Source organism: Chryseotalea sp., from assembly GCF_057350905.1.
On sequence record NZ_JBMRCF010000002.1, the window covers coordinates 1 to 57,671 of the forward strand.

The window sequence follows — 57,671 nt, forward strand, 5'->3', positions numbered from 1 at the left end:
GGGCGATATTGATATTGACGGAACACTCAACAATCCGATTGTTGATATGAACTACATTCGCAGCACAACGTTTAATGTGCCACTGGCTGAAGATCAGCTAGACGTTTATCAATTGGAAGCAAGTGAGTTTACATTGAGCACCACTTATTTTGATGGATTGGGTCGCCCGGTGCAATCAGTAAGTTTAGGTGCGGCAGGTAACGGTGCTGACCTGATACAACCTGTTGAGTACGATGCCTACGGCCGCGAGGTAAAAAAATATTTGCCTTACGCCCACACCTCGGCAGATGGCCGCTACCAGCCTACGGCTTTTGCAGATCAGTTGAATTTTTACAGCAACGCCAGCACAGTAGCCCATGATGCGGCACCCTTTTCGGTGACGGTGTTGGAGAACTCACCCCTGAGCCGGATGATTAAACAAGGCGCACCGGGCCTTGACTGGCAGCCCGACAGCAATAATACTTTCGATTCGCCCGATCATACCATTAAGTACGACAATGATTTTAACGCAAGCGGAGAAGTGTGGCTTTGGTCTGTAGTACAACCCGTACAGGATACAAGTTTTGCCAGCATCAGCGCGGGTACAGGTAATACTTATTATGCAGCCAATCAACTCTATAAAAATAAAATGAGAGACGAGCAGCAGCGCATTGTTATTCAATATACCGACAAGAACGGACGCATGCTGCTGAAACGCGTACAGGCAACAAATAATGAAACACAGATTAATAATACGGACTACGCCAGTACCTACTACATCTACGATGACAGAGGTAACCTGACTTGTGTATTGCCGCCAGAAGCAACAAAACGCCTGAACGCTGAATTTTTTAATGCACAGGCTGATGCGAAAGAAGCCTTCTTGAAACGCTGGGCCTTCCGCTACCACTATGATGGACGCAAGCGCCTAGTGATGAAAAAAGTGCCCGGTGCCGAACCGGTGTACATGGTGTACGATAACAGAGACAGATTAGTGCTTACGCAAGACGGCAACCAGCGCACACAAAACCAATGGAGCTTTACCAAGTACGATGCACTGAACAGGCCCGTAGTAACAGGCCTCTACGCCCACACTTCACCACAAACGCAACAGCAGATGAGTGCCAACATCAGCACCGCGGCTTTTACCGAGACCTTTAGTGCAGCGCAACCACACGGCTACACCACCACCAATGTATTCCCGTCCGCTAACCTTACTGTGCACTCGGTTACTTTCTACGACAACTACGACTTCAGTATCCTGGCAGGTGCCGCTTACAATTTTGATGACGACCACCTGACAGGCCAGCGCGCTGCATACTTTGATCGTTTACGCGGACAGGTAACTGCCACCAAAGTAAATATATTGAACAGTGCAGATTATTTATGGACAGTTACCTACTATGACGATAAGTACCGTCCTATACAGGTAGTGATGCAAAACCATGTGGGCGGAACAGTACGCACCACTAACAAATATGATTTTGTAAAACTGGTGCAGACAAAAACCACCACGAGCACCAGTACCACTGCCGTAAGCACGCAGCGAAGCCTGGTCTACGATGCAGCAGGTCGCCTGACAGAAACCTGGCATAAGGTGAATGCGCAGGATTCGGTTCTGCTCGCAAAGAATGAATATAATGCATTAGGCCAGCTTATAGATAAGAAGCTGCACAGTGAAGACAACGGCAGCAGTTTTGCACAAAGCGTAGACTACACCTACAACATCCGGGGCTGGCTTACTGCAATTAACGATGCAGCACTTACACTACAAGCCAATGAAGCAAAAGATTACTTTGGTTTTGAATTGAATTACAATTCAGTGGATGCTTCGCTGGGCAACAGTGCCTTGTTCAACGGTAATATTTCAGCCACACGATGGAGTGAAAACATGGGCTATAGCACCATTAAACAACGTGCTTATGTCTATGAATATGATACCTTGTATCGTTTAAAGAATGCCCACGCGAAAGAGAAGGCAGGTAGCTGGATTACTCCTATGCACAATGCCTTTAAAGAAGGTGGCCTGCAGTATGACTTGAATGGCAATATCGAACAACTTCAGCGACATGATGCCACGGCTACCCTGATGGATAACCTTACCTACAGCTATGTGGGTAATCAATTGAAAAAAGTAGATGACAGTGGTAATGACAATGCCGGTTTTAAGGATGGAAGCATGACCACCACAGAGTATACCTATGATGCCAACGGTAACATGAAAAGCGATGCCAATAAGAAAATAGTATCCATCAGCTACAACACACTGAACCTGCCGCGCGAAGTGTTACACCAAAACGGAGACAGGATTGTGTATCATTATACTGCAACAGGGCAAAAACTGAAACAGGAAGTAGATACTGTAGGCACAGCCAGTCCGGAAAAAACAAAAAACTATGTAGGGGAGTTGATCATTGAAAACGATACCATTAAAATTATTCAACACGAAGAAGGCCGCCTATCCCTCTCCTCAGGAGAGGCCACCTACCAGTACCACCTCAAAGATCATTTAGGTAACGTGCGCATAACCTTTAATGCACAGGCGCAGACAGTTACCGCTACGATGGAGACAGCGAATGAGACGGAGGAGGTAGCTCAATTCCTGAAATATGATGATGTGCGAAAAGTGAATGCTGTACTGTTCGACCATACACCCGGAGGCAGTACGCACTATGCTGTACGTTTAACAGGCAGCAGCAGCGAAACTTATGGCCTGGCCAAATCCTTGCAGGTGGCGCCTGGCGACAAAGTGAGCGCTGAGGTGTATGCTAAGTATATAGACCCGAATGCCAGCAACTGGACAAGCACACTCAACGACTTACTGGCAGCCATCGCCAATGGTACTGCCGCACCGGGTACTGTTATTGACGGGGGTGCGTATGGAAGCACAGGTGGTTCTACGATTCCCTACAGCGGCTTGTTGAGCAAATCGAATGACAATGGCACGGGTCCGAAAGCCTATTTAAACTGGATTGTGTTTGATGCAAACTTTAATCCTATTGCTGCCAAGAGTGGTTTTAGAAGAATGACAGACGTGGCTAAGGAAAGTGGCAACATGGTACCTCATGAGCGTTTGGAAATGCCTGAGATAGAAATAGAACAACACGGATTTGTGTATATTTATTTTTCGATGGAAGAAACCGGAAAGGAAGTATACTTTGATGATTTTGCTGTGGAGCACCTGGAAGCGATTGTGCAGACAGCAGATTATTATCCTTTTGGTTTAACGTTTAATAATTATTCACGAGAGAACTCGACAAAGAATAATTACTTGTATAATGGAAAGGAACTACAAGATGAATTAAACATTGGTTTGTTAGATTATGGATCCAGAATGTATGATCCAACTATTGCACGTTGGAATCATGTGGATCCACTTGCAGAATTGGGTAGAAGATGGTCTCCTTATACGTATGCTTTTAATAACCCTATTCGTTTTATAGACCCAGATGGTATGTGGGCAAAATCTGCGAAGGGTGGGGTGATAACTACTGATACTGATGAAATTGCTGCCGTTCTAAATGGTATGAAATCGAGTATTAGCAAAAAAACAGACCCTGAGAAGAAAAAGCAGAATGATGAGAAGGGTTCCTCAGAAGCCTCTACTAGCTCGACAACGACTACAGCTTCTGATTCGGAAACTGATCCGGAGAAGAAGAAAAGTGGTGAGGGTGCGGAGCAACAAACGCAAGGAGACCCTTTCGGATTCAAGGATGAGTTTTTAGCAAATTCATACTATTCCGTTAGAGGAAACAATGTTGACTGGTCTACTCTGACTTCCGAATTTTTGTCCGGTAATGGTCCTGAAAGAAGTTTATTTCTAGATGGTCATCCGATGACTGAAGCAATGAAGAGGTCGACAATTGTTTCACAAGCAATTATCAGGTTTATTAACGGAGGGCAAAAGCCATTAATACGCGAGCATATTGAGTTCTCACCTGCCCATGTTCCGCTTGCTGGACTAAACATGATGGAGCAGTTTGTAGGCAGCGCTCGAATTAGTATCATCCCCTCATCAGCAGGTACCGTCTTTATTCTAAATAACACCACAGGAAAATACTCCGGTGGTTATGATTCCACCGATGATATTCCTAGAGTTCCTGGTCAGATTACTCCTATGGGAAATATCTATCAAAGATTCATATGGATAGTCCCTAATAAATGATGAGTATGGATAACAGATTGACGATTTCAATTGTCTGCTTGCTTTTGTTTGCTACTCTTGGATGTGCACAGAAGAAAGATGTGGACGAAAAGATGTTACCGGGAAGATATTGTTTCACCAACAGGAGTAATCGTGATTCATTGTTCTTATTTGAGAATGGAAAGTATCACCATAAATACACCTCAAGTAATGAAAGGATATTTGAATCTAAAGGATCATGGAAGTATGACTCACTTACAAATCAAATCACCTTTGAGGATTTTATTTTCTTCAATGACGAAGGGCCAGATAATCCGCCTGGTATCTGGCACTCAACTGTAGATATTACAAAGGAGGATGAAGTTAGGCTAATGTATGCCCCTGAGCATAAAATGTTTTATTATAAGAAATAAGTCCCTACCCGACTGGCGCAAGTCTTCCCCAACTGGCGCAAGTCTTCAGCATGTGCTTAGGCATGTGTGAGACTTGTGCCTTATTCAATAAGTTGGTATCTTCTGCTTCATGAGTACCGAATATAAATTTGATAAACCAGGTGGTATTATTTTGTAATTTGTTCCGTTGTTTATTGGTTTATGTATAACAAGGCACAAGTCTCGCGCATGCTTTCGCGCAAGGCCAAAGACTTGCGCCAGTTTGGGGTGTTTTTCCCATCTGGCGATGATATTTATAATACCCGACAACAGGGCATTCCCGGAGTTGTGCTCTCCGATCGTGCTTACAGTTTAATCAATGTGAATTTGGCACCTGAAAGACACTCAATCAGTGGAATGACTAGTGATATTATTAAAGGATATCTCTCTGACAGTCTTTTTAGATTTATTAAGTAGACGGACTAAAATTTAAAATTCAGTATGAAGTTAAGCTCTCAATTTTTATCACTGTCTTTATTTGTTGGAGCCCTCATTTTTATATGCTCCCGTTGTACTCGTGAGGATGAGCAATCCGCAAAGACAGTGTATTTGGATAAACGGTATGGAATTGTGTTAGAGGATAAATCATTAGATTCGCTGATCTCGAAATATATAGCAGTGAATAAAGTTGACGTTCATGAACGATTACTTGTTATACGGTTTTACAATGACGGTATTCGCCAGTTCTATTATATCACCCAAGCTCGCCAAAAAGTGTTTACCACAGATCAGCCTGATTACTATTTCATTAATGAAGACAATGCGGTTGTTTTATTGTTTCTTGGAGGACACAAGTTTTTTTCATCATATGGAATCAAAACAGAACTTGATGAAGTTATAAAGGAATATGATTTATCATTAGCAAATGATGGCCAAGATTTTAATCCACCTCTATGGGAAGTATTGAGGAACTGTGATAGCAACCTTGAAGTTAGAACAAGGGTCGGTTCATTTATTCTTGATTATTTACCATGTGGTTATAGTATTAAACAAGATAGTCTTATTCAGAATGAGTATGAACTGATTAGGAAATGAACCCTCTGGTCGTAGCGTCTCGCTACGGCTCTTGAAATAAACTACAAAGCCCAGCGATTGCGCTAGGTATTTACATTAAAACATTTGGATTAATATCATCAAGTTCTTGAGCATACCTCCTTAACCACCCCATCTGGCGCAAGTCTTTAGCCTAGTGCGTAGGCATGTGTGAGACTTGTGCCCTATTCAATAAGTTGGTGTCTTCTACTTTGTGAGTAGAGAATATAAATTTCATAAACCAGTTGGTATTATTTTGTAATTTGTTCTGTTGTTGATTGGTTTATGTATAACAAGGCACAAGTCTCGCGCAAGCTTTTGCGCAATGCCAAAGACTTTCGCTAGTTTGGGGATTAAATTTATTTTTAGATGGTATTTAGAATATTTCATTTTTTTGTAGTTACCGCAACTCTTTTGGCCTTTAGTTGTAAAGAGAAAAAAGAAAGCTATAATTCGACTCTTGATAAGAGTAATGGCGGAATTGACGGAGTTATGGATAGTGCTAACTTACTGACATTTAGTGAGGAGAAAGAACTCTTAAAAATCATTCAAAGAATCGAAGATAGTACTAGTTACCAAATTGCAATAGTTTTAATTAACTCTTTGGGAGGAAGGGATATAATTGATTATTCAATCAATATCGCTAAGAAAATTCGTTTAGGAGGAGTTGAACAGAGTGAGGGGATTTTAATCTCTGTTGCTTACCAAGATCACTTAGCCAGAATAGAAATTGGTGAAGGTTTAGAGAGGATTGTTACTAATGATAGGGCTATTATTATTATGGACAACATTATGATACCTGAGTTTAAACAAGATTCCACTTATCAAGGACTTTATAAATCATTAATACATCTTGAAAGTATTCTGAAATAAAATCATCCTTAATTCCGCCCATCTTGCGCAAGTCTTCAGCATATGTGTAGGCAAGTGCGAGACTTGTGTCATATTCAATAAGTTGGTATCTTCCACTTCATGATTACCGAATATATATTTCATATACCAGGTGGTATTATTTTGTAATTTATTCCGTTGTTTATTGGTTTATGTATAACAAGGCACAAGTCTCGCGCGTGCTTTTGCGCAATGCCAAAGACTTGCGCCAGTTTGGGAAAGAACTCTTAAAAATCATTCAAAGAATCGAAGATAGTACTAGTTACCAAATTGCAATAGTTTTAATTAACTCTTTGGGAGGAAGGGATATAATTGATTATTCAATCAATATCGCTAAGAAAATTCGTTTGGGAGGAGTTGAACAGAGTGAGGGGATTTTAATCTCTGTTGCTTACCAAGATCGCTTAGCCAGAATAGAAATTGGTGAAGGTTTAGAGAGGATTGTTACTAATGATAGGGCTATTATTATTATGGACAATATTATGATACCTGAGTTTAAACAAGATTTCACTTATCAAGGACTTTATAAATCATTAATACATCTTGAAAGTATTCTGAAATAAAATCATCCTTAATTCCGCCCATCTTCCATCTGGCGCAAGTCTTTAGCCTAGTGCGTAGGCATGTGTGAGACTTGTGCCCTATTCAATAAGTTGGTGTCTTCTACTTTGTGAGTAGAGAATATAAATTTCATAAACCAGTTGGTATTATTTTGTAATTTGTTCCGTTGTTTATTGATTTATGTATAACAAGGCATAAGTCTCGCGCAAGCTTTTGCGCAAGGCCAAATACTTGTGCCAGTTTGGTAGGCAATCAGCATTAAATATGGAAAAGCAATTAGTTGATGCCTATATCAGTCAATATGGTAATAGGCCTCCACTACAATTTAGACCTTAATGTATTATGAGCTTTATTTTCGTTGAATTTGGAATAAACCCTGAGAATTATGGTGAAACTTCAGAACCGTCTATTGAGACCAGAGAATTGGTTGAACGTTATAGCACGGAAATGGTATTTGTAGCGAGATTATTTACGAGATTTTTGTCTGACTGGCATCCAAAAAATCTACGAAAGATTACAATCTTTATAGTAGATTCTAATAAAAAGGAAGGGATTAGTTCTGCCAATTGGCTTACTAAAGTTTGCCTAATCTACAAATACTTTGAATGGACATCTTTTAATAAAGAGGAGAACCAAATTAATAGGTATAAAATCCTTCTGGATTTTATGTCGAAGACATTAATAGAAGCATCAAAGCAATTTGGTTGGCCGGTTGAAATTTTTACTGAAGCTTACTCAAAGGTGATAGTTTCTAACTTTATAAACGAATATCTTCTTGTGGCCCCGAAGTCATCACCTGATAAAAAGCACAGTGCTTCACTAAGTGTAAGGGTAGATAAAGATTACAGCAGAATTTTTCTTGAGGTAAAAGATACAGGCGGGAAAATTCAAAAAGGAGTGCTTACAAAAGTCGCACAACAGCAAGACGAATTTTTAAGTATTGTAAAAAATATCAAATGGGTTGATAATAACCTGCTCGTCATATCAAACAAAGACAATGAAATTAATTTTAAGTGTTCGCTTGAAAATCAAACTGTAGAAATTTTTCTTACTCTCAATATTCACGATGAAAGATATTTGCAAGATGAACTTAAGCTTATTGATCCAAACACTTCGAAAGAAGAAGATCTTGAAATAAGGAGTAAGAGAATTGAGCATATGAAAAATATGTTTAATAAATAATAATTCCCCCATCTAGCGCAAGTCTTCAGCATGTGCGCAGGCATGTGTGAGACTTATGCCATATTCAATAAGTTGGTATCTTCTGCTTCATGAGTACCGAATATAAATTTCATAATTTAGGTGGGTATTATTTTGTAATTTGTTCTGTTGTTGATTGGTTTATGTATAACAAGGCACAAGTCTCGCGCGTGCTTTTGCGCAATGCCAAAGACTTGCGCCAGTTTGGGGAAGATTACTGTATCAATAACAATGGCAAGTAAAATATGCGACTAATGGAGGTTGATTGGAGTAAATCAAGTTTGTTTAAAGGAGATTTTACTATTGAGATGGAAAAATCATATTTAGTGAATCGATTTTAGGAGTTGGTAGTCAATTTTCTTTATGGCGAGATGATTCTAATTTCACGGCTTGTAGAATGGAAAAAGTGTACAACTCTACAGGAAAAGTTTATCCCGGTGAAACAGCAACGGTGGAATTTTCTGCGATGAATTCACAAGTCGCTTTAACTTTAAAAGAAGGTGATTTAGTGTTTTTTGGTGTACCTCACACAAGAGTTGGAACATTGAAGATAGAGGAAGTTTTGTCCACAGATTTTAAGCCAGGTTAGTACGCGAGAAATAATAAAACCCCATCTGGCGCAAGTCTTCAGCATGTGTGAGACTTGTGCCATATTCCAAAGATCAGCATGGAAGCAATTGTCAGGATTGCGGGTAGTCTTTAGTATAAACTAAGATCAGTCTTCGGTTAAGTTAATTTTTGATGAATATTTCAACTGTGTTAAAATTGAAAACTGACTAATCAGCGTGTTTTAAAGCTTTTAAAAGATGGAGTACTGTTTTGTCTTTCTCCCCAAGGGTTAATGACAAATCCTAACGGTCTCCCTAAAGGAATCTTTCGTAAATTGTAGAAACACATTTATACTATGGGAAAATTTGAGATCACAACACGTGCTAATGGTGAGTTTCAGTTCAATTTAAAGGCAGCTAACCACCAAATTATTTTAACAAGTCAGGGATATTCGTCTCGCGCTAATTGCGAGAATGGCATAGCTTCTGTGCGCGAGAATTCGCAGGTGGATGCTAACTTTGAGCGAAACAAATCGACTAATGGGAAACATTACTTTAACCTTAAGGCTGCAAATGGTCTGGTGATTGGTACGAGCGAAATGTATGAAAGCGCTACTTCCATGGAAAATGGCATTGCCTCTGTCATGAGTAATGCGCCTTCTGCTACTATGGAAGGGTAAGTCTATTTATTGCTTTAAATGTATTATGCCTGGTTTAGCGAATAAAGCCAAGCTGTTCGACATGTTATCGAAGCGCATGTCGAACTATTGATGATGCGGGATTTTAATCCCGCTATACGATCAATTTTAAATATCGCATTCTTTTTATGGTGTCTCGCGTATATTTTTTACACGCATTCGCAGCAGGGATAGCAGCGTAAATCCTTTTTGCTGCAGGGTATCAGCATGGGGCAAAAAGATTGCAGCCACGCGAAGCGCGTGACCCGGCTCGAGGCACGAGAGGCTGCTCATACGATTCAAAATTTGAGATTTGAAATTTTGAATTTGAAATTTAATTCTGTTTGCTGTACTTATTCCGGTACTCTAAAGGCGTTAGCCCTGTTATCTTTTTAAAGATGGTGCGAAAGGCTTTTGTGTCAGTATAGCCAACATCGTACATTACTTCATTGATATTTTTCCGGCTACTCTCAAAACAGCGCTTGGCTGATTCTATTTTAATGCGTTGGATGTATTCAAGCACTGAGTTGTTGGTAGCTGTTTTAAACCTGCGCTCAAAGGTTCGTCTGCCTACACCATATTGATCGGCCAGGCTCTCTACACTAATGCGCTCATGAATATTCTGTTCGATAAACTCCTGCGCTTTTTTAATTACATCATCTTTATGTTCTTTTTGTCCCTTAAACATGGCAAAGGCTGCCTGACTATTTCTGTCGATATCAATCGCAAAATATTTGGAGGCCAGTATGGCAGTTTCGCGATCGGTGTATTTCTCCACCAGGTGTAAAAGTAAATTCCAATAGGAGTTAGCACCACCACTGGAGTAAATGCGGTTCTCTTCTGTTACAATGCTGCCGTCTACTAATTCCACCTCAGGAAATAACTGCCTGAATTCGGAACTGAAGCCCCAATGGGTAGAACATTTTTTACCATTCAGTAAGCCTGTGGAGGCGAGTAAAAAAGCACCAACACAAAGCGAAGCAACTTCTGCACCTTTGTTGTATTGTTCGTTGATCCAGGGAAGCAGTGCCTTATTTTGCGCGATGGCTTGTTGCATATTACCAAAGAGGGCAGGAATAAAAACGAGGTCTGTTTGTTCTACTTCACTAATTTGCTTATCGACATGCACTGAAAATAAACCTGCGTTTAGTTTTACTTCTTTTGCATGCCCCACTAGTTGTACATTGAAGAGTGCTGGTTTGCCCGAAGCCATTAGAAAATGGTTTACAGTGCTGAAGAGGTATTGCGGATCGGCAATGGCCTGTGGCACCGATGACTCAGGAACAAGGATGCTGATTGTTTTCATGAAGCGAATTTACAATAATTAGTGTCGCAAAACACCCCTCTATTGTCGTTTCTCTACAGCGGATAAACCGCGTATTCCCCTGATATTTGTATAAGCAAACTAAATAACCATGGAAACAAACAAATTTGTAAGCATCACGATTAAGGCTTTGGTAAATGCAAGCACAGAAAAAGTATGGGAATGCTGGACAGAGCCGAAGCACATCATTAAATGGAATGCTGCATCGGATGATTGGCATACACCACGCGCGACCAACGACTTGCGTGCGGGAGGTAAGTTTACATCGCGCATGGAGGCTAAAGATGGCAGCATGGGTTTTGACTTTGAGGGCGTGTACGAAACGGTTGTACCAGGCAAGAGACTGGTTTATGCCATGTCGGATGGCAGAAGGGTAGATGTTACGTTTACACCCAAAGGTAATGCAGTTGAAGTGATTGAAACCTTTGATGCCGAACAAACCAATTCTATTGACATGCAAAGAGATGGCTGGCAAGCCATATTGGATAATTTTAAAAAATATACTGAATCCTAATTATGGAAAAGCTACACTTTGATATTGTAATTAAAGCAAGTCCGGAAAAAGTTTTCAAGGACATGCTGGCAGATAAAACGTATCGTGAATGGACCAGTGAGTTTAACCCAACCTCATTTTATGAGGGCACCTGGGAAAAGGGTTCGAAAATTTTGTTTGTAGGCACCAGCGAAGATGGGAAACGTGGAGGAATGGTAGCACGAATTGCAGAAAATATTCCAAACGAATTCATCAGTATTGAACACTACGGAGTATTGAACGGAGAAGAAGAAATAACTACTGGCAAAGAAATAGAAGCGTGGGCAGGAGCACATGAGGATTATATTTTTAAAGCCGTACCAGAAGGGACAAAGCTTACAATAGAGGTAGACAGCAACGAAGAATATAAAGGCTTCTTTTCAGAAGTCTGGCCCAGGGCCCTGGCGAAGTTAAAGTCGATTGCTGAACGTTAATTGTCTTATCAGTTTAAAAATGAAAGGTATATGAATAATCCGATACACCCCTGCTTATGGTTTAATGGCAATGCGCTTGAAGCCGCTAATTTTTATTGTTCTGTATTTACCAATTCAAAAATAACAAGCAACACACCCATGGTGGTAAACTTTGAATTGAACGGACAGCAGTTTATGGGCTTGAATGGCGGACCTCATTTTACCTTTAATGAAGCTGTTTCTTTCGTAGTTGAATGCGACACCCAGGAAGAGATTGATTACTTCTGGAATAAACTGACAGCAGGCGGCAGTGAAAGCATGTGTGGATGGCTGAAGGATAAATATGGATTATCGTGGCAAATAGTACCTCGTATTTTAAGCCAGCTGATGACGGATCCGAATCGTTCGCAACGTGTTGTGCAAGCTTTTATGCAGATGAAGAAATTTGATATCGCCACCTTGTTGAAAGCCTGATCTGTTGTTGTGCTACTAACACCTTATTTATTATTTAATGGTAATTGCAGAGAAGCCATGATTTTTTATCAGGCTTGTCTGGGAGGTGAGCTTACATTTCAAACGGTGGAAGATGTGCCTGTTCAGTATCAGTGGCCTGATGCCCTTAGTCGAATGGTTATGCAGGCCACGCTGATTAAAGATTCGTTTACATTGAAGGCAAGTGATTTAAGTTATGATGACACTTTAGTAAAGGGAAATACGGTAACTTTTATGTTGAACTGTGCTACACATGAAGAAGTAAAAAATGTGATGACTAAATTACTGGATGGCGGTGTTCTTATTCAAGACTTGAACAGGACTTCAGATAATGCATGGCTAACTTCACTTACGGATAAGTATGGACACTATTGGACAATTTTTTGTCATGCGGATGGAGACTAATAAGGTAGTTGAGGTATTTAAGACAAGTATTGATAGTCAACAGGAATCGAGTTTGGTCAGTAATGTTTTGCATGTTATGTATCCGGCAGCGAAAATCAATATTGATCTGGAGGACTGCGACAGAATTTTACGCATAGAACATAGTCAGATACCGGTTGAAGAAGTGACGAAAATGATAAAGGCCTTGGGACATCAGTGTGAAGTGCTGGTTTAAAAATATAAACTTATGATGAAGCAAGTAGAATCGATCGATGCGTATCTGAAGGAGTTCCCCGTTTCAACACAAAAGTTATTACAGGCCATGCGTAAAACCATTCAGGCGGCAGCACCTGAAGCTACTGAGCGTATAAGTTATGGCATGCCCTGTTTTTATGCCAAGGGTAACCTTGTTTACTTTGCCGGATACAAAGGTCATATTGGTTTTTATCCTTCCTCTTCCGGCATTGCAGCCTTTACACAAGAACTAAAGGCGTATGCATATTCAAAGGGTGCCATACGCCTGCCCTTGGATAAGCCCTTGCCATTAACACTAATTAGGAGGATAGTTAAGTACAGACTGCAGGAGAACTATGATAAGGCAGCCGAAAAAGAACGAAAGGCACAATTAAGAATTTGTAAGCAAGGACATCAGTTTTATAAAAGCAGCGATTGCCCAACGTGCCCTATATGCGAACAGAAAAATAAAGCAGCAGAGGGTTTTATTGAAAAATTGTCGGCACCGGCAACACGCGCTTTACTGAATGCGGGCATTAAAAGCCTGACACAGCTAGCAAAGTATAAAGAAGCAGATATCTTAAAATTGCATGGTGTAGGCCCCAGTGCCCTGCCAATAATGCGAAAGGCGCTGAAAGAAAAGGGCCTGGCTTTTAAAAAGTAAAGCTTCTATGTTTGAGACCAGAGCTTCGATGTTCGAAGCTTCGATGCTCGAGGCTTGATGCTCGAAGCTTTATCATAAGGCCTGCGCCTTAAAGCCACTACTGGAAATTAACGAATCGCTCTCCAATCAACCAATAACGATCAACTAGTTCTCCCGCAACGGTGCAATATTAAAATTACCCAATACGCGTCCTCCTTCTTTTGTTGTTACAGTTCCATCTTTACCAATCAGCCAATAGTGAAGAGTATTGTCGTACAATAAATAAGCATATCGATTATCTTTTGAGGGCATTGCTCTTGCAATAACAAGGTGTTTTCCATCTTTCTCAAGTAATAACTGTCCTTTCATATCCAGAAATAGTTTTCCATTTGTTGATGATGCATCAAAAGGTATTATGGTAGCTGGAGCAGGCACACTGCGGCTCCACTGGCGTTCCCATGTTTTATCCAGGTCTTCATTGCTCTCAATACTTCGTAAAGGACTCGCAGGATTTTGCTTTGCCATGGTGTAACCAAGTTTTAAGGCTGCCATTCTTTCTTTCAATACAGGAAAATCATTTTGAGGCACTTGTCCGGCAAGCATGGCCTCTAATGTTTTAGTCAAATCACTTTCACTGGCATTGAATTTGGCGAGCAACCATCCTGCCATATAATCCGAGCGCAGAATTTTTAACGAAGCATTATTATCCAGCCAGGGCATTAAATGATTAAAGCCGTGGTGCCCTGCCATGTGAGCCGCTAGTGCAAGTATTCCAAATTTTGTTCTTGCTTTTAAATTCAACAGCGATGCAGAATCAAGGTTATAGAGCAAAAAAGTATGGTATTCAATTTCATCATAACTATGTTTGCCAATCTGCATGGCTTCGCTGCTATTAGAGCGAAACTGGCTGTAGGGTTGCGCAGGAAAGGGGAGTGCTTTGAAAACAGTTTCAACCAGATTTTCCAGCTCCGCAGCATGATTATCATGCATGGGCCCCGATACAACATTGCGTATAGCAATGCTGTAGGTAATGAGGGTGTCCTTGCTGGTGAGTTGATATTTTTTTTGAGCCAGTGCAGTCTGACTGATTAACAAAACGAGAATTATTAAGATACGCATGAGGGCTTGTCTAGTATTGACAAGATATTCAAAAGCTTTTTAATTAACGGCAAGACTCAATGAAATTATTTGAGTACTCGCTGTTTAAATCCAGGAAAGGGTTTGGATATAGTAATTCAATGTCGTTTAGTTAAGAGTCCATATTCATCCTCTCCTCTGGAGAGGAATGGAGGTGAGGCTATAAAAAAGGTTTAACTAAACGACATTGATACAGTAATTTACCATGTCCAAACCCGCTTGCTATTATTCGCTTCTCAGCGATTTGGTTGGATTACTAAAGGCAGCTTTAAGTGCCTGAATACTAACGATGCTCACGGCCAGTAACAAAGCGAGTCCGCCTGCCAAAGGCAACACCCACCAAGGAATCTCTGTATGGTAAGGGTAGCGCTCTAAAAACCAGCTTGTAAAGTACCAGGACAAGGGTGCAGCAAAAAGAAATGAAAGTATAACCAGTCGACTGAAATCTTTGTTGATGAGCAACACCAGGCTATTGACAGAGGCGCCCATTACTTTGCGTATACCAATTTCTTTGGTGCGTTGTTCCGCTGTGAAAGCAGCCAGTCCAAAAAGTCCAAGACAGGTAATAAGAATAGCCAATGCAGAAAAACTTGAGCCGAGTTTGCTAATGAGATTGATATTCGAAAACTTCCCGTCAAATTCTGTATCAGCAAAACGATAAGAGAAAGGATAGGCCGGATTGTATTTTTTAAATACAGATTCTACTCTGGCAATAGCACCGGGTAAATCGTTGGTGGCCTCGAGTCGAACCGTAATGGTGCTCGACCAATCAGGTGAGTACACCATAATTAGCGGATCAATTGGTTGATAGGGAGAACCCATAATTACGTTTTCCATCACACCGATAATGGTGAAGCTACTGCCCCAGAAGTTAAGTGTTTCTCCTACTAAATTTTCTTTACCAATTCTGTTGGCTGCTTCTTTGTTAATCAGTACAGCAGCAGTATCACTTTTAAACTCAGGCGAAAAATCGCGACCTTCCAGCAATTTAATGCCCATGGTTTTAGTATAATCATATTCAGTGGCAATGGTGGTAAATGAAACTGGTGGGCCTTCTGGTCTTCCTGGCCAATCTACACTGTTGCTTGAGAATATTCGGGTAATAGGACTGTTTGATTTGCAAACAGACTGCACAGCACCTGTTCGTACCAACTCTTCACGTATGGTTTGAAAACTGGTTTCAATTTCGCGGGTGGTCCACACCAGCATCAGGTTCTCTTTGTTGTAACCGATGTCACGTGCTTTCACAAATTGTATTTGCTTATAGATGACTATGGTAGAAATAATAAGAAGAATGGAGAAGCTGAATTGCAGTACCACCAATACTTTCCTGGGTGTACTGCCGCCTTTACCGATCTGTACTTTTCCTTTTAATACTTTTACCGGATTAAAACCTGAGAGGTAAAATGCCGGATAGCTTCCGGCCACAATACCAGTAACCAGTATCAGCCCTATTGCCAAAAGCCACAGCATACCATTAGTGTAGTCTATAAATAATTTTTTGCCGACAATAGCATTATAAAATGGAAGCAACAGTTCAGTCAGCACCAACGCCAGCAGAAAGGCAACAAAAGTTATAAAAATTGACTCTCCGATGAATTGATAAATCAATTCCTTTCTGCCCGAACCCACACTTTTGCGAATGCCGACTTCGCGTGCTCTTTTTTCTGAGCGTGCGGTGGCAAGGTTCATGAAATTGATGCAGGCAATAAATAATATAAAAATGGCGATGGCCGAAAACATCTGTACGTATTCAATCATGCCTCCGGACACTTTTCCGTTTTCAAAGTTTGAATACAAATGCCAGTCGCCAATCGGGTGAAGAAACAAGGCGGCAGAAGTAGCGCTCTCGTTATTTTCCTTCACTGTATGTTGGATGTCCTGATTGGTGGCGGCAAGCGCCTCTGCATCATTTAATTCAACATAAATGCGAAATGAATTGTTCTCCCAACTGTCTTTAGATTCCCTGACCCATGATTGGGTTTCTTCGTAAAAAGTGAAGGGGAGCAGGTAATCGAATTGGAAAGTTGATTGAGGCGGAACATCTTTGATGATCGCTACAACTTTTTGTTCACGATTATTATCAATCTTTACTAATTGGTTAATTGGATCTTGCTCATTGAATAATGCTTTAGCCGTAGATTCTGTGAGTACTATGCCTGAAGGATCTTTCAGGGGATTTTGAACATCACCTTTTACAATAGTAAAACTGAACATGCGAAGAAAATCTTCTCCGGCACTCAAACCGATTTTTTCAAGTCTGTTCTCACCTACGGTAAGCAGATTGCCTTCTCCCCAGTTGGTTATTGCTACCCGCTTGATGTTGCTCGATTTTTCTTTCAGAATATCTTTTAACGGATAAGGTAAGGCTTGTTGAGAACCGATGCCATCGGAGAACTCCTGGTTCATAAACACCTGATGCAGTCGGTCGCGGTTTTCATGAAACTGATCATAGCTTACTTCATCACGTACCCACAAGAAAATGAGCAGACTGCAGGTAATGCCAACTGCTAAGCCTGTAATGTTAATGAAGCTGTAAACTGAATTTTTGGTCAGATTACGAATGGCAAGGATGATATAATTTCTCAGCATGGTTGATCGGCTTCTCTTTTTAGATAAATTTTTAACGAATACCCATCGTCCTCAAGGGTATACCTTGACGACTTTAATCAACATCAATGCCATAGCACAAAGCTTATTTTTGATTCAAAAATGAATTTTTTAGCTCTGAGTAACATGTAAAAACGAACGGAGATGTCCGCTATCGGGCGTTTCAATTCTGTAATGTGCTGATTCGATGATATGCTGATAATTGTAAATTCACAATTATCAACCTACAGTTTTTAACATCTAACCTCTCATAGGCTTGTCAGTTTTTTTGATTGGCCATTGTAAATTCAAGCTGTACGAGTAAGGCAATAACGAGCAGCTCAACAAAGAAATAAGCAATGCCCAGTGCAGTCAACTGATTGTATAGATAAAAAACAAGTGCCAGTGTAACCAAGCCGTACAGCGTATTACCTATTGCAATAATATTCAAGAATACTTGCCAATTTTTTACCTGAAAGAAGAAGCAAGACAAAGAGTAGCCAACAAAAACCAGGGCAATCAAAATCAAATATTGTAATACGGTAAAAGGCACACCGAATACTTCTTCAAAGTAGTGTACCACCAGCAGGGAGAGGGCTGATATTGTGGCCCCAATCCCATCCACTAAAAAGATTCCTCTTGGGTTGGATATCTTATTGTTAATGATTGACTGAAGGCCACGTATCATATCAGCATAAAATTAATTCACTTTCTGAAAATTCAGATCACCACCGGCATCATCGTATGAATTAACCAGGGTAAGACATTGCCCTGAAGTACTTAAATGAAGGATACTACGTTCTCTTATTTCACCTGTTGCTGTTATAAAATTCACCATGAGTAACTGTTCGGTAAGGGAAACGTTCAGTTCAGAAACAACAATTTCGTAAGACTCTTCCGTCACGATATTGTTTTCGGTGATAATAACTTTATCTGCTTTGAATTCATACGAAATCTGCTTACCTGATGTGTAGCTTGTTTCCACATAATCACCACTGGCGCGGTTCACATAAAAGGTCTTGATCCATTCCCATTTACCGAGCAGTAAAGTACTGGCACTTTGCTTATACCGTACAATTTCTGCTGTGGGGCAACCAATCACCAGCTCATTTTGTATAGCATCATCGCTGCAGCTGATCAATAGAAAAAGAAGCAGGACAAAAAATAGGGCTTGGAATTTCATGATAAGTTGTCTTAACTCTTAGACACTGTTTGGTTTGAATAGGTTGTAGGCTAGTGGATGGTTGGTGGTTGTTCGTTGTTTGTTGATACTTCTTTTACTTCTTGACACTGTTGATTTATATCTGGCTTATATGTTTAGTACGAATAAACGGGAGTAGACAGCACGTGTTGCCTACTGCAAATTGTCAATTGCCCATTGTTAACTGTCAATTAACATTGCCCTACTTATTAAACTGACTCATCGTATTAGCAATGCCTGCTGTACAAAATGATAATACCATTTCGTTGGCGCGGTCCATCACAAGGGGTAGTTCTTTAAACTCAGCACTGCTGAAGTTGCTCAGCACAAAATCCACTTGTTGTCCTTTGCCAAAGTCATCACCAATGCCAAATCGCAAACGCGGATAATCCTGACCGCCACAGAGTGCTTCAATATTTTTTAAACCATTGTGTCCGGCAGCGCTGCCCTTCGGGCGCATACGCAAAGTGCCGAACGGCAAGGCCAGGTCATCAACGATTACCAATAAATTCTCCTTCGGTATTTTTAATTCGTTCATCCAGTAAGCAACAGCCTTACCACTCAAATTCATGTAAGTAGTAGGTTTGATCAGGTGCAGGCTGCGGCCCTTGTGTTTAATTTCGGTTTTAAAAGCGTGACGCTCCAGGCTGAAATCAACCTTGAACTGCTCTGCCAAACGGTCTAGCACAAGAAAGCCAATGTTATGACGTGTTAACTCGTACTCAGGACCAATGTTGCCAAGACCGGCTATCAGGTATTTCATAGCGATTGATCAGTGAATGAATGCACAAGGTAAAAACTATTAAAACAAAAATCCCTCCCGATTGCTCAGGAGGGATTTTAAATTTTGTAATCTGCTGATTACTTCTTGCCTTCTTCCTTCTTGGCAGGTGCAGCCTTGGCAGCAGCAGCAGGTGCAGCAGCCTTAGGCGCAGCAGCAGCAGTTTCCGCAGCCTTAGCAGCTTCTTCAGCAGCCAATTTAGCAGCGCGGTTAACTTCTACAGCAGCAATAGCAGCAGCTTTAGGATCAAGGAATTCAAGACCTGGTAATTGCATATCACCAACTTTTACAGCATGGTGGAAGTCAAGACCAGAAACATCAACATCAATATGATCAGGCATGTCCTTAGGGAAGCCATATACTTTCAATGAAGCTCTTTTACGAACCAACGAACCACCTTTAGCTACACCAGGGGCAGCACCCACTAAGGTTACAGGAATGTCCATCTTAATTTTTCTGTCATCAGAAATGCGCAGAAAATCTGCGTGTAATAAAATTTCACTTACCGGGTGAAACTGTACTTCCTGAAGAATAGCCTTGCACTCTTCACCTTCAATGTTCAGGTGTACGAAGTGGGCTTCGTTTGTGTAAACTAAATCACGGAAAAGAATCATGGGTGAGCGGAAGTGGATCTGATTGTCGCCTCCGTACAATACACATGGAACGTCACCGTTCTCGCGTATTCTTTTTGATTCTGACTTGCCGAGATTTGCTCTTCGATACCCTATAATCTCAATGGTCTTCATAATTGTTTATTGTTTAAGTTAAAATTGTTACAAACGCATAAATAAAGAACTGATAGACTCATGGTCGTGGATCTTGCGTATTGCTTTCGCAAAAAGATCAGAAACCGTAAGCACTTTAATTTTAGAAGTCTTTTGTTTTAACGGTATGGTATCCGTTACTACCAATTCTTCTAACATCGAGTTCTCAATATTTTCATAAGCCTTACCACTCAGCACCGGGTGTGTACACACAGCGCGAACAGAACGGGCACCTTTATCTTTTAATAATTCAGCAGCCTTGCAGATAGTACCGGCAGTATCCACCAGGTCATCTACCAACACTACATCCTTACCTTCCACTTCACCGATCAGGCGCATGGATTCAATCTTGTTGGCTTCTTTGCGGTACTTATCGCACACAGCAAGGTCTGCCTCAAAAAATTTGGCAAAACTTCTGGCGCGTTTGATGCCACCCACATCCGGTGAAGCAAACATGATGTTGCTTTCAAGACCAAGCGACTTTAAATAAGGAACGAAGATGAAAGCACCATCCAGATGATCTACAGGAATATCGAAGAAACCCTGAATCTGGTCTGCGTGCAAATCGCAAGTCATGATGCGCGTAGCACCGGCAGCCGAAATCAGGTTGGCAATCATTTTGGCAGCGATGGCAACACGGGGTTTATCCTTACGATCCTGACGGGCATAGCCGAAATAAGGAATTACAACGTTCACGTTATGCGCACTGGCACGCTTGGCTGCGTCCACCATCAACAAAAGCTCCATTAAATTATCGGCAGGAGGAAAAGTTGATTGGATCAGAAAAACATCATGGCCGCGAACAGACTCAGCAATGAAGGGAGACATCTCACCATCACTGAAGGTTTGGTACAAGACCTCGCCCAGGGGTTCACCATACGAGTGCGCGATTTTATCGGACAGGTATTGGGTTGATCGTCCACTGAAGATTTTTACTGCCATATTTCTTTTCGTTATTGGTTGTTGGCCATTATTTATGCGAAGCGAAATTAAGCCAATAATGAACAACTAATAACTAAAAATCCCCCCGACCGCTCGGGGGGATTTTTGCTTGTTGACCTACTAGGATTCGAACCTAGAAAAGCAGAATCAAAATCTGCTGTGTTACCATTACACCATAGGTCAATACCTACCCTAAATTTGGGTCTGCAAAAGTAGAATAAATTTTGAAAAAACAAGAGGCTGATTCCAGCTTTTTTAAGTGGAATCTCAGTGATTTGATTCTCAGGGGCTTGAAATCAGGGAATAATTTCAGTTTCCGCAACTTCCGTCTGACCTTCCAGAAAGCCCTCTGCCCAGAAACGGTATTTATCCAGGATAGAGATAACGGCATTTTTTAAATGGCGGTCGTTATTAAAATCGATAGATCCGTATTGCGTAGTGGCATAACCCTGCCAAACCGAGCGATTTTGGCGTCTGTCGTAGAATTGTATGAGTAGGGTGCCCGTTTTTAAATTGAATTTTTGCTGGTCGTAGTTCAGGTCTTCTTTCTGACTGCTAACCCAATCTTCAATTTCGGGTTGCTGATAGCCACTAAAGAGGAGGCTGTCCGAAAACATCCGAAAACTGATGATAAGGTGGGGTTTATTGTCGTTTTCCTTGTAACCGAGAAACTTCATGCGGGCTACAATCGATTTTTGGATGATATCATTGGTCATGGATTGCTGGGCACCCACGGCATGCATCATCGAAAAGCTTCGGTATTTCTTGAAATTGCCTTTATAACTGTAATCGTATTCTACGGGTAATTCCTTATAGCCGAGGCAGGAACTTAACACAAGTAGTAAGAAGATTGGATAGAGTCGCATCATAAACCCTGGATTTAAGCAATGAATATAATAAAAAAAGGCAATAAAAATCCTACACCTTTTTGGCGTCAATGCTGGTGTTTAACCCACAGACGTAGTTTCAGCGGGTAAGGTAGGGTAGGGGTTAAACAAAGTTGATGACTTGTGTGGTGTGAAAAGGAGACTTGGATTATATATTTACCCTAAGCAAATTAGCCATTACAATAATTTAATTCTTCTTACAGTTGGTTAGAGTTGGTGAGCATAATAAAAAATTAAACAATTATGAAATTCGTTTTAGTTATTCTGACAGTCTTATTACTTCAATGTCAAAATTTATCTGGGGCACCATTTTTAAATGGGCACTACTATGCCAAGGATGGTCAGAAAGTGGAGGGCCTTATTAAATTTAGCAGAGGAAGCTTCTCGGTATTTGGGAGCAAGCCAAGTAGCATAAAATTCAAATTAAATTCAGGTTCGAAAGCAATAAATTTGACACCCGATGATATCGTATCATTCGTAGTTGAAAGAGATAGTTTTACTGTAATCCAAGATTTTAAAATTAGTTCAATTTCGGGTGAATACGTAAAAGATTTTGTACAAGTAATTGAGGTGGGACGAATTAATCTTTATCTGCATAAGAGCTCTAGTTATGATGGAAAGACGCATTACAAAAATGATAGATTTGTTATATCATCCAGAAGTAAAAAACATTTAGGAATTTGGAATTTTCCTCGACAACGCGATGACATTGCGAATTACTTTTCGAACAGACCAGATCTAGTTAAAAAAATTTTAGATAGAAAAGATGACACCTCCATTCAATTGCTAGTTAGAGATTTCAATGGGGGCTAAGTTAAATTTTCCTCTCTCGCCTTTGCTGGTGTTGCGTGTTTGCATTAGCACGTGAGCTCACCAATAAATTATAATCAAGCGCAGACTTCATGAGCAGTAAAAACATAATGTTGATTGAGGTATAGGATCACTCGTTGGTGATGCCCAGCGGATTTTCACCCCACAGCACCAACGAGGTCAGGGAGATAGCGTTAAATTGTAATCTGTATAACTGAATTTATCTATACTACCCTTATCAATTTGTTTACATTGATCAGTTATGTGTTGACATGTAAGCTTTAGTTTCATTTTTTTGTCAGGTATTCAGTATAATGAACCGAATTATGTATCCTTGTAATTCATGATTAGAGATTTATTAAAATGAAACTTTTGTTTGTAATTTTAACAGCATTTGCAATAGTAAACGTGTCACTGGGGCAGGATAGGACATTATATTTGGATTTTTGTGAAAATTTTGTTTCTGAAGATAACTTCGATATTAAGAGAATAGTTAAAAACCATCCAGAGCGAAAATTTCAATATTTAGTTTATGACTATTACAAAAATGGCCAATTGTTTACTAGTGGATTAGCAAAATCAAAAAATGGTAAGACTAAGGATGGAGAGTTTGTTTTTTATTACGATAATGGAGTGAAGATGGCGGCAGGTACTATCGAGAAAGATATGAAGAAGGGTGATTGGATGTATTGGAGTAGTAATGGGCAGGAAATTAGTAAGGACACTCTTATTCAAAGTATCAGTTCAACAAATTTTAAAAGCGACAGTCTCCTAAGCATAGGTAAGTGCCTATGCTATTTTAAAGAGGCATCTTGGATAAAAACAAACACAATTTTAAGTCGTACGGTTGAATATGAATTTTCTGACGGAAATCAAGTCGCATTAAATGGTGTATATTCAGTGACTGATGATACAGCAGTGTATAAGTCTGGTATCAAAGAGTTTTACACCTACCTTTTAAAGGAGCTAAAGTACCCCCTTATTAGTAAGCTTAAAGGTAAACAAGGTAAGATATTCGTTCAATTTATAATTGAAAAAGATGGTAAACTTACTGATCCAAATTTTTTAGTAAGTTTGGATGAACCTACAGAAAGAATAGTTAAAAAAGTTTTGCTTTCAACTTCGGGAAAGTGGAATCCTGCCTTTTATAAAGGAAGACCAGTAAGTTCACGATTGGTCTTACCCTTAACATTTGAACTTAAATAAATTCCCATTGAAGGTGCATATGAATTTTATAGCCAATCCTTATTGATGATGCTTCGTGTATTCTCTTCATGTCAATACTAAAGTCGGGAATTAATAAAGGTATTTCCTGAACGTCCGCGTCCTAAACCATGATCATGGGCTATCACACGATTCGAGAATATGAAGCATTTACAATACCAAATTCCTAAAATTCTTTTGTATAGCAGGCTGCTTTTCTCCTTTGTTATCATTTTCTTAACACTCTCAAATTATTCAGATGCCACAAGGATCGTGCTGGTTTTATTGTATACAGGTGTGATCACTGATGTATTGGATGGTATCATCGCCAGAAAACTCAATATCTCTACAGCGAACTTCAGATTGCTTGATACAATCTTCGACTTATTTTTTTATTTATCTATTTTATTTTTTATTTATTCAATTCGCAGATATGAAATTGAATATAATTTAGAGCTAATTCTTGCTGTTTTTGTACTTGAAGGATTAATGTATGCAACCAGCTTGCTACGGTTTGGGAAATACCCTTCTCCCCATGCAATACTATCAAAATGTTGGGGTATCTATTTGGTCATTGAGTTTACGCTTTTATTGCTCCAGATTGAGGGAAATCATTTCACCATTGCTTTAATAATTGGTTTGGTAGTCCACGCAGACAGGCTGCTTATCTATATGCTACTCAAACATTGGGAACATGATATACCCTCATCGTATCATGCACTATTGCTTCGACAGGGCAAGCAAATCAGTAGAAACAAACTTTTAATGGTTGAGTAGTGCATGCCAATGTTTGACAGATATCACTAGTGATTTAAAACCTCTCTTTATCTGCCATAATCACTATGTCTTATAATTGCCGATCTAACCTAATGTAACAGTTCGTATACGCTTAAGTATATAATAAATTATTTCCTGCTTCCTTAAACATTATCTCAGGCCGGCTGTTATACTGTCGTTTATTCATAAATCCGGTTATTATATGTTATCACAACTCGTTTACGTAAGCAACAGAAAACCTTCTTGTACAGCAGCAGAAATTGACAAAATACTTGAATCTTGTAAAAAAAATAACCCTCCCCTCGATATTACAGGTGTATTGCTGTACTCTGACTCAAAATTTATTCAACTTGTAGAAGGCGAAGCAAAGGTGATTATGAGTTTGTATGATAAAATAAAGACTGACGATCGCCACAGCAACACCATGATGATCTCCTACAGTCCGATTAAGGAAAAATCATTCCCCAGCTGGCACATGGGCTCCAAGAAATTGTCTGGCAATGAAGTGGAGTTTAACACCAGCATATCCACTGAAGACAAAGCGATTTTTGAAAACCTGATTAATGGAAAGGAAGAAAGCGGACAAAAGGTTTTAAATCTGCTCAAGAAATTCTTTTAATCATCATGAGCTGATGGTGCTTCGTTGATAGTTGGTCGTTGATGGTTGTTGGTTAGTAGTTGATAGTTGATCGCTCAATAATTGTCGCTCAGTTTTCTAACTTCCAATCTCTAGCCTCTGACCTCTAGCTTCGAACCTACAAGCTCTAGCCTTCAGCCTCCAGCTTGCTGCCTAAATTTTAGTAATGCTATCCAAAATAGGTTGGCTTCTATGCTGATTCTTGTTTTCTTTGAGCATGAACTCAGCTTTTAACGATCTTATAGGCACCCGTTACCACATCTACAATAGTTTATTCTTAAACCTGCCTTTCGCGAGTATCCACCATACGGGTACACTACTGCCACTCTTTCAAAAGTATTGCGAAGCTGGTTTTGCCAAGGGAAATTCAGCCGAAGAAATTGTCAAAGACTTTTTTGCTGACTTTGTGCAGCAAGCCAACGCTGATGAGCGTCTGGACCTGCTTTTTAAATTTATACAATATGTTGAGCGCCAGGTAGCTCTTTTTGACTCGGTAGAAGATTCCGCCTTTGAACAAATGAACGATTTGGGAGGCAAGGGAAGTATCAAAGCTTTGCTAATGCAGGTACGGCAAGAGGGACGAGAAGAAGAATTGAAAAAGAAAATTGAGGAATTTAGCTTGCGCTTAGTCTTAACTGCGCATCCGACTCAATTTTATCCTGGCCCTGTGTTGGGCATACTTACTGATCTTGAGAGGGCTATACGCGAAAATAACCTGGAACATATTAACCTTTTGTTAAAGCAATTAGGCAAAACAGCCTTTATCAATAAAGAAAAACCTTCGCCTTACGATGAGGCTGTGAGTTTGTGCTGGTTTTTGGAGAATGTATTTTATGAATCCATTGGTTCAATAGCGATTCAGTTGCAATCAGCGCTCAATGTTAAGCTGGATGATTTTGCTAACAAACGTTTAATAGCTATTGGTTTCTGGCCAGGGGGTGATCGCGATGGCAATCCTTTTGTAACCAGTGCCATCACCTTGCGTGTAGCGGAAAGGTTGCGCGAAGGTATTCTTAAATGTTATCACCGCGATTTACGCATATTGCGCAGAAGGTTAACTTTTCAGGGAGTCGATCGGCTGATCTTTGATGCTGAACAGGCTATTTATAGTATGGCTTTTGCAGGTGGTTCGCATTACACATCCCCCGAACAACTACTGGGTGATTTGTTAAACATCAGAAAGAAATTAATCCATGAGCACGATGGTTTGTTTCTCGACTTACTCGATGCCTTCATTGTTAAAGTAAAATTATTCGGTTTCTATTTTGCTTCATTGGATATCAGGCAAGACAGTCGCAGGCATACAGCCGCCTGGAACGCTTTATTTAACCAGCTTCATGCAAAAGGTATTACACAGAATGCCAATACTTTCGAATCGCTTAGTGAAGAAGAGAGAATCTCTTACTTATTGGCTTTAAATTTTTCGATCACTGACCTGCTTATTGAGGATGAATTTGCACAGGAGACTGTAAACAGTGTAAAGGCACTGCAACAAATTCAGCAAAACAACGGAGAGGCTGGCTGTCATCGTTATGTAATTAGTAATTGTCAGAAAGCACAAGACGTGATTGCTGTATTTACATTGGCGCGTCTCAATTTTAAGCAAGCTACAGTACCGGTAGACGTTGTGCCTCTTTTTGAAACCATTGACGATTTGAAACATGCGGGTGACATCATGGAGCAACTCTACCAGATTCCGGCATATCGTGAACAAATAAAACATCGTGGTAACAAGCAAGATATCATGCTTGGTTTTTCAGATGGTACTAAAGATGGTGGCTATCTGCGCGCGAACTGGTCAATCTTCAGAGCGAAAGAAGCCTTGACGACCATTTCGAGAAAATATGGGGTTGATGTAATTTTCTTTGACGGTCGCGGAGGTCCACCGGCACGAGGAGGAGGAAACACCCACGACTTCTATGCATCCCTGGGTGATACTATTGAACAAAAGGAAGTACAGATTACCATACAGGGACAAACCATCAATTCTAATTTTGGCAGACCTGCATCTTGTAAGTTTAATATCGAACAATTGTTATCCGCTGGTTTACAGGGTTCGCTGATTGAAAAGAAAAATCAATTAACAGAAGCAGACAAAGCCTTAATTGATGACCTGGCCAATGAAGGTTTCAAAGCGTACCTGAGTTTGAAGCAGCATGAGAAATTTGTGCCCTACCTGGAAAACAAAACGCCACTTACCTTTTTCGGAGACACCAACATTGGTTCGCGCCCTGTAAAAAGAAATGGGGGAGAAGGCTTGAAATTTGAAGACCTGCGCGCCATTCCTTTTGTGGGTGCCTGGGCCATGATGAAACAAAACATTCCTGGTTTTTATGGGGTGGGTTCAGCCATTCAGGTGTTGAAAGAGAAAGGACAAGCAGAGACCTTACAAGCCTTATATCAGCGCTCCCTTTTCTTCCGCACCTTGATAGGCAATAGCATGATGTCGCTAACAAAAAGTTATTACAAAGCCACAACCTATTTAGGCAATGATCCTGAGTATGGTGCTTTCTGGAATAAAATGCATGATGAATTTTTACTGGCGCGCAAAAATGTATTGGAAGTTTCTGGTTTGCAGGAATTACTGGAAAACAACCCGACCATACGCGACTCAGTTAAATTGCGTGAAACAATAGTATTACCCTTGATAGCCATACAGCAATATGCATTGATGCGTTTGGCACAACCCGCAGAAGCTGATAGGGTCATGGAGTTGCGCTACCGAAAGTTGATTATTCGCTGCATGTTCGGCATCATTAACGCGGCCAGAAATTCTGCCTAGCGATCATCTCAGCATACTTCAAACAATATAATCGCGTCATTGCAATGAACGAAGCGTTGAAAGTGTGCTGGGGTGAGGAAGCAATCTGGTGAGGGGAATTTATAGCTTCCAGCCAGCTGCTTACCCCGATTTAATTGGGATAACTTAACGACTCCTCTTATTCTTGAGATAGCCTCTAGTAAAATGTCTCTTTACTGTAAGAGTATATACCTGTGTCTTTCTTTTTCAAAATTAAGTTTTGAAATGTTGCGTTGCACAGAATAAAAAGTTGAAGCGATAAAGACGATTTATCGTTCACTTCTATTTTGTACCTTTGCAAGTCAAAGCATAGAAAATGATCGCGGCAAACAACATTTCATTACAATTTGGGAAAAGGGTATTATTTGATGAGGTAAATATCAAGTTTACCGCAGGCAACTGCTATGGTGTTATTGGCGCCAATGGAGCAGGTAAGTCTACTTTTTTAAAAATCCTTGCTGGCGATATTGATCCTACGCGCGGTAATATCAGTATTGATGCAGGCAAACGCATGGCGGTGTTGCGTCAGAATCACTACGAATTTGATAACGTCCCGGTAATTGATACGGTAATGATGGGCCACGCTAAGTTGTGGAAGATCATGAAAGAGAAAGATGCGATCTATGAAAAACCCGATTTTTCTGAAGAAGACGGTGTGCGCGCATCGGAACTGGAGGCAGAGTTTGCCGAAATGGATGGCTGGAATGCACAATCAGATGCGGCTGCCTTGTTAAGTGGTTTGGGTATTACCGAAGAAGAACATTTTAAAGATGTAAAAGAATTGAGCGGTAACCAGAAAGTACGTGTGTTATTGGCACAGGCTATTTTCGGTAACCCTGATATTTTGATTCTGGATGAACCTACCAACGATTTGGATTTGAACACCATCACCTGGTTGGAAGATTTCCTGTTAGAATTTAAAAACACTGTGATTGTTGTATCACACGATCGTCACTTTTTGGATACAGTATCTACGCACATCGTTGATATTGACTACAAGCAAGTGAAAGTATATTCGGGTAACTATTCTTTCTGGTATCAATCCAGTCAGTTGGCTTCCCAACAACGCTCTAATGCCAATAAAAAAGCGGAAGAGAAAAAAGCCGAGTTACAGGAATTCATCAGACGCTTCAGTGCGAATGCTTCTAAGTCGCGTCAGGCGACAAGTCGCAGGAAATTATTGGAGAAGATTAACGTGGATGACATTCAGCCATCAACAAGAAGATATCCTGCGATTATTTTCCAGCAGAAGCGCACAGCTGGAGATCAGATTTTACAAATTGAGAATCTGAGCTATTCACAAAATGGTGAAACACTGTTTAAAGGATTAGACTTATATGTAAAGAAGGGCGACAAGATTGCCTTCCTAAGCAAAAGCGGCTTGGCCATCTCTTCACTTTTCCAGATCTTAAATAATGAACTGAAGCCGGATACGGGTGAGTTCAAATTTGGGCAGACCATTACCACCGCCTACTTACCTGGTAACAATGAAGCCTTTTTTAAGACCGATGATAATTTAGTGGACTGGTTACGCCAGTATGCTGAAGAAGAAAACAAAGATGAAGTATACATTCGCGGATTCTTAGGTAAGATGCTTTTCTCGGGAGAAGAAGTTTTTAAGAAGTGTAGCGTATTGTCGGGAGGAGAGAAGGTTAGGTGTATGGTATCGCGCATGATGTTGGCCGGTGCCAACTTGTTAATGTTAGACGAACCAACCAATCACCTTGATCTGGAATCGATTCAGGCCTTTAACAACGCATTGAAAGATTTTCCGGGCACAGTATTGTTTACTTCTCATGACCATGAGTTTGTAAATACTGTAGCTAACCGCATTGTGGAGCTTACGCCCAATGGCATCATTGATAAAATGATGAGTTATGATGAGTATATCGAGAGCGATAAGATTGCTGAGCAGAAGCAGGCGCTTTACGCCTAAGCTTTACGCTTTATACAGTAGAGAAAAATTACTGACTAAACTGCCGGATAATATTTAATGCTTGCTTGCCGCCCATGCTGTTCAACCATTGTTGATAATCTTTATCAGTAATTAAAACATAACGGTCAGCCGGTATAGCTTCTGTCCAGCCAGCTTTTACTGATTCCAGGACTGCTAGGTTGTTGAGATGCAGCGCCAGTAATTCTTTTTTAATACAAGCCTGTATTTTTTTATCCAGAGAAGTCTTGATCATCACAGGACCAAGGGGAATGTCAGATGACGTCCAGATGATATTTACTTTTTCACGTATGCTCGAATCCTTTGCAAGCGCTTTGGCATACTCTTCACTTCCGAAGGCACCGATATCATAATGACCACCAATAATTTCCTGTAAGGTTTTTGCGTGATTTTTGGAATACGTAACTGACTTAAAAGCTTGATCGGCATTATCAATGCCTGCAGAGGCGAACCCTAATCTGGGTACTAAGTTACCCGAAGTAGAGCCTGGGTTAACAAGTAATAAATGTAAGTCAGCAGCGCGTTCTTTCACTTCTTCCAATGTGTTAATGCCTAAATCCTTCTTGACAACAATGGCGCTTTGGTAGGTACTCGGTTTACCTTTTGCAAGTTGCAAGGCCGCAAGTGTTTTGTAATTTTTCTGCGTGGCATCAAGCAAGAGATAACCAAAAGTATTCATCAGTACCAAATCACTTTCATTAGCCTGCATGCCTGTGAGCATGGCATTTACCGATTCATAACTTTTTACTGTTGCTATGCAGCTACAGCTAACAGCCAAATGATCAGCCAGGGGTTTGATATTGGCAAGTCTGTTGTTAGTGGCATATTGATAAGTGGCCACTTGCAGCGAAGCTTGCGCAAAAGTCAATTGACTTGACAGAGTTGTAAATAGTAGCAATGATAGAAGAATGCGCATAGCCTTATCTATACGATTATGCACTAAAATCGTTTCAGATGAAGCGCTATAGTTTTTTAACGAATAACGAATAACGAATAACGAATAACGAATAACGAATAACGAATATTAATTAATCATCAACCATTTCCCTCTACCCACTTCCGTGCATTGACAAAAGCCTCTATCCAGGGCGATACTTCATGCTGCTGTTTTCCTGCCGGATAATAAGGCCAGTTCCAGGCAAAAAGTGAACGCTCGATGTGCGGCATAATGGCTAAATGACGACCGTCAACAGAGCATAGGGCTGCCGTGGCAAAATCTGAATCGTTTGGATTGCCAGGATACTGCTCATAGCTGAAGCGAGCGGCTACTGTATAATTTTTCTGATCTTTCAATTGGAAGCGACCCTCACCATGGGCCAACCATACCCCTAAGCGCGTGCCGACATAGCTTGATAGCATCACAGAGTTGTTTTCAGGGACACTCATGTTTACAAAAGTAGATTCATAGCGACCAGAACCATTGTGGTGCATGCGTGGATGCTTGTCTCCTAATTCAGGATAGAGCAAACCTAATTCCATCATCAACTGGCAACCATTACACACACCAAGACTTAAGGTATCTTTACGCTTGTAGAAATTGTCAAGGGCAAGTTTAGCTTTTTCATTATACAAGAAAGCACCGGCCCAGCCTTTAGCAGAACCCAGTACATCTGAATTAGAGAAGCCACCTACGAAGGCAATCATGTTCACATCACTTAAATCTTCCCTTCCGGTTATAAGGTCAGTCATGTGTACATCTTTTACATCGAAGCCGGCCAGGTGTAAGGCATAGGCCATTTCACGCTCCCCATTCGATCCTTTTTCGCGAATGATAGCCGCTTTGATGTTCGACTTGCTTGTGCGTGATGTACTTAAACCATAATCTGCTAATTGACCGGTGAAGTTTTTTGGGAATGTGTATTCTAGTTTTTGCTTCTTATAATTTTCGAAACGTTGTAAGGCATGTCCTTTCTTGCGTTGTTTCTGATCAAACAAGAAAGAAGTTTTGAACCAGACATCTCTGAGTGCATCAATTGACAATTGATGATTTGCAATGGACAATATTCTGGCGCTTGTTACTTCACCCAACACAATAAAGTCGATGTTATTTGTCTGCAAGAATTTTTCAGCAGTATTGTTTTCTATTTGTAAAACAATACCCGGATTCTCACTGAACAATGCTTTCACCACATCTGCATCAAAAGTATGCGTGATGTTAAGCCCAACATCAGGTGTAGGGAAACACATCTCTAACAAAGTGGTAATAAGTCCGCCAGAAGAAATATCATGGCCTGCGAGTACAAGGTTTTGTTGAATTAACTCTTGTACCGCGTTAAATGCCTTTGCAAAGTATGCGGCATCAGTAATGCTTGGAGTTACTTTACCCAAAGCACTAAGTACCTGAGCCAGGCTGCTGCCGCCTAGTTTCATTTTGTCTTTAGAGAAGTCGATGTAAATTAATTTGCTGCCAGTTTTAGGTTGAAGTGCAGGCGAGGTGGTTTTACGCACATCACTGACTTCTCCTACGGCAGAAATAATAACGGTACCGGGCGATAACACTACTTCTCCATTCGGATACTTTTGTGTCATCGACAAAGAATCCTTACCGGTAGGAATATTAATGCCGAGTGCAAGCGCGAAATCACTTACCCCCTGCACAGCTTCATACAAGCGTGCATTCTCACCCTGCTGCTTGGCAGGCCACATCCAGTTGGCACTCAATGAAACACCTTTCAGTCCGTGCGTAAGTGGTGCAAAAATAATATTGGTTAAGGCTTCGGCAATGGCCAGCTGACTTCCGGCTTTCGCATCTACCAAAGCAGCGCCTGGTGCATGGCCGTTGGCAGTAGCAATACCTGTATGGCTTACAAAATCAAGTGCCATCACACCAACATTGTTCAGTGGCAATTGTATGGCACCACATGTTTGTTGCGTGGCCACTCGCCCTGTAACTGAGCGATCTACTTTATTGGTTAACCAGTCTTTACAGGCCACCGATTCGAGTTGTAATACCTGATTAATGTATTGCTCAAGCTTTCTTACATCATAACTAATTTCCTTGTAGTTACTTGCTGTAGCAGCGTCCGTTAAAATGGTTTTAGGCGATGAGCCTAGCAAATGTTCTACTTTAAAGTTGATGGGCTTGTGCGTTTCGGATGCTTTACCGAAAATTAGTTGTTGATCACCGGTGGCTTCACCGATTACATACATGGGTGAGCGTTCGCGCTCAGCTACCCGTTGCAGAAAAGCGATGTCTTTATCTTTTATTGCAAGCCCCATTCTTTCCTGCGATTCATTACTTAAAATTTCGCGTTGAGAAAGCGTAGGGTCGCCTACCGGAATTTTCGAGGTGTCAATATTTCCACCAGTTTCTTCTAATAATTCCGACAAACAATTGAAGTGACCACCAGCACCATGATCGTGGATAGAAACAATTGGGTTCTTTTCCATTTCAGCCATAGCGCGTATGGCATTCATGGCGCGTTTTTGCATTTCAGGGTTAGAGCGCTGAATGGCATTGAGCTCAATGGCATTACCATACTCACCTGTAGCCACAGAGGAAACTGCACCACCACCCATGCCTATGCGATAGTTATCGCCACCGAGCAATACAATTTTATCGCCAGCTTGTAAATGTTCTTTCTGGGCATCTTCTTCTTTGCCATAACCGATACCACCGGCCAGCATAATCACTTTATCAAAGCCCAGTTTTTTATCGCCTTCAACATGTTCGAAGGTTAATACACTTCCATTGATCAAGGGTTGCCCAAACTTGTTTCCGAAATCAGAAGCACCATCGGAGGCCTTGATTAAAATCTCCTCAGGTGTTTGATACAACCATTTCCGCGGATCGATATTTTTTTCCCAGGCACGACCTTCTTCCATGCGTGGATAAGATGTGATGTACACAGCAGTACCTGCTAAGGGGATAGAACCCTTGCCACCTGCCAGACGATCGCGGATCTCTCCACCAGAGCCAGTAGCGGCACCGTTGAATGGCTCCACCGTAGTAGGGAAATTGTGCGTTTCTGCTTTTAAAGAAATAATGGATTTGATAGATGTTGTCTTATAGAAATCAGGTTGATCGGGTGAGGCTGGAGCAAACTGTTCTATCTGTGGACCATTAATGAAAGCAACGTTGTCCTTATAGGCAGAGACTATGTAATTCGGATTTTCCTGTGAAGTCTTCTTGATGAGTTTGAAAAGCGTTGTGGGCATTTCCTTACCATCAATAATAAAAGTGCCATTGAAAATTTTGTGGCGACAGTGTTCTGAATTTACCTGAGAGAAACCGAATACTTCGCTATCGGTAAGCTTGCGACCTAATTCCTTGCTTACATTTTCCAGATAATCAACTTCTTCTTTGCTTAAAGCCAAGCCTTCTTTTGCGCTGTATGCAGCAATGTCATCAATCAGTTTTATTTCTTCCGGTGTGTGTTGTATTGTAAAAATATCCTGATCCAGACCATTGTATTTATGCTGCAACATCCTGTCGAAAGGCAATGTTGAATCTGAAATTTGAAATTCTTCGATTCTACTGATTCCTACAATACCCATGGTCTGGGTGATCTCTACGGCATTGGTACTCCAGGGTGTAATCATTTCCTTTCTGGGGCCAATAAATTCACCAGACAGACGCTTGTCTGTCAGCAGTTGAGCTCCGCTGAAGAGCCACTCAAGCTTTTGAATGTCAGAACTTTGTAAAATAGCGGGCGTGCCAACAGCGTAGAGGTGGCCGTTGGTATTCCTGAAAAATGAAACCATGGTGAGGTGGATTTGAAGAAGGTGCAAAAGTAAGGTTTATCGGGGAGAAAGGCTTTTACTTTTTTGATTTTATACTCGATAAATGCATCGTTTGGCATTGATATCCCATATCCGTGGGCACAACCATTGGCAAGATCTTGTCTATGGCCTCCATTGACTGATAATTCCATTATGCCCGGTATCCAGTAATTCAACTTTGCATGCGGGCAAATGCTTAAGCAAGTGTTGCATGTTTTTAACAGTTATCACTTTGTCAAATTTGCCGAGCACCATACTGGTAGGAATAGCATGTTGTTTAATCAGAGCAGCTATTTTCTGCATGTCAAAAAGCAAGACCCTGAATACTACCCAGGAATGATAAACGCGACTGCGCATAGCTTCTGTCTTCATCTGACTTTCAGCAAAACGGATAAGGCCCTTATCGACCAGGCCGATTTTGTGAATGACATTGGCAACACTATAAAAATAGGAGGGATGGAGGATCATACTTCTAAATAGCCTTCTGAAAATGGTAGGGTAAGTAGCCAGGTTATACCAGAAATTGGTTTTAACACCATCCGGAGCCATCAGGTAAATAGCGTCCACATAAGGAGCCTTCGCCTCCAATGTGGCAAAAACAAAGCGCCCCCCCATGCTGAAGCCCGCCAATGAAAAACGATTTATTTGCTGTTCCTCCAGAAAGGCCTGAATAAGTGCATGCCAGAAATCTTTGGTGAGCACATCCTCACCATAATTCCATTCACTTTGTCCATGAAAAAACAAATCAAAGAGATAGCAAGTATACTCTTCCTCCAAAAAACGGGAGTTCTCCTCAAACACCTTCCCGTGCTGTCCGTAGCCGTGGAAAAAAAGCAGGATTTTAGAACCCTTGCCGATTTTATGATAACAGAGCTTGGCTTGTTGATATGTGAAAAAAGCTGTTTGCATTCGTTTGTCCTGCATGCAAGATAAGCTTTGTGTTGATCTGGAAGCGGGGCAGGGAACTTTCTACTGAAATATTTCCTAATCTTGTTAGACTATTTCCTTAGCCGTCCCGACTCCATTAAAAAAGCATATGATGTTGGCGATGGACGTAACCATGCAGACACAACAAGAAACCTTTCTGAAAGAACGCGGCAGGCTGTTGAATTTTATTCGCAGCAAGGTATCGTCTGCAGAAGAGGCTGAAGATATTCTGCAGGATGTTTTCTTTCAATTTGTTTCCGGTTACCAAACCATTGAGTCGCTTGACAGAGTAACATCATGGTTGTATTCTGTGGCACGCAATAAAATTATTGATCGTTACAGAAAAGAGAGCACGAGACCTCAGCGTGCAGATTTTGAAGGCCTTTCTTTACTGGAAGATGATGCCCCCATTACCCTGCAGGAAATTTTACCCGACTTAGGTAACACACCAGAAGATGCCTATTTCAGGGATTTAATATGGGATACGATCATGGATGCTTTAGATGAACTGCCGGCTGATCAACGGGAGATATTCATTAAGAATGAGATGGAGGAGAAGGGCTTCAGAGAGATTGCAGAAGAAACGGACGTTTCCATTAATACACTGCTATCGCGCAAGCGCTACGCTATTATTGCCTTGAGAAAGAGGTTACAGAAATTATACGATGAATTATAAAGTCCGGAATTAGCCGGAAAAGATTTTATGAACAAAGGATTGAAAATAGTGATGTGGGTTGGTCTAGGCATTTTGTTTGTTGCCCTCATCGGTCTGCTTACCATGAACCTGTGGAACTGGTTAATGCCAACAATATTTGGTTTACCAGCGATTAACCTGCTGCAAACTTTCGGTTTGTTACTCTTATCCAAAATACTTTTTGGTTTTGGTGGTAAAAGTTGTGGTGGTGGCGCGCGCCATTGGAAGATGAAGAAGCAGATGTATGATAAATTTCAGAGCATGAGCCCCGAAGACCGCGAGCATTTCAAAAAGCGGATGAAGGAAAAATGGTGTCGTTGGGACGAAAAAGCTTCAACAGAGAATACAGACACTTCAAACGGTTGAAATTCCACTTCGGACACTTCTCCAAAAAAATATTCTAAAAAAACTCAACTATTGTGCCGGCATGGCGTTAAAGGAAACGTTGGAAACTTTTAAAATACCAAAAGTTTCCGCAGTTTTGTACCCACATGGAAGAGTTAGAAATAAAAGACAAGATTTTAAAAGGAAGCGAAGAGCTTTTCAGGCGCTATGGGGTGAGGAGTATCTCGATGGATGACATAGCCCGCCATTTATCGGTTTCCAAGAAAACACTTTACCAACATTTTGCGGATAAGGAAGATTTAGTGGTGGCAGTGTCTAAATCGCATCTGCAAAGTCAACATGAAGTTTTTGAGCAGATTCGTATAAATGCTGCCAATTCAATAGAGCATCTGGCTAACATTTCGCTCTGTATGAAGCAGGAAATGGATATGGTCAACCCTGCCATGTTGTTCGATATTCAGAAGTTTCATCCGAAGGCCTGGGCAATCTGGTTAAACTTTAAAAAGGAATTGATCCAGGAAGTAGTAGATAATCTGAAGCAAGGCATTGAGGAGGGGTATATACGCGAAGAGATTAATCCAGAGATTTTTGCAGTACTGCGAGTAGAAACTATACAAGCGGCTTTTAGCGAGGAACTGTTTCAGGAGAAGAAGTTCAAATTGTCGGAAATACAAGTACAACTATTTGATCACTTTGTCTATGGGCTAGTCACCGAAAAAGGAAAGAAAATTTATCAAAAATGTAAAAATAAATCAATTGAAATAACCAATCCTTAATCCCCTTCTTATATGAGATATATATACTTATTTGTACTAACCATGTTCGTGTTTGCGAATAGTTCGCAGGCACAACAAGCTTCATCGAGTTTCACGCTTGAGCAAGCCATCAGCTATGCACTTGAAAATTCAATTTCAACAAAAAATGCAAAGCTTGATGAGCAAATTGCAGATGCTAAAGTAAAAGAGACTGTTGGTATCGGCTTACCGCAAATTGATGGTAGTGTTCAGCTTATGCATAATCAAAAGCTGGGTAGATTCTTTAACCAGGTAGCTGTATTAGAGCAATTCACTGGACAAACTATCAATGCAGCGCCAACAGACATAGCAGCTGTAAATTCACCCTTTCAGTTAAAAAGTAATGGCACTGCAGGTATTACAGTTTCGCAGTTAATCTTTAACAGTTCTTATCTGGTAGGGTTGAAGGCATCTGGTGCTTATCGAGACCTTGCTAAAAAGCAAGTAAAGCAAACTGAACAACAAATTATTGAGGGTGTTGCCAAGGCTTACTATGGTGCGCTTATCAATCAAGAAAGAATCAAGTTGTTTGATGTCAATATTTCGCGTGTAGACTCCTTGTTCGTAACCATCAAAGCTTTTAATAAACAAGGATTTGCTGAATCCATTGATGTTGACCGTACAGAAGTAACACTTAATAATTTGATTGCTGAGCGCGATAAATTTGCAGGAGTACAGGAGTTGTCTTTGGCGATATTAAAGTTTCAGATGAATTATCCGCAAGATCAGGAATTGACATTGACAACTGACCTGGCTGCTATGCCGATTAGTCAGGATATTACCGATTTGGAGCAAGATTGGTCATATGCAAAACGCGTTGACTTTAGCATTCTTGAATCTAACAGAACACTTCAGGAACTGAATATAAAAAATGAATATTCTAAAGCACTGCCTAGCCTGGTTGGCTTTGCTAATTTCGGAATGAATACACAATCAGCTGATATTGGTGGTCTCTTTGCAACACAGACAAATATAAGTGATGACGGCACGGTAGGTCCCGACAAGTGGTACCCGACAACTTACTTCGGGGTAACATTAAATGTTCCGATTTTCAGTGGCATGCAGCGCAACTACCAAATCAAGCAAGCCAAACTAACCGCTTTGAAAATCGAGAATGCTTTTACAACCACCAAGCAGGGTATTGATCTTGAAATCAAGTCTGGAAAAGTATCCTATAACAACGCATTAAAAGGATTAGACACTCAAACAAGGAATCGTGAACTGGCTGACAAAATTGCCCGTGTTACTAAAATTAAATTCCAGGAAGGTGTTGGTTCAAGTCTGGAAGTAGTAGAAGCAGAAAGCGCTTTACGCGAAGCCCAAATAAATTATTTCAGTGCACTTTATGATGCTATAATCTCTAAGATTGACCTCATGAAAGCCTACGGAAAAATCGAAACACTCAATACGTCAACAAGTCAGAATTAAACCCCGAACCATTCTATATGAAATCTACTATTTATAAATTTTTCACTCTTGCGTTAGTAAGCGCAATTGTTATTGCCTGTGGCAGTGCTCCGGCTGGCGATAAACAATCACAACTGGATTCGCTACGACAGCAGCAAGCTTCTATCAAGGAACAAATCGATTTACTCGAGAAGCAAATTGCACTAGAAAATCCTACTGAAACTGTTGTCAGAGCTAAAGACGTGGGGGTAATGGAAATTGCTGCCCGCAAATTCGACTACTATGTTCAAACACAAGGTCGTGTAGAGGCTGAAAACAATATCATGCTTAGCGCCAAGGGAATGGGTGTGGTAACACAGGTATATGTTAACGAAGGACAAACGGTAGCCAAAGGACAAACCCTGGCACAAATTGATAATTCTGTTTTGGTGAAAAACATTGAATCAATGAAATCTCAATTGGAGCTGGTTACTACTGTATATGAGAGACAGAAAAATTTGTGGGAGCAAAAAATTGGTACTGAAGTGCAATACCTACAAGCTAAAACAAATAAGGAAAGTCTTGAGAAGCAAATCGCTGGCTTGAATGAGCAGAATGAAATGACAAAGATCAAAGCTTCTGTTGCCGGGACCATTGATGAGATTCTGGTTAAGGTAGGGGAGAATATTGCCCCTGGTATGCCAGCTGCCCGCATCGTAAACACATCTGAGTTAAAATTAACCGCTGCAGTTTCTGAGGCACATGTTACAGAAATAAAAACTGGTAATAAGGTGATTGTTTCCATTCCTGAATTGAAAAAGGATATTGAAGCACGTGTAACTTTTGTTGGTAAAAATATCGACATGTTATCACGTACTTTTCCTGTGGAGGTGAGCTTACCCTATCATGAAGACCTTCGTCCTAACATGTCAGCGGTTATCAAAGTAATATTCCAGACTGAAGCAAACGCGATAACTGTTCCCATCAATGTAGTACAAGAATTGAATGGAGAAAAAATCGTATTCGTGGCGCAGGCTGATGGTAAAAACACAGTTGCTAAAAAGCGTGTGGTTACCTTACTGGGTGTTTACAATGGTTTAGCTCATGTAAGCGGACTCGCTGCCGATGAAAAAGTGGTAACTGTGGGTTACCAGGGTTTAAGCGATGGCCAATTCATTAAGCTTTAATTAAAGGTACCATCAAGGTGTTTGTGTTATCTTTTTAATACAAGCATCTTATAACCAAAGACTTTATGCAAGATTCAAATCAAGAGTTTAAACCCACCAGTTGGTCGATTGATAATAAAGTGAGCATTTATGTTGCCACGATTATCATCTGCCTTGCGGGTATATTTACCTATAATAACCTGCCGAAGGAAAATTTTCCTGAAGTAGTGTTCCCTCAAATCTATATTGCTACGGTTTATCCGGGAGCAGCACCAACAGATATTGAGAACCTCGTGACCAAGGAAATTGAAAAAGAAGTAAAATCAATTTCTGGTGTAAAAAAGATCAAAAGCAATTCTGTTCAGGATTTCTCAAACGTAATTGTTGATTTCGAAACAGATGTAGCCATTGATAAAGCCAAGCAGGAAGTACAGGATGCTGTAGACCGTGCCAAGGCAAACTTGCCAACGGATCTTCCAAACGATCCGCAGGTAATTGAAATTGATATTTCTGAGTTGCCCATCATGAACGTTAACCTTTCTGGTGACTACGATCTGCAAACATTGAAGCGTTATGCTGAGCAGATGCAGGATGCCATCGAAGGTGTGCGTGAGATCAGACGTGTCGATATCATTGGTGCACTCGATCGTGAAATTCAGGTTAATGTTGATTTGTTTAAAGCAGCATTGGCAGGTGTAAGCCTGGATGATATTGAGATGGCGGTTAAGTATGAAAACTTAATTGTATCGGCCGGTCAACTTTCTGTAGACGGTATGAAACGCTCCTTGAGTATCAACGGTGAGTTTCAATCGGCAGAACAAATGTCAAACATCGTAGTGGGTTCTATCAAAGGTGGTAAAATCTACTTAAAGGATATCGCAGAGGTAATAGACTCACATAAAGAGCAGGAGAGCTTTGCACGTTTAGATGGTAAAAATGTAATCACCCTGAACGTTATCAAAAGAAGTGGAGAAAACCTCATTATTGCTTCTGATCAAATCAATGAGATCGTTGCAAATTTTGAAAAGAACATCCTTCCTCCTGGTGTGAAGATCACGATAACAGCAGATCAATCTGACAGCACACGTTTAACCTTGCATGATTTGATCAACACTATCATTATTGGTTTTGTGCTGGTAACGATCATCCTCATGTTTTTCATGGGAGCAACCAATGCCATTTTCGTGGCCATGTCTGTGCCTATATCGGCCTTTATGGCCTTCTTGATATTTCCATCTTTAGGTTTTACACTAAACCTGATGACGCTCTTCTCCTTCTTACTCGCCTTGGGTATCGTAGTAGATGATGCGATTGTGGTAATTGAAAATACACACCGTATTTTCGACAATGGTAAAGTGCCAATCCGGAAGGCAGCTAAAATTGCTGCGGGCGAAGTGTTCTTACCGGTATTGTCAGGTACTATGGTAGTGTTAGCGCCTTTCGTGCCATTGGCTTTCTGGCCTGGTGTAATTGGTAATTTCATGTTCTACTTACCAATAACATTAATCGTGGCATTGTTAGCATCATTAGTAGTTGCCTACATTATGAATCCTGTGTTTGCTGCAGATTTCATGAAGCCACACGAGCATGATCATAGTAAATCTAAATTTACAAAAGGATATAAAATAACAGCTGTTGTGTTTCTGTCGCTTGCTGCGATCTGGTACATGATGGGCATCTTCGGTTTAGGTAATCTTACGGTATTCCTCTTCTTGCTGATTACGTTGCAACGATTCGTCATGAATGAAGTGATCTCTAATTTCCAAACCAGGTATTGGCCCAAGGTGCAGAACGTCTATATGAAAATGATCAGCTGGTGCTTAGAAAGCTGGAGACCTTATGGAGTGATTGTCGGTATCATTTTACTGTTCATTTTCTCTATTGTCTTTACAGGCATTCGTCAGCCACCGGTTGTATTCTTCCCTCAGGGCGATCCTAATTTTGTGTATGCTTATATTACTTTGCCAATCGGTACTGATCAAAGAGTAACAGATTCCATTACACGCATTGTTGAGAATAGAGTGGCAGAGGTTGTGGGTGAAGGTAATGGCAAGGATAATCCTATTGTTGAATCCATCATCTCTAACGTAGCAGTGGGTGCCGCAGAAGACCAAACTTCTGGTAATAATGCACAACCCCACTTAGGTAAAGTTACTGTGGCTTTTGTCGACTTCGCTAAGCGTGATGGTCAATCAACACGTGTATTTCTTGACAAAGTGAGAGAGGAAGTAAAAAGTATTCCGGGTGCAGAAGTATCGGTGAATCAGGAAGCAAACGGACCACCAACGGGTAAACCAGTTAACATTGAAATATCAGCTGATAATTTTGATGAACTGGTAGCAACTTCTAATAACCTTAAACGCTATCTGGATTCGTTGCAGATTCCTGGTATAGAAGAATTGAAATCGGATTTCCAAAGCGACAAGCCTGAGATTGTGATTAACATTGATCGTGAGAAGGCCAACCGTGAAGGAATTTCAACCGGACAGATAGGTGGTGCGTTGCGTACAGCTATTTACGGTAAGGAGATATCGAAGTTCCGCGATGAAAATGACGACTACGATGTAACCCTGCGCATTGCTAAAGATCAACGTAACGACATCAACACCCTGATGAACTTACCGATCACATACCGCGATATGACAATGGGCGGAGCTGTTCGTCAAGTACCCTTATCAGCGATTGCCAAAATTGAATATTCGAACAGCTATGCCGGTATTCGCAGGATAGACCAAAAGCGTGTAATCACCTTGGCATCTAATGTACTGAGTGGATATAATCCTAACCAGGTGGTTTCTGAAATCAAGAAGAGCCTCGAGTCATTCCCTAAGTCTGATGAAATAGGTATTAAAATGACAGGTGAGCAGGAAGATCAGGAAGAAACTTCTTCTTTCCTGGGTGCTGCCGGCCTAATCGCGCTTGGGTTGATCTTTATGATCCTGGTTATTCAGTTTAACTCAACCAGTAAGCCTTTGATCATTCTGTCAGAAATTATCTTCAGTATCATTGGTGTGTTAATTGGTTTCTCACTCTTCAAAATGGAAATCTCCATTGTTATGTCAGGTGTGGGTATCATGGCGCTGGCCGGTATTGTGGTTAGAAATGGTATTCTTCTGGTAGAGTTTACAGACTTGTTATTGGCACAAGGCATGGAGTTAAAGACGGCCATTATCGAAGCTGCCAAAACACGTATGACTCCGGTAATCTTAACCGCAATGGCTGCAACCCTTGGTTTAATTCCATTGGCTGTTGGTTTGAACATCGATTTCGTGACCTTGTTTACTGAGTTTAATCCACATATTTTCTTTGGAGGTGATAACGTTGCCTTCTGGGGACCTTTGTCATGGACGATGATCTTCGGATTGATCTTCGGTACTTTCCTTACCCTATTCCTGGTGCCTGTTATGTATTTGATACGTACACGCTTAAAGGAACGTATTTTCGGTCCTGAGAAAAAAGGTGATGATGAACACCCTACAGTGGCAGCTCACTAATTGAATAGACTATTTTATTGAGAAGGTCGTCCATACCATGGGCGACCTTTTTCTTTTAGAAGATTGTCGAGCTAAACATTAGTTGATTCACTGCGTTTTAATACAATATCTTTTATGCTGGCCCGTATGTTAACATTTTTTATACTCATCATCGTTTTACTCTTAGTTGACTATTATGTTTTTCAAGCAGTAGTTCAGGTAAGCAAAAATCTCTCAGAAGGCTGGAAGCTATCTGTACGACTTCTCTTTTGGTTACCTACTTTACTCACCATTTTGATTATACTCTTCTGGACTTTTGGTAATCCTTACAGTTTAGGGCCACAATTCAGAAACTGGGCAATTACAGGCATTGTTGGTGTTTATATTTCTAAAACTTTTGCAGTGCTCTTTCTCTTTATCGATGATGTACAAAGGGGGATACGATGGATGGTGGAGAATTTTAAGAAGGAAGAAAAGTCACTTCCTGGTGAAACTCTCACAAGATCGGAGTTCTTGTCAAAGACTGCCTTGATTGCAGCTGCCATTCCTTTCGGTACGATGGCTTATGGTATCATTTCAGGTGCACACGATTACCGGATCAAGCGCGTCACTTTGCGTTTACCTAATCTGCCGCAATCATTTGATGGTATTAAGATCGGACATATTTCTGATATACATTCCGGGAGTTTCTTTAATAAAACAGCAGTAAAGGGTGGCGTTGAAATGCTGATGAGTGAAAAACCTGATGCTATTTTCTTCACAGGCGATTTAGTGAACAATGAAAGCGAAGAAGTAAAAGAGTACATTAATATCTTCGATAAACTGAAAGCACCATTGGGTGTTTACTCTGTTACGGGTAATCATGATTATGGTGATTATAAAAACTGGGCTTCAACGGAAGCAAAAAGAAAAAATTTCAGTGATTTAATTACTGCGCATAAGCAAATGAATTTTGATTTGCTCATGAACGAAAATAGATTTCTTCAAATGGGTGCAGATAAAATTGCAGTTATTGGAATAGAAAATTGGGGAGGAGGTCGCTTTGCTAAGTACGGTAAACTTGATGAAGCGCATAGAGGTACCGATGAAGCAGCAGTTAAATTGTTATTATCGCACGACCCAAGCCATTGGGATGCACAAGTAAGGAAAGAATACCAGGACATAGACTTAATGTTCTCAGGTCATACACATGGCTTTCAGTTTGGTGTAGAGATAGGCGATTTCAAATGGAGTCCATCCCAATATGCCTATAAGCAATGGGCAGGTTTGTATACAGAAGGCAATCAGCACCTGTATGTGAACAGAGGCTTTGGCTACCTTGGTTATCCGGGTAGAATTGGTATGCCTCCTGAACTAACTATTTTAGAACTGAAAAGAGCCTAATGACTCTTTTCAATTTTAGTAATTATTTTTTGTTATTGCTTAAGACCATCGAAGCCAGTACCGCGACCGATAGAGTGAGAATAATAAAAGCTAACGATATTTCAATTGGTATTTTGTACCAGTCAACAATGCACATTTTCACGCCTACAAAGACAAGAATAACAGAAAGCCCGTATTTCAAATAGATAAAATACTTTTCTATTCCAGCCAATGCAAAGTATAGGGAGCGTAACCCCAATATGGCAAATACATTGGAAGTATAAACTATAAAGGTGTCATCAGAAATAGCGAGTATGGCTGGTATGCTGTCTACAGCAAATACTAAATCAGTCGCTTCAATAAGAATCACAACTACAAATAGGGGTGTCGCCCAGAGTAATCCATTTTTCTTTATAAAGAATTTATCTTGTTCAAAATCAGGCGTTACTCTGAATATTTTTCTGATAAATTTTACCACTGGATTGCGCTGAGGATCCAGCTTCATCTCTCCCTGTGTAACAATTTTTATTCCTGTAAAAATAAGAAACCCACCGAAAATATATACCAGCCAATGGAATCGATGAATCAATTCAACACCAGCAAAGATAAAGCCTACCCGAAGCAAGAGTGCACCGAGTATTCCCCAAAAAAGTACTTTGTGCTGATAGGCAGGCGGCACATTGAAGTAAGAGAAGATTAGTATGATGACAAAGATATTGTCTACACTAAGCGATTTTTCTATGATGTAACCAGTAAAAAACTCAAAAGCTTTTTCTTGCCCAAACTGGTAGTAAACAAAAACATTAAAGATAAATGCAAAGAATACCCAGGTCGCTGTCCACAGTAATGCGTTTTTTACGCTGATTACTTTTGATGCTCTATGGAATACACCAAGATCCAGCGCCAGCATGATTACTACGAAGAGATTAAAACTGATCCAGAGTGTCGATAAAGCCATAATGATTTTTTATGTGTGATTAAATGCAAGTAATATAATAAGAGGGCATTCAAACGAATGCCCTCCGTCCACTTTGAAACCCTAACCAGAAAAGTGGACTAACCCTAACCTATACCAGTGCCGAAATACCTTCCTGATGAAACAAACGTATACTCGAAACATTATACTTTAGTCTCAGCTCTCGAGCACGCTCCATCGCCTTGTCGCATGAATCAAAAGTTGAGCATGGCTTTTTTTCAATCTGTAAAGTTCTGTCTTCTTCTGCGGCCATTATAACGATGTAATTGTCCGGCATTGGGTTTTCTTCCAATACAATCCATTTCATATTTGTACTATTTATTAGGTTCAATCAAAAATGGAGTACTTCCATTTGTCATAATTATTTTTGTGTTGGGTGACTTGCTAAGTTCTTTAAAGGCTTCTATGCTCTGCCATTTAAGTATTTGCTCATTCAGCCCTTCTGTGATTACTTTTTGCGCATCACGTATACCTTGTGCTTCTACCAGCTTACGTTGTGCCTCCAACTTTTCGCGCTGTAGAAGAAATTCCATCCGTTGTGCATCTTGCTCTGCTTCCAGCTTTTCTTCAACAGCACGAGCCAGACCAGCGGGTAGTTGAATTGTTTTTAGTAGTACGGCTTCAATTTCAAATCCACGATTTTTAAGTATACTCCTCATTTGATTTGAAATTTCTTGTTCAATAACAGCGCGTTGTGCTGTATGCATATCTTTAGCAAAAAAGCGTGAGCATACATCAGCTGCTGCGGAACGAAAAACACTCGTGATCAAAACATCTTCGTAATTCATGCCGATGTTTTCGACAACGGAAGGAGCAAAGGCAGGATCAATTTTATAAAGAATAGAAATTACTGATCCTACATTTAAACCTTCTTTCGAGGGTAAATTTGAGTTGATCTCTACGTTAACAGTGCGTGTAGGTACTTTAATAACGCGACTGATAAAGGGATTGTACATAACCGGCCCCGGACTGAGTGCCTTGTCGTTTAGTTTTCCCATTCTTCTTTTTACACCAACTTCTCCCTGTCTTACAACAGCACACGAGGATAATGCGAATACAAGCAGTATTACATATGAAATGGATTTCATATAGATGAATTTAAGATTAATAAAATGGTAGTATTTCTTGCTGAAGAATATCAGCAATCCTCTGAATTAAGAACAGAGGGTAATTGAGGAGGATTTAAATAATGAGCTTCCTGTATTTGATGAACAGGTAACTTTCACCAAAGCATTGTGGTGAATTTTTGAATGTAGTACTTGTTTTTTGCTTTGATGTCGATTTCCTTAAAAAAGGATTAACATGCTTTGCTACTTGTTTTTTTGACCGGACCTCAGGTATGGCTTCGTCTACAAAATTTTCGGTTTCGATTTTTTCGTTTTGTTCTGTAAGCGAAGCACTTTGTTTAAGTACTACAAAAGCCGAAGACGAGCCTGAAAGTAAAATTACCAGGATGAGGGTAAGAAAATAGCGTAGCGGACTAAGCATATATTACTTTCTAAATACTTTCTATTAAACGCAAATTCATGCCTGTTTGTTTCGCGGTGTTGTTTTTGCGGAATGGTTTTCAAGACTAATGCAAGGGCACCCCATCAGGTCTCGTTTTTTTCCAGCGTTTGTGCGTCCATAACCAGTATTGTGGTGCCTTTCTGATGTCTTTTTCAAGATGACGGGTAATCTTTTCTGTGATTTCTCCGTAGGCAGTTTCCTGCGGGTTGTCACTAATCAGATCAAAGGAAAATGCGTAATGACCTCGCTTTACTTTATTAATCCGCCCATAGAGTATGGGATAGTTATACTCCTTCGCATAACGTTCAGGTCCGTAAATCATAGCCGACTCCTGGTTAAGGAAGGTAGTCCAGTAAGCAGTTTTTCCGGAACTGGGTGATTGATCACTCGCAAAGATGGTTGCAGTCAAATTGCTTTTTTCTTTTTCGAATTCCTCTTTTACAATTTTGGTAGAGATCATTTTCAATCCAAACTTGCCACGCGTAGAGCGCATTTTTTCATCCAGGTATTTATTTTTAAGTTGTTTGTAAATAGCTATGGCTTGGTGATCCATCAATGAATCGATGGCGACAGCAAATAACTCCCAATTGTTGTAATGACCACCCGCCAGAATAATACTTCGGTTTTCAGTTGAGTAAACTTTAAGCATTTCCGGATTAACAAATTTCATCCGTTGCATGGCTTCTTCCTCAGAGATAGTAAAGGTCTTGAAGCTTTCTACTATAACATCGCAAAAGTGTCTATAAAAGTCGCTGGCAATTTTTTTATGCTCCGCAGCTGTTTTTTCGGGGAATGATTTTGAGATGTTGTTGATCACAACTTTTTTGCGATAGCCAATCACATGGTACATTAAAATATAGACACCATCGGATATCACATAAAGCACCCGATAAGGCAACAGAGAAATAGGAATAAAGACTCCATAATACAGTAACGCACTAAGCCAGACCATAGACAAATTTAAAACGAATACTTGAGAACAGACCAGTCCTTACTTCACTTCAAAAGCACCTCTTCCCATGAGGTAATCATCGGTATATACCTCTAATACGTAATTACCTTCAGCATAGTCGCTACCTTTATCATAGATAAAAGACAGGCGTTGCTTTGAGTTGTCGAAGAGTATTTCCTGTGAAGCAGTGAAAAATTCTTCCTTGCCTTGAAAAATAAAAGTGCCCGATCCCTTATTAACATCAAAGATTACTTGCCCATTCTGATCCACAATACGAATCATGATCTTCTTTCCTTCAATAGGGGCTACATTATTTTCTGCCAGGCTAAACTCAATTTTTAGCTTTGCAATCTGTCTGACACGGAATGGCGATTCTCTTTCGCGATTCCGATCGGATACGGCAACAATCTTAAAATTCTCTGCTTTTAATTGAGAGGCAATCGCGACTTTAGAGGCTAACTCTGTTGCTTTTTGCTCAAGCTTATTAATTGAATCACCGAGCTTATTTTTTTGAGTTTTGAGGGTAGTGTTCTCGCTGAGTAATTCTTTATTTACATCTTTCAGTTTTTCTATCTCCTCGTCTTTCAACTTTAACAACTCCTCGTACCCCTCCACTTTTGATCTCAATTCGGCAATCAAATTACCAGTAGCTTTTGTTTTAATCCGAAGTTGCTTCTCTACATCCTCTTTTGCTTTTTGTAGTTCAGTAACATCACCACCCAACTTTTCTATTTCAGCAATCTTTGTATCTAATTCTTGTTGAATTTCAGTAAGGCGCTGCATAGTAGAGGCCAATTCCTGTTCTGTAGTCTCATTTTCAGCCTTCAGCTCAACTTTATCTTGTGCATCTAAGAAAATCTTAACGGATTGCACCACAATAATCAGAATAAGCAAGGCAATGAAAATAAGGCTTTTATTATTGCGCTTGGGTGCTTCAGGTGTTTGTATGACTTCGCTCATAAGGTGTGTAAAGGCTCTTTAACATTGCAACTATGCAGTCGAAATATAGAACTTTAGGGCGCTTCGTCACAAATTTAAAACTGCAAAACCTTGTGATTGTGGTTAAGTGAGGGATCCAGGAAGATAAACCCACAGCGAAAGAGGTCGGCTGTAGCATATACCAGTGAGTCATTTTTAATCTCAGACCAGGCTTTCTCCATGTCGGCATTCAGGTGTATATCATCAAATACGATAATGGTCTTGTCGTGAGAGGCTCTGAGAATAAGCCTGAAATAGCGCATCACGGCATCGTACCGGTGGTTGGCATCAACAAATGCAAAATCAACTCTGGGATTGCTTCTCAGGTAATCCTCGAGGGTTTCATCTATGTCGCCCTCTATTATTTTAACACTTCGTACATCAGCAAAGTTGAAAGTGTCTTTTGTCAGGTTAACAAGCGCGTCAGCCCCTTCGAAAGTGGTCAGGTTAAGGGGGCGTGCTTCTGCCAGATAGAGTGTGTTAATGCCTAAACAAGTACCCAGTTCAATTACCTGCTTGCATTGATAAAACTGTATTACACGTGAATAGAGCGCTGAAAATTTAGTGCTGCTCAAGCTGTGTTTGGCAATGTCTTTTACCTGCCTGTTCGTAGATTTCATCACCGAGCCGGCTCCCAGATCATTAATATTTACAGTAAGCGTGCTGTTAAGCAACTGCTCTCTGAGGCGCTCAGCCGGGGCGTTAGCTATTGGATTTTGCTTTACAACTTTTGTGTAGAAATCGTAAAAGAAAGGAGAGTGTAAAGAGTGCTCGTCAACACAATTTAACCAGTACGATAAAAATGCTTTTGCTTGAAAAATTTTTGACACTTTGGCTTAGTTGAGGCGCAAAGGGGCTACCATGGTAAATTCAGGTATGTTCACCTCTACCTTTGTGCTGTCTACAATACGTTCCATCAGGTAGGTACCTATCATTTTGCCAATTCCGGATTTAAGATTACAACCCGATACATACTGGTGACTTTGCCCGGGTTCGATTACTGGCTGCTGACCAACTACGCCTTCGCCTTCCACTTCGCGTGCATTAAATCCGGCATCGTGAATAAGCCATTTTCTGCGTAATAACTGTATAGTAAAATCACTTTGGTTTTCAATGGTGATCCTGTAGGTAAAAACATAATGATACTGGCTCGGGCTGGAATAGCCAGGCTGGTATTCAGTTTCTACAGTCACTTTAATTCCTTCTGTTATCTCGGTCACCATCGGTTCAAATGTAAGAGATTTTTCATTTCAGCAAATAGAATGGGCCAGCAGTTTTATTAGCTTTTTCTTCGTTTTTAGTGGTTACTTTTGGATTTTGAGGAAAATAATGGACATAAAAATCGAAGAAAGCTGGAAAAATCAGCTTCAGGGTGAATTTGAGCAGGCATATTTCAAACAACTGATCGAATTTGTTAAAGAAGAATATAAGACAAAAACGGTATACCCTCCAGGCAAAGAGATTTTCAGTGCTTTTGATAGCAGTCCATTTGCGTCTAGCCGGGTAGTTATTATCGGGCAAGATCCATACCACGGCCACGGGCAGGCGAATGGTTTATGTTTTTCGGTAAAAGAAGGTATGCGAACACCACCCTCGTTGGTCAATATTTTTAAAGAAATCAGAAATGATCTGGGAAAACCCATACCTACCTCAGGTGATTTGAGAAGGTGGGCCGAACAGGGCGTTTTATTGCTCAATGCAACCCTTACGGTAAGGGCATCAGAAGCAGGATCGCATCAGAATAAGGGATGGGAAACATTTACAGATGCAGTGATCAAAAGAATCTCAGAACAAAAGCAACATGTAGTTTTTTTACTTTGGGGTGCGTATGCTCAAAAGAAAGGTGAGATCATCGACCGATCAAAGCACCTCGTACTCATGTCGGCACACCCATCACCCTTCTCAGCAGACAGGGGTTTTTTCGGCAACAAACATTTTAGTCAGACGAATGCTTATCTGAAAAGTAAGGGCTTGCCAGAAATTGATTGGTAGTGGCAATTTTAAATTTCAAATTTGAAGTTTAAAATTATCAGAGCAGCATTCTGAACAGGAAGAACAAGGTTCCAGACATGATGAGTACTACCGGAAGCGTCAGGAACCAGGCAATCAGAATATTTCTAACCGTATCTGCCTGGAGATTCTTAATGCCTTTGCTGGCTACCATTGATCCTGCAATACCGGATGACAACACGTGTGTTGTGCTAACAGGTAAGCCCAGGCCTGATGATAAACCTATTGTAGTAGCAGCTACTAATTCAGCAGAGGCACCCTGTGCATAGGTAAGGTGTTCTTTACCAATTTTTTCTCCAATGGTTTTTACAATGCGTTTCCAACCGATCATGGTACCAATACCCAGTGAGAATGAAACCATGAGTACCACCCACTGCGGAGCAAAGTCGGTTATCTTACGAACAGATTTTAATTCGTCTTTTAATGTCTTTTTGTCTTTATCGCTTAAGCGTAATTCTTCTTTGTCTAAAAGATCAGTCAGGTTACGGTTCATCACCATTACATCTTTTCTGATGGCAAAACGCTCGCTCTTGGGGATAACACTGACAGAGGGTGTGCTGCTAAGTTTGTTAACCAGACGTGCATGCATTGCTTTGGTATCAGCCAGGATAACTCTATCAGGCGCGGAAAGTGTTGATGAGTCCATAACACCCATTACTTGCTCAATCTTTACAAAAGATCCATTTAATGATTCAGGAGATACTGAATCGCTCAGGGCGAAATAGCCTGGTACAATCCCGATCAGGATGAGCATGATCAGACCAACACCTTTTTGGCCGTCATTAGAGCCGTGAAAAAAGCTTACACCAGTACAAGTGGCGATAAGAATAGAACGTATCCACAAGGGTGGGGGCGCGTTCTTTTTGGGTTCTTTGAAAAGACTGTCTCCGTACTTGGTCTTTTTTGTCAATGACCTCAGTAAGAACATCAGTATAATGGTCATGGAGAAACCAAAAAGAGGAGATATCAATAAAGACATACCAATTTCCTTAGCCTTGCCCCAGTTTACTGCAGCGGCACTGACATCAGGGAGTAAGGAATAGGCAATACCAACGCCTAGAATAGAAGCAATCAGTGTATGAGAACTTGAACAAGGAATGCCTAGATACCAGGTAACTAAATTCCACGTAATGGCGCTGATAAGCAAAGCCATCACCATGGCTATGCTTTGCCCCATACTTTGGTCAACAAGCGATTCTACAGGCAGCAGATAAACAATACCCATGGCAACGCCAATGCCTCCAAAAAGCACCCCAATGAAGTTCCAGATACCAGACCAGATTACTGCAATCCAGGGTTTCAGGGAGTTAGTATAAATGACAGTAGCTACTGCGTTGGCGGTGTCGTGGAAGCCATTTACAAACTCAAAACCGCAGGCGGCTAAAAGACAGATGACTAAAAGGATGGAGTAAGATAACTCTAATTCAAACATATAATTGAATTGGCGCGCAATCTACGGTTTAATGCTTTTGACAATGTTAAGTGAATGTTAAGCTTTTTTATATGATGGAACTCATTTAAATTTTAACTAGCTGAAAAACAGTTATTTAAAAAAAATATCCGATGCATTAAATTCCGGCTTCAACCTGAAAACGTACTTGCCAATTCCGCGTGTCGGGTTTAAAGTTAGTTAGCCAGTCTCTTTCTTCCAGAGTAACATCGCATTGTAGTTTAACACGGTGCCCTTTTATGTATTTTGTGGTACCTAGCGTGTACTGTTTAATATAAGGCGTAAAATCAGCTAGCTCCATATCGGGTTTAACCTCAGAAAACCGACTGACCAGTTCCCAGTTGTTCTTAAAAAGGTAACTGCCCTGAACATTAAAACCATGCCCTTTGTAGATAAAGGCATAATCAGCTTCAACAGGATCGACAAGGATCAGCGGATCAATCGTAGACCTGTTTAAGTATTCAGAGGCTAATGCCCAGCCATTATACTTCAAAAGAAAATCCATCATGTGGGTTTCAATATCTCTTTGCTCACCTGCAGGAAGAAAAACACCAAGTTGCCCACCCGTACGTGTCGCGTTTTCATTGTTAGAGTAAGTAAGGCCAAGAGATACTTTCGGTTTAGGCTCACGGCTTAAGTCTCCTTCAAAATAATCACCGCCATTGGTAAACTGACCGAAAGGGAGTAATTCAAGTCTGCCCGTATAAGCAAGACCTCTGTCTGATTTAGTTACATTTCTTCCTTCACCGGATGTTAAGGCTGCCCGAACTACATAAGTCATAAAGCCAACATTGTTGTTGTAATAAAATTGCAGGCCGAAATCGCGATCGACATTAAATGTAGAGTTTACAATAGAGCGATCCGGTAATTGTAAATCACCGGATGAATTTACCCGCTGACGGTTGCCAGGCAGTTTAGTCTGGCCTAAGCCGATAGAAAAATGCTTATTGAAGCTGTACAAAACTAGGGCATCGCGTACTACATTGGGAAAGCCTGTATCATCAAAATCCAGATCACCTCTGGAGAAAGAAAGCTGGATAACATAAGTTAGTTTGGGATCATAAATAAAACCATCGAAACGCAAACGCATTCTGCGCACCCTTGCCTCTACTTCCGAAATACTTAAATCGTCCAGGCTTTCCGTTGTAAAAGCAAAACGGTTTTGAATGCGAAAACGAATATTCAACATAAAGAGACTATCGGGGGAAGTAATGCCAAGCCCTTTTCCATAAGAAAAATAGGGGGTCATGTTGTTTTGGGCATGTAAACCTGTGCCAACCAGTAAAATCAGGATGAGTATAGGCAGAAACTTTTTCATAACAGGGATTTGGGCGCAAGGTAAAAATATACCTTTCAGGTTGTACATCTGGTTTCAGGTTTCAGGCGCTTTATTACCTTGCCAAATCAATGAAAAAAAATAGCCCGTTTGTTTCTTTTACCCTCGCCAATGAGTTGATTCATCTATGGCCCCAGCGGGCATTATTCTGGCCAGCCAGAGAGGTTTTATTATTAGCGGATTTACATCTGGGGAAAATCAACCATTTCAGAAAATCGGGTGTTCCGGTTCCGGCCAAAGCAGATGCAAAAAATCTAGAGCAGTTGCTTGAGTTAATTCAATTAACCAATGCAAAGCGCATCATTTTTTTGGGTGATTTATTTCATAGCCATTATAATGACGCATGGGAAGAATTCGGACAGTTGATCAGGCATTTTAACAAACACAGCTTTGAGTTGGTGTTGGGTAATCATGATATTCTGAGTAAACATCAATACGAAAAGCATGGTATTGTACTACACGAAACGTTGGTATTGGAACCATTCTTGCTGACACATCATCCGATAGAAAATTATGAAGGTGAATTGTATAACATGGCCGGTCACATTCACCCCGGAGCACACTTGGTGGGTAAAGGAAAACAAAGTTTAACCTTGCCTTGCTTTTATTTTGGCAGTAAGCAGTGCTTATTACCAGCCTTTGGTGCCTTTACTGGATTAGCCCGCATAGCACCCAAAGAAAATGATCAGGTGTTTGTGATCGTTGAAAATAAAATTTTGAAAGTATAAGCATAGAATAATATATTCTTTCAAGTAGGTATAGATGATATGAAAAAGACGATTAACCAAAAGAATCGAAAAAACTTACAATTTGTTTTTTTGCTTGTGGCTACCTGCTGGAGCAATATTTATGCACAGGATACAACCCGATTATCATTATTGTTCGCGGGGGATGTAATGGGGCACGATTCACAAATTGCAGCAGCTTACAACGCAAGTAAAGGAGGCTATGATTATTCAACTTGTTTTCAATTTGTAAAACCCTATATCGCTTCTGCAGATGTAGCCATTGCAAATCTGGAGGTAACGCTTGCCGGTGCCCCCTACAAAGGATATCCGGCATTCAGTTCACCCGATGCACTGGCATTGGCTTTACAGAATGCTGGTTTTGATATATTAGTGACAGCCAACAATCACTCCTGCGACAAAGGTAAACGTGGTATTGAGCGCACGATTGAAATGCTGGATAGTTTTAAGATTGTGCATACAGGTACTTTTACAGACGAGGCAAGCCGATTGAATGACTATCCACTGATACTTGAAAAAAACGGTTTTAAACTGGCCTTGCTTAACTACACGTACGGCACTAATGGTATAGCTGTTCCCAAACCGACCATTGTAAATTCGATTGATACAGCGCAAATGGGAAAGGATGTGGCGCAGGCAAAATTGTCCAATCCTGATTACATCATCGCCTTTATGCATTGGGGCAGTGAATATCAATCACAACCCAATGGCTATCAGAAATCAATAACAAAATATCTATTTGACTCTGGTGTTCAACTGGTAATTGGGGCACATCCGCATGTATTGCAACCGATGCAATTCAACAAAGAAAATCAACAATTAGTAGTTTATTCATTAGGCAATTTTGTTTCCGGACAACGCGACCGCTATAAGAATGGTGGTGCCATGGTACGGATTGATCTTTCTAAAATCCGTAACGATTCTGTAATCAGCAGTCATATTGATTCAGTAAGTTACATTTTACAGTACGTTCATCGCGATGCACAAAAAAAATACGTGGTGCTGCCTGTGCCTCCTTTTGAAAATGACACTACTGGATTTATAAAAGATGAAGCTTCGAAACTAGCATTTAAAACATTTGCTACTGACTCAAGGTTGCTTTTTAACAAGTATAATAAAGAAGTATCGGAAAGCAGACTAGTGCATTTTGATTCAACAAGATATAGTATCAAGCTATTCACCCTTGAAAAAACAAAGGACTGGGCAATAATGCCGCCCTTAGATACTTTTTATGGCCTGCATACAAGCATTACCAAAGATGGATTGATCGATTATTACATAGGTTCTTTCAAAAGTCGCGGAGAGGCGGAACGGATCCTGCAAAATATTAAAAAGACCATGCCATTGCGAGACCTTACAATAGCTCCTTTTGTTAATGGTAAACCCCTTGAATAGCCTAAAAACAGAAAAGGCGATCCCGATTGCTCAGGACCGCCTTTTCATAGGTTTAGGTTTAGGTCTAACGAAGGAACAAAAGTTCTCTGTATTTTACAAGTGGCCAGTCCTCATCATTTACTAAAAGTTCTAAATCATCCACCGCTTCGCGGATAACTTCAAAATATTTCTCCTTAACATCCTCGCAATAAGCAGCTGCTTTTTTATGGGCATCTGTCATTTTGTTGATGCGCTTACGCTCCTCGATCATATTATGCACATTAGCTTTGATGGTCTCGATGTGCCCGCTAATCTCCTGAATAGTTTTTACTACTGCTTTATTATCAATGCCAAGGCCTTTTAAACCGTTTGCGTTGTCTATTAGCTTACTCTGGTAAGCAATAGCGGTAGGTATAATGTGATTGATGGCCAGGTCTCCCATAACGCGAGACTCGATTTGTACACGTTTGATGTAAGATTCCAGCTTAATCTCCTGACGTGCCTCAACTTCTTTGTGGCTATAGATGCCGTGGCGTTCAAATAAGTCAATTGATTTTTTACTTAGATAAGCCTTAACCGCAGCAGGCATGTTTTTGTGGTTAGACAAACCGCGCTTGGCCGCCTCCTTAACCCACTCATCGCTGTAACCATCACCTTCAAAGCGAATAGCTTTTGATTCTTTAATGTAACGTCTTAAAACGTTTACAATCGCTAATCTCTTTTCTGTGCCTTTTTCAATTTCTTTACTAACCTCTTCATGAAGCTGCTCTAATTGATCAGCTACAATTACGTTCAGGGCCGTCATGGCAGTGGCGCAGTTGTCGCTAGAACCTACAGCGCGGAATTCAAACTTGTTACCGGTAAAGGCGAAAGGTGAAGTACGGTTACGATCAGTGTTGTCCAAAATGATTTCTGGTATATGATCAATACCCAGTTTCATATACATGTTATCACCCTTCTCAATCTTAACGTTGCCCTTGCTTTCTAATTCGTCAAGCACGGCACTCATTTGTGAGCCCAGGAAGGTAGACATAATAGCCGGAGGGGCCTCGTTGGCACCCAAACGGAAATCATTGGCTGCAGTAGCAATGCTTGCTCTCAACAAATCGGCATGCTCATGTACTGCTTTTACCGTAGTAACAAAGAACGTTAAGAACATGAGGTTATCGCGTGCGCTGCTACTAGGAGCAAACAAGTTAACGCCTGTATCGGTAATCAGCGACCAGTTGTTGTGTTTACCACTACCATTAACGCCTGCAAAAGGTTTTTCATGGAAGAGCACCCGCAGGTTATGCTTCTCTGCAACGCGACCCATCACATCCATTAACAATTGGTTGTGATCGTTAGCAACGTTTACTTCTTCAAACATAGGTGCCACTTCAAACTGGCTTGGTGCCACTTCGTTATGACGTGTACGCAACGGAATACCCAGTTTCCAGGCTTCCATTTCAAATTCCTTCATGAAGTCATAAGCACGTGCAGGGATAGAACCAAAATAATGATC

General features: G+C 40.7%; 56 protein-coding genes and 1 tRNA gene (1 of these 57 running past the window's edge). 32 read left to right on the forward strand and 25 right to left on the reverse strand.

Features of this window, described 5'->3' with window-relative positions; all coding sequences use genetic code 11:
- The 10 genes from ACO1XM_RS05210 to ACO1XM_RS05255 form a co-directional block, all read left to right on the forward strand.
- Nucleotides 1–4,144: DUF6443 domain-containing protein (locus tag ACO1XM_RS05210; protein WP_486226554.1), on the forward strand; the 4,144-nt coding region annotated here is incomplete at its 5' end.
- Nucleotides 4,145–4,149: 5 nt separating this feature from the next.
- A complete protein-coding gene (locus tag ACO1XM_RS05215; protein WP_486226556.1) occupies nt 4,150–4,536 on the forward strand; it encodes a hypothetical protein in 387 nt (128 codons plus the stop codon).
- 180 nt (nt 4,537–4,716) lie between these two features.
- On the forward strand, nt 4,717–4,971 hold the full coding sequence (locus ACO1XM_RS05220) for a hypothetical protein (RefSeq protein ID WP_486226558.1): 255 nt from the start codon (nt 4,717–4,719) through the stop codon (nt 4,969–4,971).
- 24 nt (nt 4,972–4,995) lie between these two features.
- The gene (locus ACO1XM_RS05225) at nt 4,996–5,589 is read left to right on the forward strand and encodes a hypothetical protein (protein WP_486226560.1); all 594 of its coding nucleotides are present in this window, start codon (nt 4,996–4,998) and stop codon (nt 5,587–5,589) included.
- A 366-nt stretch (nt 5,590–5,955) separates the two neighbouring features.
- Nucleotides 5,956–6,459 carry a TPM domain-containing protein gene (locus ACO1XM_RS05230; protein WP_486226562.1) on the forward strand — a complete coding sequence of 168 codons (504 nt, stop codon included), beginning with the start codon at nt 5,956–5,958 and terminating at the stop codon, nt 6,457–6,459.
- Nucleotides 6,460–6,629: 170 nt separating this feature from the next.
- Entirely contained in the window at nt 6,630–7,040 is a 411-nt protein-coding gene (locus tag ACO1XM_RS05235) for a TPM domain-containing protein (RefSeq protein ID WP_486226564.1), read from the forward strand.
- Between the two features lie 340 nt (nt 7,041–7,380).
- Nucleotides 7,381–8,220, forward strand: coding sequence for a hypothetical protein (locus tag ACO1XM_RS05240; RefSeq protein WP_486226566.1), 840 nt, complete (start codon nt 7,381–7,383; stop codon nt 8,218–8,220).
- A gap of 89 nt (nt 8,221–8,309) precedes the next feature.
- Nucleotides 8,310–8,480: a hypothetical protein gene (locus ACO1XM_RS05245; protein WP_486226568.1), complete on the forward strand. Its 171-nt coding sequence runs from the start codon at nt 8,310–8,312 to the stop codon at nt 8,478–8,480.
- 155 nt (nt 8,481–8,635) lie between these two features.
- A complete protein-coding gene (locus tag ACO1XM_RS05250; RefSeq protein WP_486226570.1) occupies nt 8,636–8,827 on the forward strand; it encodes a single stranded DNA-binding domain-containing protein in 192 nt (63 codons plus the stop codon).
- Between the two features lie 315 nt (nt 8,828–9,142).
- Nucleotides 9,143–9,466 carry a YegP family protein gene (locus ACO1XM_RS05255; protein WP_486226572.1) on the forward strand — a complete coding sequence of 108 codons (324 nt, stop codon included), beginning with the start codon at nt 9,143–9,145 and terminating at the stop codon, nt 9,464–9,466.
- A gap of 144 nt (nt 9,467–9,610) precedes the next feature.
- Here ACO1XM_RS05255 and ACO1XM_RS05260 read toward each other — a convergent pair whose 3' ends face one another.
- Nucleotides 9,611–9,757, reverse strand: coding sequence for a hypothetical protein (locus tag ACO1XM_RS05260; protein WP_486226574.1), 147 nt, complete (start codon nt 9,755–9,757; stop codon nt 9,611–9,613).
- A 40-nt stretch (nt 9,758–9,797) separates the two neighbouring features.
- Nucleotides 9,798–10,769 (reverse strand): GlxA family transcriptional regulator, encoded by a 972-nt coding sequence (locus ACO1XM_RS05265; protein WP_486226576.1) that lies wholly within the window; start codon nt 10,767–10,769, stop codon nt 9,798–9,800.
- A gap of 109 nt (nt 10,770–10,878) precedes the next feature.
- Here ACO1XM_RS05265 and ACO1XM_RS05270 point away from each other — a divergent pair, with 109 nt between their 5' ends.
- Genes ACO1XM_RS05270 through ACO1XM_RS05295 form a run of 6 tightly spaced genes read left to right on the forward strand, consistent with a single transcriptional unit; the run spans nt 10,879 to nt 13,506 of the window.
- Nucleotides 10,879–11,301 carry an SRPBCC family protein gene (locus ACO1XM_RS05270; RefSeq protein ID WP_486226578.1) on the forward strand — a complete coding sequence of 141 codons (423 nt, stop codon included), beginning with the start codon at nt 10,879–10,881 and terminating at the stop codon, nt 11,299–11,301.
- A 2-nt stretch (nt 11,302–11,303) separates the two neighbouring features.
- Nucleotides 11,304–11,753: an SRPBCC family protein gene (locus ACO1XM_RS05275; RefSeq protein ID WP_486226580.1), complete on the forward strand. Its 450-nt coding sequence runs from the start codon at nt 11,304–11,306 to the stop codon at nt 11,751–11,753.
- Nucleotides 11,754–11,783: 30 nt separating this feature from the next.
- A complete protein-coding gene (locus ACO1XM_RS05280) occupies nt 11,784–12,206 on the forward strand; it encodes a VOC family protein (RefSeq protein WP_486226582.1) in 423 nt (140 codons plus the stop codon).
- 9 nt (nt 12,207–12,215) lie between these two features.
- Nucleotides 12,216–12,629, forward strand: coding sequence for a VOC family protein (locus ACO1XM_RS05285; protein ID WP_486226584.1), 414 nt, complete (start codon nt 12,216–12,218; stop codon nt 12,627–12,629).
- Nucleotides 12,619–12,843: a hypothetical protein gene (locus tag ACO1XM_RS05290; RefSeq protein WP_486226586.1), complete on the forward strand. Its 225-nt coding sequence runs from the start codon at nt 12,619–12,621 to the stop codon at nt 12,841–12,843. Before ACO1XM_RS05285 ends, ACO1XM_RS05290 begins: the two co-directional genes overlap by 11 nt.
- Nucleotides 12,844–12,855: 12 nt before the next feature.
- Nucleotides 12,856–13,506 (forward strand): DUF1801 domain-containing protein, encoded by a 651-nt coding sequence (locus ACO1XM_RS05295; protein ID WP_486226588.1) that lies wholly within the window; start codon nt 12,856–12,858, stop codon nt 13,504–13,506.
- A gap of 144 nt (nt 13,507–13,650) precedes the next feature.
- On the opposite strand, the gene ACO1XM_RS05300 is transcribed toward ACO1XM_RS05295, so the two are convergent.
- From ACO1XM_RS05300 to ACO1XM_RS05340, 9 genes are all read right to left on the reverse strand, one after another.
- The gene (locus ACO1XM_RS05300; RefSeq protein ID WP_486226590.1) at nt 13,651–14,604 is read right to left on the reverse strand and encodes a hypothetical protein; all 954 of its coding nucleotides are present in this window, start codon (nt 14,602–14,604) and stop codon (nt 13,651–13,653) included.
- A gap of 243 nt (nt 14,605–14,847) precedes the next feature.
- Nucleotides 14,848–17,214 carry an ABC transporter permease gene (locus ACO1XM_RS05305; protein WP_486226592.1) on the reverse strand — a complete coding sequence of 789 codons (2,367 nt, stop codon included), beginning with the start codon at nt 17,212–17,214 and terminating at the stop codon, nt 14,848–14,850.
- 277 nt (nt 17,215–17,491) lie between these two features.
- Nucleotides 17,492–17,899 carry a hypothetical protein gene (locus ACO1XM_RS05310; protein ID WP_486226594.1) on the reverse strand — a complete coding sequence of 136 codons (408 nt, stop codon included), beginning with the start codon at nt 17,897–17,899 and terminating at the stop codon, nt 17,492–17,494.
- 12 nt (nt 17,900–17,911) lie between these two features.
- Nucleotides 17,912–18,394 carry a hypothetical protein gene (locus ACO1XM_RS05315; protein ID WP_486226596.1) on the reverse strand — a complete coding sequence of 161 codons (483 nt, stop codon included), beginning with the start codon at nt 18,392–18,394 and terminating at the stop codon, nt 17,912–17,914.
- 220 nt (nt 18,395–18,614) lie between these two features.
- Nucleotides 18,615–19,175, reverse strand: coding sequence for an aminoacyl-tRNA hydrolase (pth, locus tag ACO1XM_RS05320; RefSeq protein ID WP_486226598.1), 561 nt, complete (start codon nt 19,173–19,175; stop codon nt 18,615–18,617).
- 98 nt (nt 19,176–19,273) lie between these two features.
- Entirely contained in the window at nt 19,274–19,939 is a 666-nt protein-coding gene (locus ACO1XM_RS05325; protein WP_486226600.1) for a 50S ribosomal protein L25/general stress protein Ctc, read from the reverse strand.
- A 27-nt stretch (nt 19,940–19,966) separates the two neighbouring features.
- On the reverse strand, nt 19,967–20,899 hold the full coding sequence (locus ACO1XM_RS05330) for a ribose-phosphate pyrophosphokinase (protein WP_486226602.1): 933 nt from the start codon (nt 20,897–20,899) through the stop codon (nt 19,967–19,969).
- A gap of 112 nt (nt 20,900–21,011) precedes the next feature.
- Nucleotides 21,012–21,082 (reverse strand) — tRNA-Gln (locus ACO1XM_RS05335).
- A gap of 113 nt (nt 21,083–21,195) precedes the next feature.
- The gene (locus tag ACO1XM_RS05340) at nt 21,196–21,768 is read right to left on the reverse strand and encodes a DUF4136 domain-containing protein (RefSeq protein WP_486226604.1); all 573 of its coding nucleotides are present in this window, start codon (nt 21,766–21,768) and stop codon (nt 21,196–21,198) included.
- A 261-nt stretch (nt 21,769–22,029) separates the two neighbouring features.
- Here ACO1XM_RS05340 and ACO1XM_RS05345 point away from each other — a divergent pair, with 261 nt between their 5' ends.
- From ACO1XM_RS05345 to ACO1XM_RS05370, 6 genes are all read left to right on the forward strand, one after another.
- Nucleotides 22,030–22,599 carry a hypothetical protein gene (locus ACO1XM_RS05345; RefSeq protein WP_486226606.1) on the forward strand — a complete coding sequence of 190 codons (570 nt, stop codon included), beginning with the start codon at nt 22,030–22,032 and terminating at the stop codon, nt 22,597–22,599.
- 360 nt (nt 22,600–22,959) lie between these two features.
- Entirely contained in the window at nt 22,960–23,802 is an 843-nt protein-coding gene (locus ACO1XM_RS05350; RefSeq protein WP_486226608.1) for an energy transducer TonB, read from the forward strand.
- Between the two features lie 159 nt (nt 23,803–23,961).
- A complete protein-coding gene (locus ACO1XM_RS05355; RefSeq protein WP_486226610.1) occupies nt 23,962–24,576 on the forward strand; it encodes a CDP-alcohol phosphatidyltransferase family protein in 615 nt (204 codons plus the stop codon).
- A 202-nt stretch (nt 24,577–24,778) separates the two neighbouring features.
- A complete protein-coding gene (locus ACO1XM_RS05360; protein ID WP_486226612.1) occupies nt 24,779–25,195 on the forward strand; it encodes a BLUF domain-containing protein in 417 nt (138 codons plus the stop codon).
- Nucleotides 25,196–25,430: 235 nt separating this feature from the next.
- On the forward strand, nt 25,431–27,995 hold the full coding sequence (locus ACO1XM_RS05365; protein WP_486226614.1) for a phosphoenolpyruvate carboxylase: 2,565 nt from the start codon (nt 25,431–25,433) through the stop codon (nt 27,993–27,995).
- Between the two features lie 334 nt (nt 27,996–28,329).
- Nucleotides 28,330–29,949 carry an ABC-F family ATP-binding cassette domain-containing protein gene (locus ACO1XM_RS05370; RefSeq protein WP_486226616.1) on the forward strand — a complete coding sequence of 540 codons (1,620 nt, stop codon included), beginning with the start codon at nt 28,330–28,332 and terminating at the stop codon, nt 29,947–29,949.
- Nucleotides 29,950–29,977: 28 nt separating this feature from the next.
- Here ACO1XM_RS05370 and ACO1XM_RS05375 read toward each other — a convergent pair whose 3' ends face one another.
- The 3 genes from ACO1XM_RS05375 to ACO1XM_RS05385 form a co-directional block, all read right to left on the reverse strand.
- Nucleotides 29,978–30,907 carry a PhnD/SsuA/transferrin family substrate-binding protein gene (locus tag ACO1XM_RS05375; RefSeq protein WP_486226618.1) on the reverse strand — a complete coding sequence of 310 codons (930 nt, stop codon included), beginning with the start codon at nt 30,905–30,907 and terminating at the stop codon, nt 29,978–29,980.
- Between the two features lie 95 nt (nt 30,908–31,002).
- Nucleotides 31,003–34,671, reverse strand: coding sequence for a phosphoribosylformylglycinamidine synthase (purL, locus tag ACO1XM_RS05380; protein ID WP_486226620.1), 3,669 nt, complete (start codon nt 34,669–34,671; stop codon nt 31,003–31,005).
- Nucleotides 34,672–34,812: 141 nt separating this feature from the next.
- Nucleotides 34,813–35,613 carry an alpha/beta fold hydrolase gene (locus tag ACO1XM_RS05385; RefSeq protein WP_486226622.1) on the reverse strand — a complete coding sequence of 267 codons (801 nt, stop codon included), beginning with the start codon at nt 35,611–35,613 and terminating at the stop codon, nt 34,813–34,815.
- A gap of 136 nt (nt 35,614–35,749) precedes the next feature.
- Here ACO1XM_RS05385 and ACO1XM_RS05390 point away from each other — a divergent pair, with 136 nt between their 5' ends.
- From ACO1XM_RS05390 to ACO1XM_RS05420, 7 genes are all read left to right on the forward strand, one after another.
- Nucleotides 35,750–36,292 (forward strand): RNA polymerase sigma factor, encoded by a 543-nt coding sequence (locus ACO1XM_RS05390; RefSeq protein WP_486226624.1) that lies wholly within the window; start codon nt 35,750–35,752, stop codon nt 36,290–36,292.
- A 27-nt stretch (nt 36,293–36,319) separates the two neighbouring features.
- Nucleotides 36,320–36,676, forward strand: a complete 357-nt coding sequence (locus tag ACO1XM_RS05395; RefSeq protein WP_486226626.1) for a hypothetical protein — start codon at nt 36,320–36,322, stop codon at nt 36,674–36,676.
- Between the two features lie 125 nt (nt 36,677–36,801).
- Nucleotides 36,802–37,431: a TetR/AcrR family transcriptional regulator gene (locus ACO1XM_RS05400; RefSeq protein ID WP_486226628.1), complete on the forward strand. Its 630-nt coding sequence runs from the start codon at nt 36,802–36,804 to the stop codon at nt 37,429–37,431.
- Between the two features lie 12 nt (nt 37,432–37,443).
- Nucleotides 37,444–38,877: a TolC family protein gene (locus ACO1XM_RS05405; RefSeq protein ID WP_486226630.1), complete on the forward strand. Its 1,434-nt coding sequence runs from the start codon at nt 37,444–37,446 to the stop codon at nt 38,875–38,877.
- A gap of 17 nt (nt 38,878–38,894) precedes the next feature.
- The gene (locus ACO1XM_RS05410) at nt 38,895–40,022 is read left to right on the forward strand and encodes an efflux RND transporter periplasmic adaptor subunit (RefSeq protein ID WP_486226632.1); all 1,128 of its coding nucleotides are present in this window, start codon (nt 38,895–38,897) and stop codon (nt 40,020–40,022) included.
- A gap of 65 nt (nt 40,023–40,087) precedes the next feature.
- Complete coding sequence (locus ACO1XM_RS05415; protein ID WP_486226634.1) at nt 40,088–43,495, forward strand: efflux RND transporter permease subunit; 3,408 nt, start codon at nt 40,088–40,090, stop codon at nt 43,493–43,495.
- A gap of 117 nt (nt 43,496–43,612) precedes the next feature.
- The gene (locus ACO1XM_RS05420; protein ID WP_486226793.1) at nt 43,613–44,857 is read left to right on the forward strand and encodes a metallophosphoesterase; all 1,245 of its coding nucleotides are present in this window, start codon (nt 43,613–43,615) and stop codon (nt 44,855–44,857) included.
- Nucleotides 44,858–44,879: 22 nt separating this feature from the next.
- On the opposite strand, the gene ACO1XM_RS05425 is transcribed toward ACO1XM_RS05420, so the two are convergent.
- The 8 genes from ACO1XM_RS05425 to apaG form a co-directional block, all read right to left on the reverse strand.
- Nucleotides 44,880–45,794 carry a TerC family protein gene (locus tag ACO1XM_RS05425; RefSeq protein WP_486226636.1) on the reverse strand — a complete coding sequence of 305 codons (915 nt, stop codon included), beginning with the start codon at nt 45,792–45,794 and terminating at the stop codon, nt 44,880–44,882.
- A gap of 109 nt (nt 45,795–45,903) precedes the next feature.
- Nucleotides 45,904–46,119, reverse strand: coding sequence for a hypothetical protein (locus tag ACO1XM_RS05430; protein WP_486226638.1), 216 nt, complete (start codon nt 46,117–46,119; stop codon nt 45,904–45,906).
- Nucleotides 46,120–46,126: 7 nt separating this feature from the next.
- On the reverse strand, nt 46,127–46,900 hold the full coding sequence (locus ACO1XM_RS05435) for a prohibitin family protein (RefSeq protein WP_486226640.1): 774 nt from the start codon (nt 46,898–46,900) through the stop codon (nt 46,127–46,129).
- Between the two features lie 94 nt (nt 46,901–46,994).
- Nucleotides 46,995–47,300, reverse strand: a complete 306-nt coding sequence (locus tag ACO1XM_RS05440) for a hypothetical protein (RefSeq protein ID WP_486226642.1) — start codon at nt 47,298–47,300, stop codon at nt 46,995–46,997.
- 85 nt (nt 47,301–47,385) lie between these two features.
- On the reverse strand, nt 47,386–48,273 hold the full coding sequence (locus ACO1XM_RS05445; RefSeq protein WP_486226644.1) for a lysophospholipid acyltransferase family protein: 888 nt from the start codon (nt 48,271–48,273) through the stop codon (nt 47,386–47,388).
- A 39-nt stretch (nt 48,274–48,312) separates the two neighbouring features.
- Entirely contained in the window at nt 48,313–49,233 is a 921-nt protein-coding gene (locus tag ACO1XM_RS05450) for a chromosome segregation protein SMC (RefSeq protein ID WP_486226646.1), read from the reverse strand.
- 74 nt (nt 49,234–49,307) lie between these two features.
- Entirely contained in the window at nt 49,308–50,081 is a 774-nt protein-coding gene (locus tag ACO1XM_RS05455; protein ID WP_486226648.1) for an O-methyltransferase, read from the reverse strand.
- Nucleotides 50,082–50,087: 6 nt separating this feature from the next.
- The gene (apaG, locus tag ACO1XM_RS05460; RefSeq protein WP_127124023.1) at nt 50,088–50,474 is read right to left on the reverse strand and encodes a Co2+/Mg2+ efflux protein ApaG; all 387 of its coding nucleotides are present in this window, start codon (nt 50,472–50,474) and stop codon (nt 50,088–50,090) included.
- Nucleotides 50,475–50,580: 106 nt separating this feature from the next.
- Here apaG and ung point away from each other — a divergent pair, with 106 nt between their 5' ends.
- On the forward strand, nt 50,581–51,243 hold the full coding sequence (ung, locus tag ACO1XM_RS05465; protein ID WP_486226650.1) for a uracil-DNA glycosylase: 663 nt from the start codon (nt 50,581–50,583) through the stop codon (nt 51,241–51,243).
- A gap of 37 nt (nt 51,244–51,280) precedes the next feature.
- Here ung and ACO1XM_RS05470 read toward each other — a convergent pair whose 3' ends face one another.
- Complete coding sequence (locus ACO1XM_RS05470; protein ID WP_486226652.1) at nt 51,281–52,693, reverse strand: inorganic phosphate transporter; 1,413 nt, start codon at nt 52,691–52,693, stop codon at nt 51,281–51,283.
- A 136-nt stretch (nt 52,694–52,829) separates the two neighbouring features.
- Complete coding sequence (locus ACO1XM_RS05475; protein WP_486226654.1) at nt 52,830–54,029, reverse strand: porin; 1,200 nt, start codon at nt 54,027–54,029, stop codon at nt 52,830–52,832.
- Nucleotides 54,030–54,118: 89 nt separating this feature from the next.
- On the opposite strand from ACO1XM_RS05475, the gene pdeM reads away from it, so the two are divergent.
- Nucleotides 54,119–54,775: a ligase-associated DNA damage response endonuclease PdeM gene (gene pdeM / locus ACO1XM_RS05480; RefSeq protein ID WP_486226656.1), complete on the forward strand. Its 657-nt coding sequence runs from the start codon at nt 54,119–54,121 to the stop codon at nt 54,773–54,775.
- A gap of 39 nt (nt 54,776–54,814) precedes the next feature.
- Nucleotides 54,815–56,188 (forward strand): CapA family protein, encoded by a 1,374-nt coding sequence (locus tag ACO1XM_RS05485; protein ID WP_486226658.1) that lies wholly within the window; start codon nt 54,815–54,817, stop codon nt 56,186–56,188.
- 64 nt (nt 56,189–56,252) lie between these two features.
- Here ACO1XM_RS05485 and ACO1XM_RS05490 read toward each other — a convergent pair whose 3' ends face one another.
- Nucleotides 56,253–57,671, reverse strand: partial view of a glutamine synthetase III family protein gene (locus tag ACO1XM_RS05490; protein ID WP_486226660.1) — the 3' portion only. 744 nt of this gene lie beyond the right edge of the window; the window shows 1,419 of its 2,163 coding nt (coding positions 745–2,163); its start codon lies beyond the right edge, outside the window; it ends in the stop codon at nt 56,253–56,255.

Excerpts from the sequence above, each read along its gene's own strand:
- ACO1XM_RS05215 (WP_486226556.1), top strand. The coding sequence starts at position 4,150 with ATGGATAACAGATTGACGATTTCAATTGTCTGCTTGCTTTTGTTTGCT.
- ACO1XM_RS05220 (WP_486226558.1), top strand. The coding sequence starts at position 4,717 with ATGTATAACAAGGCACAAGTCTCGCGCATGCTTTCGCGCAAGGCCAAA.
- ACO1XM_RS05225 (WP_486226560.1), top strand. The coding sequence starts at position 4,996 with ATGAAGTTAAGCTCTCAATTTTTATCACTGTCTTTATTTGTTGGAGCC.
- ACO1XM_RS05230 (WP_486226562.1), top strand. The coding sequence starts at position 5,956 with ATGGTATTTAGAATATTTCATTTTTTTGTAGTTACCGCAACTCTTTTG.
- ACO1XM_RS05235 (WP_486226564.1), top strand. The coding sequence starts at position 6,630 with ATGTATAACAAGGCACAAGTCTCGCGCGTGCTTTTGCGCAATGCCAAA.
- ACO1XM_RS05240 (WP_486226566.1), top strand. The coding sequence starts at position 7,381 with ATGAGCTTTATTTTCGTTGAATTTGGAATAAACCCTGAGAATTATGGT.
- ACO1XM_RS05245 (WP_486226568.1), top strand. The coding sequence starts at position 8,310 with ATGAGTACCGAATATAAATTTCATAATTTAGGTGGGTATTATTTTGTA.
- ACO1XM_RS05250 (WP_486226570.1), top strand. The coding sequence starts at position 8,636 with ATGGAAAAAGTGTACAACTCTACAGGAAAAGTTTATCCCGGTGAAACA.
- ACO1XM_RS05255 (WP_486226572.1), top strand. The coding sequence starts at position 9,143 with ATGGGAAAATTTGAGATCACAACACGTGCTAATGGTGAGTTTCAGTTC.
- ACO1XM_RS05260 (WP_486226574.1), bottom strand. The coding sequence starts at position 9,757 with ATGAGCAGCCTCTCGTGCCTCGAGCCGGGTCACGCGCTTCGCGTGGCT.
- ACO1XM_RS05265 (WP_486226576.1), bottom strand. The coding sequence starts at position 10,769 with ATGAAAACAATCAGCATCCTTGTTCCTGAGTCATCGGTGCCACAGGCC.
- ACO1XM_RS05270 (WP_486226578.1), top strand. The coding sequence starts at position 10,879 with ATGGAAACAAACAAATTTGTAAGCATCACGATTAAGGCTTTGGTAAAT.
- ACO1XM_RS05275 (WP_486226580.1), top strand. The coding sequence starts at position 11,304 with ATGGAAAAGCTACACTTTGATATTGTAATTAAAGCAAGTCCGGAAAAA.
- ACO1XM_RS05280 (WP_486226582.1), top strand. The coding sequence starts at position 11,784 with ATGAATAATCCGATACACCCCTGCTTATGGTTTAATGGCAATGCGCTT.
- ACO1XM_RS05290 (WP_486226586.1), top strand. The coding sequence starts at position 12,619 with ATGGAGACTAATAAGGTAGTTGAGGTATTTAAGACAAGTATTGATAGT.
- ACO1XM_RS05295 (WP_486226588.1), top strand. The coding sequence starts at position 12,856 with ATGATGAAGCAAGTAGAATCGATCGATGCGTATCTGAAGGAGTTCCCC.
- ACO1XM_RS05300 (WP_486226590.1), bottom strand. The coding sequence starts at position 14,604 with ATGCGTATCTTAATAATTCTCGTTTTGTTAATCAGTCAGACTGCACTG.
- ACO1XM_RS05305 (WP_486226592.1), bottom strand. The coding sequence starts at position 17,214 with ATGCTGAGAAATTATATCATCCTTGCCATTCGTAATCTGACCAAAAAT.
- ACO1XM_RS05310 (WP_486226594.1), bottom strand. The coding sequence starts at position 17,899 with ATGATACGTGGCCTTCAGTCAATCATTAACAATAAGATATCCAACCCA.
- ACO1XM_RS05315 (WP_486226596.1), bottom strand. The coding sequence starts at position 18,394 with ATGAAATTCCAAGCCCTATTTTTTGTCCTGCTTCTTTTTCTATTGATC.
- pth (WP_486226598.1), bottom strand. The coding sequence starts at position 19,175 with ATGAAATACCTGATAGCCGGTCTTGGCAACATTGGTCCTGAGTACGAG.
- ACO1XM_RS05325 (WP_486226600.1), bottom strand. The coding sequence starts at position 19,939 with ATGAAGACCATTGAGATTATAGGGTATCGAAGAGCAAATCTCGGCAAG.
- ACO1XM_RS05330 (WP_486226602.1), bottom strand. The coding sequence starts at position 20,899 with ATGGCAGTAAAAATCTTCAGTGGACGATCAACCCAATACCTGTCCGAT.
- ACO1XM_RS05340 (WP_486226604.1), bottom strand. The coding sequence starts at position 21,768 with ATGATGCGACTCTATCCAATCTTCTTACTACTTGTGTTAAGTTCCTGC.
- ACO1XM_RS05345 (WP_486226606.1), top strand. The coding sequence starts at position 22,030 with ATGAAATTCGTTTTAGTTATTCTGACAGTCTTATTACTTCAATGTCAA.
- ACO1XM_RS05350 (WP_486226608.1), top strand. The coding sequence starts at position 22,960 with ATGAAACTTTTGTTTGTAATTTTAACAGCATTTGCAATAGTAAACGTG.
- ACO1XM_RS05355 (WP_486226610.1), top strand. The coding sequence starts at position 23,962 with ATGAAGCATTTACAATACCAAATTCCTAAAATTCTTTTGTATAGCAGG.
- ACO1XM_RS05360 (WP_486226612.1), top strand. The coding sequence starts at position 24,779 with ATGTTATCACAACTCGTTTACGTAAGCAACAGAAAACCTTCTTGTACA.
- ACO1XM_RS05365 (WP_486226614.1), top strand. The coding sequence starts at position 25,431 with ATGAACTCAGCTTTTAACGATCTTATAGGCACCCGTTACCACATCTAC.
- ACO1XM_RS05370 (WP_486226616.1), top strand. The coding sequence starts at position 28,330 with ATGATCGCGGCAAACAACATTTCATTACAATTTGGGAAAAGGGTATTA.
- purL (WP_486226620.1), bottom strand. The coding sequence starts at position 34,671 with ATGGTTTCATTTTTCAGGAATACCAACGGCCACCTCTACGCTGTTGGC.
- ACO1XM_RS05385 (WP_486226622.1), bottom strand. The coding sequence starts at position 35,613 with ATGCAGGACAAACGAATGCAAACAGCTTTTTTCACATATCAACAAGCC.
- ACO1XM_RS05390 (WP_486226624.1), top strand. The coding sequence starts at position 35,750 with ATGCAGACACAACAAGAAACCTTTCTGAAAGAACGCGGCAGGCTGTTG.
- ACO1XM_RS05395 (WP_486226626.1), top strand. The coding sequence starts at position 36,320 with ATGAACAAAGGATTGAAAATAGTGATGTGGGTTGGTCTAGGCATTTTG.
- ACO1XM_RS05400 (WP_486226628.1), top strand. The coding sequence starts at position 36,802 with ATGGAAGAGTTAGAAATAAAAGACAAGATTTTAAAAGGAAGCGAAGAG.
- ACO1XM_RS05405 (WP_486226630.1), top strand. The coding sequence starts at position 37,444 with ATGAGATATATATACTTATTTGTACTAACCATGTTCGTGTTTGCGAAT.
- ACO1XM_RS05410 (WP_486226632.1), top strand. The coding sequence starts at position 38,895 with ATGAAATCTACTATTTATAAATTTTTCACTCTTGCGTTAGTAAGCGCA.
- ACO1XM_RS05415 (WP_486226634.1), top strand. The coding sequence starts at position 40,088 with ATGCAAGATTCAAATCAAGAGTTTAAACCCACCAGTTGGTCGATTGAT.
- ACO1XM_RS05425 (WP_486226636.1), bottom strand. The coding sequence starts at position 45,794 with ATGGCTTTATCGACACTCTGGATCAGTTTTAATCTCTTCGTAGTAATC.
- ACO1XM_RS05430 (WP_486226638.1), bottom strand. The coding sequence starts at position 46,119 with ATGAAATGGATTGTATTGGAAGAAAACCCAATGCCGGACAATTACATC.
- ACO1XM_RS05435 (WP_486226640.1), bottom strand. The coding sequence starts at position 46,900 with ATGAAATCCATTTCATATGTAATACTGCTTGTATTCGCATTATCCTCG.
- ACO1XM_RS05440 (WP_486226642.1), bottom strand. The coding sequence starts at position 47,300 with ATGCTTAGTCCGCTACGCTATTTTCTTACCCTCATCCTGGTAATTTTA.
- ACO1XM_RS05445 (WP_486226644.1), bottom strand. The coding sequence starts at position 48,273 with ATGGTCTGGCTTAGTGCGTTACTGTATTATGGAGTCTTTATTCCTATT.
- ACO1XM_RS05450 (WP_486226646.1), bottom strand. The coding sequence starts at position 49,233 with ATGAGCGAAGTCATACAAACACCTGAAGCACCCAAGCGCAATAATAAA.
- apaG (WP_127124023.1), bottom strand. The coding sequence starts at position 50,474 with ATGGTGACCGAGATAACAGAAGGAATTAAAGTGACTGTAGAAACTGAA.
- ung (WP_486226650.1), top strand. The coding sequence starts at position 50,581 with ATGGACATAAAAATCGAAGAAAGCTGGAAAAATCAGCTTCAGGGTGAA.
- ACO1XM_RS05470 (WP_486226652.1), bottom strand. The coding sequence starts at position 52,693 with ATGTTTGAATTAGAGTTATCTTACTCCATCCTTTTAGTCATCTGTCTT.
- ACO1XM_RS05475 (WP_486226654.1), bottom strand. The coding sequence starts at position 54,029 with ATGAAAAAGTTTCTGCCTATACTCATCCTGATTTTACTGGTTGGCACA.
- pdeM (WP_486226656.1), top strand. The coding sequence starts at position 54,119 with ATGAAAAAAAATAGCCCGTTTGTTTCTTTTACCCTCGCCAATGAGTTG.
- ACO1XM_RS05485 (WP_486226658.1), top strand. The coding sequence starts at position 54,815 with ATGAAAAAGACGATTAACCAAAAGAATCGAAAAAACTTACAATTTGTT.